At 74.3% G+C, this 56,537-nt stretch carries 45 protein-coding genes and 3 pseudogenes (2 of these 48 cut by a window edge); 25 read left to right on the top strand and 23 right to left on the bottom strand.

The genetic code is table 11. From position 1 onward, the window contains the following. From ACIQI7_RS14640 to ACIQI7_RS14630, 3 genes and pseudogenes are all read right to left on the bottom strand, one after another. On the bottom strand, positions 1–701 hold the 5' portion of the coding sequence (locus ACIQI7_RS14640; protein ID WP_401109732.1) for a permease. The gene continues 271 nt to the left of window position 1, outside the view; 701 of the gene's 972 nt are visible here — the first part of the coding sequence; it begins with the start codon at positions 699–701; the stop codon falls past the left edge of the window. Between the two features lie 248 nt (positions 702–949). Next, the gene (locus ACIQI7_RS14635; protein ID WP_401109159.1) at positions 950–2,557 is read right to left on the bottom strand and encodes an MFS transporter; all 1,608 of its coding nucleotides are present in this window, start codon (positions 2,555–2,557) and stop codon (positions 950–952) included. A gap of 261 nt (positions 2,558–2,818) precedes the next feature. Beyond that, positions 2,819–2,926, bottom strand: a pseudogene (locus ACIQI7_RS14630) (NmrA family transcriptional regulator); the annotation flags it as partial. 305 nt (positions 2,927–3,231) lie between these two features. Here ACIQI7_RS14630 and ACIQI7_RS14625 point away from each other — a divergent pair. The 3 genes from ACIQI7_RS14625 to ACIQI7_RS14615 all read left to right on the top strand — a co-directional run bounded on the left by ACIQI7_RS14625 (position 3,232) and on the right by ACIQI7_RS14615 (position 5,206). Further along, positions 3,232–3,933 (top strand): hypothetical protein, encoded by a 702-nt coding sequence (locus ACIQI7_RS14625; protein WP_401109156.1) that lies wholly within the window; start codon positions 3,232–3,234, stop codon positions 3,931–3,933. An 80-nt stretch (positions 3,934–4,013) separates the two neighbouring features. Then, complete coding sequence (locus tag ACIQI7_RS14620) at positions 4,014–4,724, top strand: TetR/AcrR family transcriptional regulator (RefSeq protein WP_401109153.1); 711 nt, start codon at positions 4,014–4,016, stop codon at positions 4,722–4,724. 116 nt (positions 4,725–4,840) lie between these two features. Beyond that, positions 4,841–5,206 carry a hypothetical protein gene (locus ACIQI7_RS14615; RefSeq protein WP_401109150.1) on the top strand — a complete coding sequence of 122 codons (366 nt, stop codon included), beginning with the start codon at positions 4,841–4,843 and terminating at the stop codon, positions 5,204–5,206. Positions 5,207–5,278: 72 nt separating this feature from the next. On the opposite strand, the gene ACIQI7_RS14610 is transcribed toward ACIQI7_RS14615, so the two are convergent. Further along, complete coding sequence (locus tag ACIQI7_RS14610) at positions 5,279–6,226, bottom strand: AraC family transcriptional regulator (protein WP_401109148.1); 948 nt, start codon at positions 6,224–6,226, stop codon at positions 5,279–5,281. Between the two features lie 143 nt (positions 6,227–6,369). Here ACIQI7_RS14610 and ACIQI7_RS14605 point away from each other — a divergent pair, with 143 nt between their 5' ends. After that, positions 6,370–7,086 (top strand): SDR family oxidoreductase, encoded by a 717-nt coding sequence (locus ACIQI7_RS14605; protein ID WP_401109145.1) that lies wholly within the window; start codon positions 6,370–6,372, stop codon positions 7,084–7,086. A gap of 155 nt (positions 7,087–7,241) precedes the next feature. Here ACIQI7_RS14605 and ACIQI7_RS14600 read toward each other — a convergent pair whose 3' ends face one another. Beyond that, on the bottom strand, positions 7,242–8,159 hold the full coding sequence (locus ACIQI7_RS14600) for a glycoside hydrolase family 19 protein (RefSeq protein ID WP_401109142.1): 918 nt from the start codon (positions 8,157–8,159) through the stop codon (positions 7,242–7,244). A 497-nt stretch (positions 8,160–8,656) separates the two neighbouring features. Between ACIQI7_RS14600 and ACIQI7_RS14595 the strand changes: the two genes are divergently transcribed. Then, positions 8,657–9,601 carry a hypothetical protein gene (locus ACIQI7_RS14595; protein WP_401109140.1) on the top strand — a complete coding sequence of 315 codons (945 nt, stop codon included), beginning with the start codon at positions 8,657–8,659 and terminating at the stop codon, positions 9,599–9,601. Positions 9,602–9,999: 398 nt separating this feature from the next. On the opposite strand, the gene ACIQI7_RS14590 is transcribed toward ACIQI7_RS14595, so the two are convergent. The 3 genes from ACIQI7_RS14590 to ACIQI7_RS14580 all read right to left on the bottom strand — a co-directional run bounded on the left by ACIQI7_RS14590 (position 10,000) and on the right by ACIQI7_RS14580 (position 14,812). Further along, complete coding sequence (locus ACIQI7_RS14590) at positions 10,000–10,770, bottom strand: hypothetical protein (RefSeq protein WP_401109138.1); 771 nt, start codon at positions 10,768–10,770, stop codon at positions 10,000–10,002. Next, positions 10,754–12,031: a hypothetical protein gene (locus ACIQI7_RS14585; RefSeq protein ID WP_401109135.1), complete on the bottom strand. Its 1,278-nt coding sequence runs from the start codon at positions 12,029–12,031 to the stop codon at positions 10,754–10,756. The genes ACIQI7_RS14590 and ACIQI7_RS14585 overlap by 17 nt, the downstream gene beginning before the upstream one ends. Positions 12,032–12,130: 99 nt before the next feature. Next, complete coding sequence (locus tag ACIQI7_RS14580) at positions 12,131–14,812, bottom strand: NACHT domain-containing protein (protein WP_401109132.1); 2,682 nt, start codon at positions 14,810–14,812, stop codon at positions 12,131–12,133. A 138-nt stretch (positions 14,813–14,950) separates the two neighbouring features. Here ACIQI7_RS14580 and ACIQI7_RS14575 point away from each other — a divergent pair, with 138 nt between their 5' ends. Continuing rightward, positions 14,951–15,289: a cyclic-phosphate processing receiver domain-containing protein gene (locus ACIQI7_RS14575; protein WP_401109129.1), complete on the top strand. Its 339-nt coding sequence runs from the start codon at positions 14,951–14,953 to the stop codon at positions 15,287–15,289. Here ACIQI7_RS14575 and ACIQI7_RS14570 read toward each other — a convergent pair. From ACIQI7_RS14570 to ACIQI7_RS14560, 3 genes are all read right to left on the bottom strand, one after another. Next, positions 15,249–15,893: a transglutaminase family protein gene (locus ACIQI7_RS14570; RefSeq protein WP_401109127.1), complete on the bottom strand. Its 645-nt coding sequence runs from the start codon at positions 15,891–15,893 to the stop codon at positions 15,249–15,251. The genes ACIQI7_RS14575 and ACIQI7_RS14570 overlap by 41 nt on opposite strands. Positions 15,894–16,100: 207 nt before the next feature. Beyond that, positions 16,101–16,865 (bottom strand): maleylpyruvate isomerase family mycothiol-dependent enzyme, encoded by a 765-nt coding sequence (locus ACIQI7_RS14565; protein ID WP_387756188.1) that lies wholly within the window; start codon positions 16,863–16,865, stop codon positions 16,101–16,103. Between the two features lie 53 nt (positions 16,866–16,918). Further along, entirely contained in the window at positions 16,919–18,226 is a 1,308-nt protein-coding gene (locus ACIQI7_RS14560) for an aldehyde dehydrogenase family protein (RefSeq protein WP_401109124.1), read from the bottom strand. Positions 18,227–18,372: 146 nt separating this feature from the next. Here ACIQI7_RS14560 and ACIQI7_RS14555 point away from each other — a divergent pair, with 146 nt between their 5' ends. The 3 genes from ACIQI7_RS14555 to ACIQI7_RS14545 all read left to right on the top strand — a co-directional run bounded on the left by ACIQI7_RS14555 (position 18,373) and on the right by ACIQI7_RS14545 (position 21,830). Beyond that, entirely contained in the window at positions 18,373–18,582 is a 210-nt protein-coding gene (locus ACIQI7_RS14555; RefSeq protein ID WP_401109122.1) for a hypothetical protein, read from the top strand. 173 nt (positions 18,583–18,755) lie between these two features. Continuing rightward, a complete protein-coding gene (locus ACIQI7_RS14550; RefSeq protein WP_401109119.1) occupies positions 18,756–20,378 on the top strand; it encodes a S8 family peptidase in 1,623 nt (540 codons plus the stop codon). A gap of 84 nt (positions 20,379–20,462) precedes the next feature. Further along, positions 20,463–21,830 (top strand): hypothetical protein, encoded by a 1,368-nt coding sequence (locus ACIQI7_RS14545; RefSeq protein WP_401109116.1) that lies wholly within the window; start codon positions 20,463–20,465, stop codon positions 21,828–21,830. Positions 21,831–21,945: 115 nt separating this feature from the next. Here ACIQI7_RS14545 and ACIQI7_RS14540 read toward each other — a convergent pair whose 3' ends face one another. Continuing rightward, a complete protein-coding gene (locus tag ACIQI7_RS14540) occupies positions 21,946–23,244 on the bottom strand; it encodes a M20 family metallopeptidase (RefSeq protein ID WP_401109113.1) in 1,299 nt (432 codons plus the stop codon). Between the two features lie 274 nt (positions 23,245–23,518). On the opposite strand from ACIQI7_RS14540, the pseudogene ACIQI7_RS14535 reads away from it, so the two are divergent. Together ACIQI7_RS14535 and ACIQI7_RS14530 are read left to right on the top strand one after the other, a co-directional pair. Then, a pseudogene (locus ACIQI7_RS14535) lies at positions 23,519–24,130 on the top strand (carbohydrate binding domain-containing protein); the annotation flags it as partial. 153 nt (positions 24,131–24,283) lie between these two features. Beyond that, positions 24,284–25,303 (top strand): annotated as a pseudogene (locus ACIQI7_RS14530) (chitinase); the annotation flags it as partial. A gap of 87 nt (positions 25,304–25,390) precedes the next feature. Here ACIQI7_RS14530 and ACIQI7_RS14525 read toward each other — a convergent pair. Continuing rightward, positions 25,391–25,840: an Lrp/AsnC family transcriptional regulator gene (locus tag ACIQI7_RS14525; protein ID WP_401109110.1), complete on the bottom strand. Its 450-nt coding sequence runs from the start codon at positions 25,838–25,840 to the stop codon at positions 25,391–25,393. Positions 25,841–25,915: 75 nt separating this feature from the next. On the opposite strand from ACIQI7_RS14525, the gene ACIQI7_RS14520 reads away from it, so the two are divergent. Both ACIQI7_RS14520 and ACIQI7_RS14515 read left to right on the top strand, forming a co-directional pair. After that, a complete protein-coding gene (locus ACIQI7_RS14520) occupies positions 25,916–26,833 on the top strand; it encodes an SMP-30/gluconolactonase/LRE family protein (protein WP_401109108.1) in 918 nt (305 codons plus the stop codon). A gap of 146 nt (positions 26,834–26,979) precedes the next feature. Then, entirely contained in the window at positions 26,980–29,313 is a 2,334-nt protein-coding gene (locus ACIQI7_RS14515; protein ID WP_401109105.1) for a zinc-binding dehydrogenase, read from the top strand. 89 nt (positions 29,314–29,402) lie between these two features. Here ACIQI7_RS14515 and ACIQI7_RS14510 read toward each other — a convergent pair whose 3' ends face one another. The 3 genes from ACIQI7_RS14510 to ACIQI7_RS14500 are packed head-to-tail and all read right to left on the bottom strand — an operon-like array spanning position 29,403 to position 32,116. After that, positions 29,403–29,933 carry a MaoC family dehydratase gene (locus ACIQI7_RS14510; RefSeq protein ID WP_401109103.1) on the bottom strand — a complete coding sequence of 177 codons (531 nt, stop codon included), beginning with the start codon at positions 29,931–29,933 and terminating at the stop codon, positions 29,403–29,405. 18 nt (positions 29,934–29,951) lie between these two features. Next, positions 29,952–31,187: an aminotransferase class I/II-fold pyridoxal phosphate-dependent enzyme gene (locus tag ACIQI7_RS14505; protein ID WP_401109100.1), complete on the bottom strand. Its 1,236-nt coding sequence runs from the start codon at positions 31,185–31,187 to the stop codon at positions 29,952–29,954. Between the two features lie 2 nt (positions 31,188–31,189). Further along, the gene (locus tag ACIQI7_RS14500; protein WP_401109097.1) at positions 31,190–32,116 is read right to left on the bottom strand and encodes an HpcH/HpaI aldolase/citrate lyase family protein; all 927 of its coding nucleotides are present in this window, start codon (positions 32,114–32,116) and stop codon (positions 31,190–31,192) included. Positions 32,117–32,373: 257 nt separating this feature from the next. Between ACIQI7_RS14500 and ACIQI7_RS14495 the strand changes: the two genes are divergently transcribed. Further along, positions 32,374–34,182 (top strand): hypothetical protein, encoded by a 1,809-nt coding sequence (locus tag ACIQI7_RS14495; RefSeq protein ID WP_401109096.1) that lies wholly within the window; start codon positions 32,374–32,376, stop codon positions 34,180–34,182. Positions 34,183–34,524: 342 nt separating this feature from the next. Further along, on the top strand, positions 34,525–35,604 hold the full coding sequence (locus ACIQI7_RS14490; RefSeq protein ID WP_401109093.1) for an inosamine-phosphate amidinotransferase 1: 1,080 nt from the start codon (positions 34,525–34,527) through the stop codon (positions 35,602–35,604). A 105-nt stretch (positions 35,605–35,709) separates the two neighbouring features. Here ACIQI7_RS14490 and ACIQI7_RS14485 read toward each other — a convergent pair whose 3' ends face one another. Beyond that, on the bottom strand, positions 35,710–36,306 hold the full coding sequence (locus ACIQI7_RS14485) for a hypothetical protein (RefSeq protein WP_401109090.1): 597 nt from the start codon (positions 36,304–36,306) through the stop codon (positions 35,710–35,712). A 631-nt stretch (positions 36,307–36,937) separates the two neighbouring features. Continuing rightward, entirely contained in the window at positions 36,938–37,333 is a 396-nt protein-coding gene (locus ACIQI7_RS14480; RefSeq protein ID WP_401109088.1) for a hypothetical protein, read from the bottom strand. A 408-nt stretch (positions 37,334–37,741) separates the two neighbouring features. On the opposite strand from ACIQI7_RS14480, the gene ACIQI7_RS14475 reads away from it, so the two are divergent. From ACIQI7_RS14475 to ACIQI7_RS14460, 4 genes are all read left to right on the top strand, one after another. Continuing rightward, positions 37,742–39,478 (top strand): ABC transporter transmembrane domain-containing protein, encoded by a 1,737-nt coding sequence (locus ACIQI7_RS14475; RefSeq protein WP_401109086.1) that lies wholly within the window; start codon positions 37,742–37,744, stop codon positions 39,476–39,478. Then, positions 39,475–41,232: an ABC transporter ATP-binding protein gene (locus ACIQI7_RS14470; RefSeq protein WP_401109084.1), complete on the top strand. Its 1,758-nt coding sequence runs from the start codon at positions 39,475–39,477 to the stop codon at positions 41,230–41,232. The genes ACIQI7_RS14475 and ACIQI7_RS14470 overlap by 4 nt, the downstream gene beginning before the upstream one ends. Before the next feature lie 75 nt (positions 41,233–41,307). Beyond that, positions 41,308–41,583: a thioesterase domain-containing protein gene (locus ACIQI7_RS14465; RefSeq protein WP_401109730.1), complete on the top strand. Its 276-nt coding sequence runs from the start codon at positions 41,308–41,310 to the stop codon at positions 41,581–41,583. Between the two features lie 26 nt (positions 41,584–41,609). After that, on the top strand, positions 41,610–42,449 hold the full coding sequence (locus ACIQI7_RS14460; RefSeq protein WP_401109082.1) for a PIG-L family deacetylase: 840 nt from the start codon (positions 41,610–41,612) through the stop codon (positions 42,447–42,449). Between the two features lie 89 nt (positions 42,450–42,538). On the opposite strand, the gene ACIQI7_RS14455 is transcribed toward ACIQI7_RS14460, so the two are convergent. The 4 genes from ACIQI7_RS14455 to ACIQI7_RS14440 all read right to left on the bottom strand — a co-directional run bounded on the left by ACIQI7_RS14455 (position 42,539) and on the right by ACIQI7_RS14440 (position 47,482). Continuing rightward, complete coding sequence (locus ACIQI7_RS14455) at positions 42,539–43,738, bottom strand: aminotransferase class V-fold PLP-dependent enzyme (RefSeq protein ID WP_401109080.1); 1,200 nt, start codon at positions 43,736–43,738, stop codon at positions 42,539–42,541. A gap of 12 nt (positions 43,739–43,750) precedes the next feature. Then, a complete protein-coding gene (locus ACIQI7_RS14450) occupies positions 43,751–45,085 on the bottom strand; it encodes a pyridoxal-phosphate dependent enzyme (protein WP_401109078.1) in 1,335 nt (444 codons plus the stop codon). Next, the gene (locus ACIQI7_RS14445; RefSeq protein ID WP_401109076.1) at positions 45,082–46,566 is read right to left on the bottom strand and encodes a Y4yA family PLP-dependent enzyme; all 1,485 of its coding nucleotides are present in this window, start codon (positions 46,564–46,566) and stop codon (positions 45,082–45,084) included. The genes ACIQI7_RS14450 and ACIQI7_RS14445 overlap by 4 nt, the downstream gene beginning before the upstream one ends. 157 nt (positions 46,567–46,723) lie before the next feature. Then, the gene (locus tag ACIQI7_RS14440; RefSeq protein ID WP_387758784.1) at positions 46,724–47,482 is read right to left on the bottom strand and encodes a class I SAM-dependent methyltransferase; all 759 of its coding nucleotides are present in this window, start codon (positions 47,480–47,482) and stop codon (positions 46,724–46,726) included. A gap of 276 nt (positions 47,483–47,758) precedes the next feature. Between ACIQI7_RS14440 and ACIQI7_RS14435 the strand changes: the two genes are divergently transcribed. Beyond that, the gene (locus ACIQI7_RS14435; RefSeq protein WP_401109074.1) at positions 47,759–48,214 is read left to right on the top strand and encodes a universal stress protein; all 456 of its coding nucleotides are present in this window, start codon (positions 47,759–47,761) and stop codon (positions 48,212–48,214) included. A gap of 36 nt (positions 48,215–48,250) precedes the next feature. Here ACIQI7_RS14435 and ACIQI7_RS14430 read toward each other — a convergent pair whose 3' ends face one another. After that, positions 48,251–49,297 (bottom strand): lactonase family protein, encoded by a 1,047-nt coding sequence (locus tag ACIQI7_RS14430; protein WP_401109071.1) that lies wholly within the window; start codon positions 49,295–49,297, stop codon positions 48,251–48,253. A 241-nt stretch (positions 49,298–49,538) separates the two neighbouring features. Between ACIQI7_RS14430 and ACIQI7_RS14425 the strand changes: the two genes are divergently transcribed. The 5 genes from ACIQI7_RS14425 to ACIQI7_RS14405 form a co-directional block, all read left to right on the top strand. Next, on the top strand, positions 49,539–51,368 hold the full coding sequence (locus ACIQI7_RS14425) for a glycoside hydrolase family 15 protein (protein ID WP_401109068.1): 1,830 nt from the start codon (positions 49,539–49,541) through the stop codon (positions 51,366–51,368). Further along, positions 51,365–52,732 carry a glucose-6-phosphate dehydrogenase gene (locus ACIQI7_RS14420; protein WP_401109066.1) on the top strand — a complete coding sequence of 456 codons (1,368 nt, stop codon included), beginning with the start codon at positions 51,365–51,367 and terminating at the stop codon, positions 52,730–52,732. Before ACIQI7_RS14425 ends, ACIQI7_RS14420 begins: the two co-directional genes overlap by 4 nt. Positions 52,733–52,740: 8 nt before the next feature. After that, entirely contained in the window at positions 52,741–53,292 is a 552-nt protein-coding gene (locus ACIQI7_RS14415; protein ID WP_401109064.1) for a gluconokinase, read from the top strand. An 807-nt stretch (positions 53,293–54,099) separates the two neighbouring features. Beyond that, positions 54,100–55,467 carry a serine hydrolase domain-containing protein gene (locus tag ACIQI7_RS14410; protein WP_401109061.1) on the top strand — a complete coding sequence of 456 codons (1,368 nt, stop codon included), beginning with the start codon at positions 54,100–54,102 and terminating at the stop codon, positions 55,465–55,467. A 152-nt stretch (positions 55,468–55,619) separates the two neighbouring features. Further along, positions 55,620–56,537 carry the beginning of a non-ribosomal peptide synthase/polyketide synthase gene (locus ACIQI7_RS14405; protein WP_401109058.1) on the top strand. 16,698 nt of this gene lie beyond the right edge of the window, so 918 of the gene's 17,616 nt are visible here — the first part of the coding sequence; the start codon lies at positions 55,620–55,622; the stop codon falls past the right edge of the window.

Below are 56,537 nucleotides of genomic sequence, written 5' to 3'. Positions count from 1 at the left end.
AAGACCCGCAGCACCGACGGCGGGACGAGCACGTTGAACGTGGCGGCGGCCGCCGCGCCGACCACCAGGAAGCCGCCGGCCTGCAGGAAGTCGTGCTGCAGGCCGCGCCGGAACTCCTCCAGCGGGTTGCGCGCGCCGCCCTCGCCGTGACCGGCCGGGCCCTTGGGCAGCCGCAGCCACTCCGGCCGCCCGAAGGCCGCCCAGAGCCAGCCCATCACGACCGCCGTGAGCAGCGAGGCCAGCAGGCGGGCCAGCACCATCTCCGGTTCGCCGGGGAAGGCGATCGCGGTGGCGACCAGCACCACCGGGTTGACGGCCGGCGCGGAGAGGAGGAACGCCAGCGCGGCCGCCGGCGCCACCCCGCGCTTCATCAGGCTGCCGGCCACCGGCACGGACGCGCACTCGCACCCCGGCAGCACGGCCCCGGCGACGCCGGCCACCGGGACGGCGAGGGCCGGGTTCTTCGGCAGCACCCGGGTGAACACCCGGTCGGGGACGAACGCCCCGATCGCCGCCGAGACCACCGTGCCCAGCACCAGGAACGGCACGCCCTGCACGACGATGGCGACCATGACCGTCCGCCAGGTCCGCACCCCGCCCGTGTCCCACACCTCCGCCAGGGCGACGGCCGCCACGACGGCGACCACCGCCCCGATCAGCAGCGCGCTCCTCCGGCGCGGCGGGGTTTCCGCCGGTGCCACCTGGAGGTGCCGGGCGCTGCCGAGACTCGTCTCCACCAAGGTGACCGCCCCTCAGCCCACTCGTCGCGGATCGGCGACGAGAACCTGTCTGCTCACCGTCATGCGGCGAGCGGGGACAGAGTAGCGTTGATAATCATCTTCATCTAGCCCTTCCGCCCACGTCCCCCCGACCAGTAGCCTGCGTGGTCTCGGAGGGAAGGGAGGGCGGCCGCGCCGGCCGTCACCGGTGGGCCGCTCCTCGCGGTGCGTCAGTGGCGCACCGTCATGGCGTGGGTGACGGACGGGTCCCGGGTGAGCAGCGTGCGGGCGTCGGTCTCGAAGGCGTGGTCGGCGCCGGTGTAGCGCCCGTGGTGCTGGGCGCAGTGCTCCGACCAGGACGTCACGGTGAACGTCTCGACGTACCGCTCCGGTCGGGCGGTGTCCCGGTACAGGCCCCAGGCGACGGCGCCGGTCCGGCGCCGGGAGGCCTCCACCTTCCGCATCGCCGTGACGAACGCCGGCGCCTTCCCCTCCCGGACCAGGTAGGTCACGGTGACCAGGACCGGTCCGTCCTGGGGCGCCGGTTCGACGGCCAGCCGGGGTTCGGGCCAGGCCTCGGAGAGCGTCGGGTCGGCCCGGCCGCCGAGCAGCGGCAGCCGTCGTAGCGACAGCACCCCGCCGAGGAGGACCGCCGCCGCCAGGGCCATCGCCACCGACACGCCGGCGTGTTGGGCGACCTGCCCCCAGACCAGCGAGCCGAGCGCGTTGCCGCCCTGGAAGACCAGCAGGTAGAAGGCCGAGCCCCGGGCCCGTACCCAGGCCGGCAGGGCGACCTGCAGAGCCGCGTTCAGGGTGGACAGCGCCGTGATCCACGCCGCTCCCGCCGCCACCAGGGCCAGGAGGGCGACCGGCACGCTCGGTCCGACGGCCAGCGCCACCAGCGCCCCCGCGAAGACGGTCCCGGCGAGCGCCAGCGCGCCGTCGCCGCCGACCTGACGCGAGAGCGCCGGCAGCGCCGCCGCTCCCGCGACCGCCCCGAGGCCCACGGCACCCAGCAGGAGGCCGTACCCGGCCGCGCCGAGGCCGAGGGACTGCTGGGCGGAGATCGGCAGCAGTGCCCACAGGGCGCAGGCGCCGGGCACGAACAGGGCGCTGCGCAGCAGGATCCGGCGGATCCGGGGAGCGCTGCGGACGTACCGGCCGCCGGCGCGCAGGGCCGCGAGCAGGTGCTCGCGCTCCTGGCCCGGTCGCGGCGCGCCCGCCTCGGCGCCGGGGCGCCAGGTCGCCAGCACGGCCAGGATCGCGAGGAAGGAGGCGGCGTTGACGGCGAAGGTCCAGCCGACCCCGAGGGTGGCGACCAGGACTCCGCCGAGGGCCGGGCCGACGGCGCGCGCCAGGTTCATGTTCACCGCCCCCAGCGCCGCGGCCTGGCGCAGCTCCGCCCGGGGGACGAGCGAGGGCTGCACCGCCTGCCAGGCCGGGCCGTTGAGCGCGTTCCCGCAGCCCAGGAGGAAGGTGAGGGCCAGCAGCGTCCAGGAGCCGAGCCGCCCGGTGAACGCCAGGACGGTGAGCGCCGTGGCCACCAGGGCCATGGCGGCCTGCATCACCAGCAGCAGGCGGCGCCGGTCCACGAGGTCCGCGAGGACCCCGGCCGGCAGGGCGAGGAAGAGCATCGGCAGGCTCGCCGCGAGCTGGACCAGGGACACCTGGGCCGCGCCGTGGCCGACCAGCAGCCACTGGGCGCCGACGGTCTGCATCCAGCTGCCGACATTCGAGGTGAACTGGGCCAGCCAGAGGTCGCGGAAGACGCGGCGGCGCAGCGGCGACCAGGCCGAACCGCTCGCCTCGCCGACCTGCCCGCCGTCGGTCCCGGTCATCGACGCACCACCTGCTCGCCTCATCTCACGCTGTCGGAGGGACGCCCGACGGCGCGACGGTACGGGGGGAAGTCGACGTCGTCGGGCGGTCCCGGGAGGGCCCTCATTTCCCTCCCCGGGGAACGCTAGGGCCGGTCCGCGCCGGCGGCTTGACCGTCAGCGCCCAGTGCTGTTCCGGCCCCGCACGCCATGGACGTGCGGGGCCGGACGCGGGGGCGCGTGCCCGGGGCGGTCCGGCGCGGGTTCCCGACCGGGCACGCCCTAACGGAAGGCGGCGAGGTTGCGGGCGGCCCAGGCGGAGAAGGGGCGCGGGGCGCGGCCGAGGACCCGCTGGACGTCCGGGCTGATGCGCAGCTCGGCCGGGGTCGGCCACGAGGTGAGCGAGCCGCTGACGGAGCTGTTCGACCGGATCACCCGACGGTTGCCGCCGGGCGGCGGAGGCCGGGGCCCGTCCGACAACTGACGGACGGCGCGCTTGGCGGCCTCGGAACGGGTAACGATTCGGGACGGTGGACGACGGTGCCGGCCGCAGCGCCCCGCCCGCCCGTCCCGGACCTCCCGGGGGCGGTCGAGCGGTCTCGCTGACGTGGCGGCGCCGCAGGGGCGGGCTGCAGGGCCGAGGCGGCCCTCGACCGTCGCTGCGGCACGGACGAGACAGGACAGGTGGGGATCCGATGGACGGTAGGGCGGGGACTCCGGGCAGGCCGGAGCGGCGATGGCGGGAATCCCGTACCGCGCGCACTCTGATCGCCCTCGCCGGTCTGCCGTTGGTCGTCCTCGGTTTCGTGCTGTTCGTCGGCGCCTACGAGGAGCGGGGCGGCTACCGCACCGCTCCCGTCTGCGGGACTCCGACGCCCGGGGCGGACGCCGACTGCCTGCTGCTGGAGAGCGGCCGGGTCACCAGGAAGTGGACGTCCGTCTCCGTCGAGGACGGGGCCGCCTACTTCCTGGGCATCGCACGCGGGGCGGGCTCCGCCCAGGAGTACGAGGTCGACGAACCCCTCTACCGGCACGTGGAGTCCGGCACCGCCGTGGACCTGAGGATCTGGAAGGGCGTGGTGGTCCGGATCGCCCACGACGGGCACGAGGTGAGCACCCTGACGTTGTCCTGGCAGGTCTGGCTCGGTCTGGCGGAAGCCGCGCTGCTGATCGCCGGGGGCACCGTGGTGACCGCCTGCGGACTGCCCGGCCGGAACCGGGTGGTCCGGAACAGCCCGGCGATGCTGCTCGCGGGGACGGCTCTGGTGACCGCCGTGGGCGCGGCCGTCCTCACGCTGGTGCAGTGGCCGTTCCCGGTGACCCTGGGGTGCGCCGTCTCGGCCTGGCTGGTCGCGACGGTGACCGTCAGGCACCTGTACAAGAACTCCTCCTGGTAGCCGGGCGCATGGAGCGCTGCTCCAGGTTGGTTCAGCGATCCAACTTGGTGCAGCGCTCCAAACTGTGCCATGTTCGGAGCATGCCAGCACGAGCGCGCACGGCCCCGCCGGGCGCGCAGCGGCGTAACCAGGAGCTCTCCCGGGAGCAGATCATCGACACCGCGATCCGCCTCCTCGACGGCGGTGGCGAGGGCGCCCTGACCGTCCGGGCGATGACGGACCGCCTGGCCACCGGCTCGGGGGCGATCTACCACCACGTCGGCAACCGGGACGAACTGCTGGACGCGGCGACGGAAACCGTCATCACCGCGGCCCTGGCGACCGGGCCCGCCGGGGCGCAGGCCTCGCCCGAGGACGAGATCCGCGTCGTCGCGCCGGCCCTGTTCGACGCCATCGCCGAACACGCGTGGCTCGCCACGCGGTTGACCCTCCAGGTCGTCCGCAACCCGGTCGGCCCGGTGACGGTGGGGATCTTCGAGAGGCTCGGCCGGCAGGTCGGCGCCCTGGGCGTCCCGCGGGCCCGCTGGTTCGACGCCGCCTCGACGCTCGTGCACTACCTCCTCGGCGCGATCAGCCAGAACACCCGCGTCGAGGGGGACACCTCGGGCATCGACCCCGACGCGGACCGTGCGGAGTCCGTCGACGCGACCGCGCGGGCGTGGCAGGACCTGGATACCGACTCCTACCCGTTCATGCGCGCCGTCGCCGGCCAGGCCGGAGCGCACGACGACCGCGAGCAGTTCCTCACCGGCGTCGCCGTCGTCCTCCACGGCCTCGCCCACCTGCGCTGACCCCGCCCCCACCGGGCCGGTCGGCCGACCGGACTCCCCGAGGGACTCCCCGAAGGGACTCGAAGGGAAAAGCCCCATGCAGGACGTAGTGATCGCGGGCGCCGGCCCGGTCCGAGGTGTACCGGCGGACGTCGGGACTGTTCCACCGCTACGACCTGGGCGGCGAGCAGCCGCTCGTCGGCCACAGCGCCCCCGGCTTCCGCTTCCGGGACGGCACCCGCCCCGGTGAACTGCTGAGCCAGGGCCGGGGGGTGCTCCTGGACTTCCGCCGCGACGGTGCGCTGCGGGCCGCGGCCGGGGGCTGGGCGGGCCGGATCCACCACGCGGCCGGACCCGCGCGCGACGACCTCGGATTCGCCGCCCTCCTCGTCCGGCCGGACGGCGTCGTGGCGTGGGCGGACGGCCACGCCGACGCCGAAGCGTTCCAGCGGGCCGCGAGCCGCTGGTTCGGGCGGCCTTCCGGGGACCGCGCGAACCCCTGACCGTCTCCCGGAACCCGCTGGTACCCGCGGCCGGCACCCGGGCGGCCCTCACCGTCGGTCGTGTCCGCGACGTCAGCCGTGTACGGCGGGTTCGTCGCCGGCCGTCCTGACCTGCTTGCGGTAGGCCCCCGGCGGCGATCCGAAGTGCCGTTTGAAGGCCTTGGCGAAGGCGAACTCCGAGGTGTACCCCGCGCGCTGCGCGATCGTGCCCACCGGGGCCGGCGATCGGTGCAGCAGCCGCGCCGCGGTGGCCATCCGCCAGTTGGTCAGGTACGTCAACGGCGGCTCGCCGACCACCGCGGCGAAGCGGCGGGCGAACGCCGCGCGGGACAGCCCGGCGCGGGTGCCCAGCGACTCCACGGTCCAGGGGTGGCCGGGATCGTCGTGGATCGCCTTCAGGGCCGGGGCCACCGCCGGGTCGGTCAGCGCGGCCGTCCACCCCGTGGTCCGCTCCCTCGGCAGTTCGGCGTACCACGACCGGAGGATGTACAGCAGCAGCAGATCGATGAGCGCCGTGACGACCGCGTCCGAACCCGGTTGCGGCGCGTGGAACTCGGCGCACAGCTGATCGACCGCCGAGCGCAGCACCGGGTGGCGGCCCGGGACCGCGGGGAGGTGCAGGACCTCCGGCAGGTCGCCGAACAGCGGATGCGGGCGGTCGACGTCGATCGCGTACGCGCCGCACACCAGCACCGTGCGCGGCCCCGGCCCGTCCACCGTGACCCGGCCGATCGGCGAGGAACGGTCCACGCGCTCCGGGACGAAGTCCACCGGCTCGCGGCCCGGCACGTCGCCCAGGGTGTGTCCGCTGCCGCGCCGCAGGAACACGATGTCGCCGGGGCCGAGCGCGAGCGGCTCGCCGTGCGGTGGCAGCAGGTGGCAGTGCCCTTCCACGACCACGTGGAACCCGGCTCCCGAGACGGGTTGGAACCCCAGGGCCCACGGGGCGTGCGCGTCGGTGCGGGTCACCATCGGGCGCCCCGTGCGCAGGACTTCGAGTGTGTCGCTGAGGATGTCCACAACGCCACTCTAGTGCCGGCGCGGCGAGACGATGGGACAGGGAATCGAGACCTCCAGTCATTCAGCGTCTCGCCGCGGAGTCGTACGTTCGTGCCATGGCGGTCGCCGAACCCCGGCGCCGCATCGACGAAGGAGCGGGACCCATGTCTCTGGCCGGCAAGAAGATCGTGATCATCGGTGGCACCTCCGGCATCGGCTTCGAGGTGGCCCGGCAGGCCGTGGCGGCCGGCGCGGACGTGGTGGTCGCCTCCAGCAGCCAGGACCGGGTGGACGCCGCGACGAAGCGGTTGGGCTCACCGGCCGAGGGCCGCCGCCTGGACGTCGCCGACGGCGACGCCATCGCCGAATTCTTCGATCAGGTGGGCGAGTTCGACCACCTCGTCTACACCGCGGGGGAAGCCCTGGTGATCAAGTCGCTGGCCGACACCACCCCGCGGGAGGCCAGGGCCGTCTTCGAGCGCCGGTTCTGGGGGGCGTTCCTCTCCGCCAAGTACGCGGCACCGCGGCTGCGCGACGGCGGCTCGATCACCTTCAGCTCCGGCGTGCTCGCGATCCGCCCGCTGGCCGGAACCACGCTCACGGCGGGGGTCACCGGCGGAATCGAGGCCCTGTCCCGGGCGCTCGCCGTCGAACTCGCCCCGCTGCGCGTCAACGTCGTCCAGCCCGGTGTGATCCGCACCGGCCTGTGGGACGGCAGCGTCCCGGACCCGGAGGCCTTCCTCCAGGGCGCCGGGGCCGGGCTGCTCACGCGGCGCGTCGGCACCGCCGAGGAGGCCGCGGCGGCCTACCTCTTCGTCCTGTCCAACGCCTACGTCACCGGCACCACGCTCGCGATCGACGGCGGCGCGGCGCTGGTGTGACACCGGGGCGCCCCGAACGGCGCCGCCCGGTCGGCCGCCGTACGGGGCGCCCCGGGCCCTCGCCGCGTCGGCGCCCCGGCCCTCCGCGGTGGCGTGCCCGGCCGACCCGGCCGGGTGCGCGCCGCCGCGGAGGGCCGACCGCGGGCCTCGGGCGCTCAGCAGCTCAGCTTGTCGCCCGGTACGGTGCCGAGCAGCTGGGTGAAGCGCTGGTAGGCGTTGATCCGGCTCTGCACCTGCGCGGGGTTGCGGCCGTCGCACTCCAGCGAGCCGTTGATGCTGCGGATGGTCTCGCCGAAGCCGTAGCCGTTGACGATCGCGTTGTGCGGGGTCATGGTGCCCGGCCCGTTCTGGGTGTTCCAGTACCAGAGCGCGGTCTTCCAGGCCACGGCCGGATCGGTCTGCACCAGATTCGGGTTGTGCAGCAGGTCGATGCCGAGGGCGTCCCCGGCGGCCTTGTAGTTGAAGTTCCAGCTCAGCTGGATCGGCCCGCGCCCGTAGTACGCGGCCTGCCCGGCCGGGCAGCCGTACGGCTGCGAAGTGTCGCAGTAGTGGGGGTAGTTGGCGGTGTTCTGCTCGACCACGTAGACCAGCGCCCCGGTCTCGTGGTTGACGTTGGCGAGGAAGGCCGCGGCCTCCTGCTTGCGGACGGTGTCGCTGCCGGTGGCCGCGAAGGCGGGGTAGGCGGCGAGGGCGTCGATCAGGCCCTGGTAGGTGTAGAAGGGGTTCCGGTTCGGGAACATCTGGTCGAACTGGGCCTTGCTGACCGGGAATCCGCCCGGGTTCGGGGTGCCGGTGGACGTCGGCGTGGCGGTCGGGGTCGGGCCGGTGCCGCAGCCGCCCTGGTCGGACCAGACGCCTGAACCGCCGGTGCTGGGCGGCTCGTTCTGGGTCCACCACTTGGCGAGCCAGTTGTGGCCGTTGTAGGAGACGGCGGCGCCGCCGGTGTAGACGGCCGAGGAGTTCCAGGGCGTGGCGCAGACGGCGGCGCTGGCGTTGGCCGCGGGCAGCAGCAGGACCACCGCCAGCGCCGTGACGACGGTGGAGAGCAGTGCGAGCAGGCGTTTCGTGGACACTTGATCACCCCTTGTGCGGTGTGGGGCCGCACGGTCGTGGAGGTAGGGACGTCGGGGCAGGGGGAGCCGGGCCCCGCGCGGTGGGGCACGTCGTGGGGGACGGGCGGACCGGGGTGCGGGCCGGTGCGGGGCTGCCCCAGACTCAAGCGGAGTGGTCTATACCTGTCAAGGGGTTCGGGCGAAAGACGTACCGGGTGGGCCGCCCGACCGTGGCGGGTGGTTCCCGCGCGGGGAGGTCGGAGCGGCCCGGTTCACCACTGCCGGGCCTGCGCCCCACGCCGTCGGCCTGTCACTCGAAGCGGCGATTCCGGCACGGCGGCGGCACGGGCGCGCCGACCGGCGGCCGGGCCGTCGGGAGCGGCCCGAACGCCGGACCGCCTCCCCGGTCGGGCGGGGACGGATTCACCCGATGGGCTGACCGGGGCCCGGCGACGGGGCCGCACCGACCGGTATACGTGACGTGTTCCATCGTTCGGAGACCACCTGCGAGGGGCCCAATGACCGATCCGGCCGACACGTCGTCAAGGACGGCCGCCGAGAAGCCCCCGGCGGCCTACGCCGCCCGGGTGGCGCTGATCCGGGGTGCCATGGAGGCCGGGGACACCGCCCTCGCGGCCCGCCTGGCCGAGGAGCTCCACCACCGCGTCGCCCTGGAGCGCGGCGCCCGGGACCCGGAGGCGCTGCGAGCGCAGGAGGTGCGGGCGTACGTCGCGGCGGTCGACGGGGACCCCTGGCGGGCGGCCGAGCTGTTCACCGCGGCCGCCACCGCGTGGGCCCGCCTGGGGGCGCCGGAGCAGTGGACGGCCTCGCGCAACGCGGAGGTCTGCCGGCGCCGGGCGGAGTCGGCGGCGGCCGCCCCCTCCGCGGTCCCGCCCGCCCGTCGCCCGCCCGCCTGCCCGTCCCCGGTCCGGGCGTTCGGGCGCGGCGCCGTCGTCGCGGTCGTCCTGGCGACGGCGCTGCTCACGGGAGCGGCGGACGCCGGCCCGCGGGCCTACCTCGGGACGGGCCCGCGACCGGCCCCCGACGAGCAGCCGGTCGCTCCCGCCGTGGTGGGAGCCCTGCAGCGCTCCGCGCCGTCGACCTCCCCGGCACCGGGCCCCGTGCCGCCCGCGCCGGAGCCGGCGGTCGTGGAGCCCGCCCCCGCGCCGGACGCCGTGCCCGCGGGCGAACCGGAGGACCCGGCCGCCGACCCGGGCGAGGACGGACCCCGGGCGGGGCGCACCCCGGTGCCGTCCCCGGGGCATCGACCGCATCTTCCGGCCGCCGGTCCCCGACCGCGGCCCGCCCCCGACGCCGCCCGGCCGCCCGGGGGCCAGGCCGCCGAAGCCGACACGGACCCCTGCGCCACCGCCCGCGCGTACGGCGGCCGGCTCCTCGGCCCCCTCGTCGAGCTGTGCGACCGTGCCGCCGGGGTGTCCGGCGGCCGGACACCCGCCCCCTGACGCCGACCTGGTGGGTGGGTCAGTCCGACGCGGCGGGGGCGCCGGGGCCGTCGCCCTGACGTGCGACGGTCACCGTCCACTCGGGGAACCGCGCCAGGGCGGTCACGGGCGGGGCGGCGGAGTCGGGGCGCGGCGGTGCCGCGGGGAGGAAGGCGACCTGGCAGCGCCGGCACAGCCGGCTCGCCCGCCACACCTGGTGGAGCCGCTGCCACTGGTCGTAGCTCCGCGGCCACTGGTCGGCCGTGCCACCGCGACGGCGTCGGTGGTTGGCGTGGACGGTGAGGCCGATGCCCAGCAGGACCGCCCGTGCGACCGGCCCCCGGCACCGGACGGGGGCCGGCCTCCGGCGAGAAGCGGTGGGGGGAACGGGCCCGGACGGGCGTTCAGGGGCCGCGGCGTCAGACGGGCGGCAGCAGATCGCTCTCGCTGACGGTGTACGTCAGCACGGGGTAGGTGAAGTCCGTCTCCTGGTTCTCACGGCGCCGTAGCCGGTAGAACTCGCGGCTCTGCTCCTCGTCGGCCCGCACGAGGCGCGCGCCCTGCGGGAGGTGCGGGTGTCCGTCGTGGAACCGGAGAAGCGTCTTCGACGTGCGGAAGGTGACGCCCAGCCACAGGTTGTCCGCCGCCCGGCCGGGCGTGTCCAGGACGATCCTGTGCCTGAGCCGCCGGTTCGTCCCGACGGAGAACACCACGACACCGTGGTGGGCGAGGGGGATCTCGAACCTCTCGCCGTCGGCCTCCTTCGACTCGAAGACCAGCTTCCTCGGCGGGCTCGCTTCGGGCTGCCGGTAGCAGGAGAAGACGGCGATGGACGACCCGTCGGCCAGATCGAGGGCCTGGTCGGAGTGGCCGCCCATGGTCGTGTAGGCGTTCGTGTAGCACTCGACGAGGGCGTTGTCGAAGCCGACCGGCAGTGCCGCGTGTTCCTGGACCTGCTGCGCCAGCCGCTCGTGCACCGGCCGGAAACGCTGCGCCGGGCTGCCGTACCGCGTGGTCGTGCGGACGAGGGGCACGCCACCCGCCTCGTCGGGCCTGGTGAGCACGGCGCCTCGCCGGCCCTTGCCCACGTCCTCCCAGCGGGTCGACGCGGACAGTTCCGCGAAGAGGTCGGCCCCGGTCGGCAGCACGTAGGAGCGGACCTCGTCCGAGGCTCTAGATCCGAGGGGCACGGTAGTCTCCCGTGTTCATGCTGAAGAGGAAGCCGTCGCCGTAGTCGACGAAGGACGAGGACCTGTTCTCCTCGGCGTACAGCCTGCGCAGCTCGTCCATGCCGTCCGGTGTGGGCGGCGCCAACTCGACCGGTTCCCCCGCCACCTGGAGGAACGTCCGGCCGTCCCGGTGGACGGCTTCGGTGTTCGAGCAGCGCACCACGTATCCCAGCCGGGTCGGGAGCAGCTCGGCGTCCAGGGCTGAGGGCCGGATCTCGTGCGTGTACAGGCGGTTGGTGGACAGCGGCATGAAGAACACGGAGCCGGGGTAGAGCGTCACGGTGAACTGCGGGGGGAACGCGGTGCCGTCCCGGTCTCCGGCCGACTCCTTGCGGCGGAAGTGGAGTCTGGTCAGCCCGCTGGTGCCCTTCACGCCGTGGTCGAAGGCGTCGTCGGCCAGGGGGCGGAGCTTGTCGAGCCCGTCGTAGAAGGTGCAGAAGGCCATGATGCCGTTGACGGGCATGTCCTTGGTCTTGTCGGCGTGGGACGAGATCCTGGCCTTGGACTGCTTGCGCTCGGGCGTGGCAAGGGTGTTGTGGTAGATCTGCGCGAGGACGTGGTTCAGCGGCGCCTGGTTCCGGAAGACGGTGGCGGCCTCGTGGTTCAGGGCCTCGACGATCCGGGTGTCGGTCGGGCCGAAGTTCTCGGTCGGCCCCGAGAGGTTCGTGGAGCACCGGAGCAGGCGGAAGTGCAGGCCGTCCTCGTGCGGTGTGACGGGCGTCAGGTAGATTCCGCTGCGGTGGGCCGCGCCGGGCTTGGTGGACTCCGTCAGGGACTGGAACTCGTGCTCCGCGCGGATCCGTCCGAAGTGATCGGCGTCGAGTCCGAAGAAGCGGCGGTAGTAGACGCCGACGCCGTGGACCCGGATGGGGACGCGGCCGAGGCCGACCAGGGGCCAGGGCTGCTGGTCGACGTCCTCGGGGTAGCCGGGCGAGAGCTCCCGGACGACGAACACCCGGGCGGCCGCCCGCAGACGGCGGGCGCTGGTCCCGGATATGTCGCCGCACAGGTAGACGGTCTTCCGGGCGAGGTCGGGCGAACCGGAGGCGAGCTCCTCCGGTGACACCGTGGACCCGAAGAATCCCCTGACCAGGTCATCGTTGCGCAGTGTCGCAGGCGCGACCAGGACGTTGTGCGCGTCCTCGATGCGGGCTTCGGCCGGCTCTGTCGGCTCTGTCGTGGACGACGGACTGGACAACGGGCTGGACGACGAAGTGGACAACGACCTGTACCTGCCGTTCGCGGATCTCGGTGGATGGCGGATCGCCCGAAGGCGGGGACACGGGCAATGGCCCGTCTCCCGCCCCCTGCGTGGTGAAGCCTACGGCCGCCAGCGCCCGCCGGAGAGCTCGGCCAGTGCCTCCGCGACGTCCGGGGGCAGGGGGGAGCGGACGACGGTCATCGGCTGCACCAGGTACCACCCGTCCCGCCCCCGGAAGCGCGCCGGGGGGACGGGCGCTCCCGGCCGCAGCCGGACGTGGATGCCGTGGACATGGGTGTCACGGCCGCGGACGTGCACCCGGCGGACGGCCACCTCCTCCACGTCGCGCCACTCGTAGCGGCAGCGGCGGCGGCCCCAGCGGGCGGCGACGAAGGTGTCGGTGATGTGCAGTTCGATGCGCCGCCGGGGCAGCAGGCTGATCAGCATCATCAGCAGGCCGAGGGCGGGCAGTCCGATCATCGGCCTCCAGGAGTCCAGCCGGTCCCAGGTGCCGCCGACCGTGGTCCGGACCAGTTGGAGGCCGAGGAGCGCGCCGATCGGGCCCCAGTGCGCCAGCACGACGCCGCGGATCCGGCCGCTGAGCAGGTACGAGCCGGGGGCGCGGCGCACGGTGAGGCCGCGCCAGGTCGAGGCCGGGCGGACCGGTGGGGCCGGGGGCAGGACCGGGCCGGTGACGGGACCGGTCCCGCCCGCCGCCGCTCCGCCCGTCGCCCCGGCCTCCGTCGCCGCTCCGTCCGGTGCCACCCGGGCCGGCGGGATCCCCGCGGCGTCCGGACCGGCCATGGCGGCCAGGTGCTGCTGGAGCCGCAGGTTGCGGAAGCGGTACGTCCCGGCGGTCCGCTGGAGCAGGCCGGCCCGGTGGGCGTCCCGCAGGAAGGTCATCAGCGGCCAGGGCAGCCGGCCCACGAGCGCCAGCGAGCACCGCGCCAGCAGCCACCGGCTCCACGGGCTGAGCAGCAGGAAGGTCGCGCCCGTCCCGCACCAGGCCGCCAGCGCGTGGGCCCAGTCCACCTGGTGGCGCTCGTGGCGGTCCCAGGACCAGTCCATCAGCTCGATCCCCGCGGCGAGCAGCGGCGCGATGACGACCACCGTCACCAGGACGGAGGTCCGCTCCGACCGCAGCAGTGCGTCGGGCGTCGCGGCGTCCACGGTGTCCGAGGGGGCCGCCAGCGCGATCATCAGATAGGTGGACAGCAGCAGGGAGGCCACCAGCGCGAGCCCCTCGGTCGCCGGTGCCAGGAGCTGGAACGCACCGACGGCGAGGATCACCGCCGGCCCGCCGACCACCACCGTGAGCCGCCAGGCCCGGCTCAGCCGCCCGGTGCGGCCGGCCGAGCGCAGGGCCCCGGCGAAGCGCAGCGGATCGGCCCGCCGCCGGGGCGTGGCGGTCTCCTCCCCGAACCACGCCTGCCCGGCCGTCCGGACCGTACCCGCGAGGACCACGCCGAGGCCCAGCGAGCTGCTGAAGCCGAAGGGGTGGCCGGAGCCCCGGACGGCCCCCAGCACCAGGTCGAACAGCAGCGACAGGGCGATCCCCGCCACGATCAGCGCGGGTGCCGCCAGCGCCCGCGGCAGCGGCGCGCCGAACAACCGCCACCAGGCCAGTTCTGCGGTCTCCTGGCGGTTCATCAGCCGGGCGAGGAAGGACAGCCAGACCCGTGCCCGGTGCGGCTCCCACCGCCGGGGCGGGTGCAGGCGGTCGGGCTCCGGCGGCAGCGGCGGGAACGAGGCGGGCACGATCCGGTCGAGCAGGTGCTGTTCCACCTGCCAGGCGGTCGGGAAACGCCGGCGGTCCACCAGCTCACCCGGGTCGGCCGGCGCCCGCTCGTAGCCGCGCCGCAGCAGCCACACCATCAGCGGCGTGGCCAGCGCCCGGCTCACCGGGCCGTCCGGCGCCGAGCGGAGCTCGGCCAGCAGCGGCGCCCACGCCGCGGCGCGCGAGGGCTGCCGGGCCCGGTCCAGGTAGGACGCGACGTCGGTGGGGTCGAGCGGGAGCGCCTCGATCGCCGAGTCCACCCGGAGCACGTCCCGCTGGGTGTCCACCAGCTCGCGGTAGGGCTCGGTCCGGCAGATCAGCACCACCCCGCCCTCCTGGCCCAGTTGGCGCCCGAGGGCACCGAGGACGGCGGTCCGCCGGTGCTCGGGCAACTCGTCGAGGCTGTCCAGGACGGGCAGCAGGCGGCGTTCGCTCACCAGCCGGCGGGCGGGATGGAGCCCGTCCACCCGCGGCAGACCGGGGTGTTCCTCCGCGATCCGGCCGATCAGCCAGTCGTAGAAGTTGACCCGCTCGGCGTCCCAGGACTCCAGCGAGAGCAGGACGGGCACCGGGACGTCCTCGCCGCGGGTGAGCCGACGGGCGAGCAACTCCAGGGTGAGCAGCACGGCGAGGGTCGTCTTGCCCGCGCCGGCCCCGCCGAGGATCAGCAGACGGCGGTGGTCGAGCTCCAGCAGGGCCCCCGCCATCGTGCCGACCCGGTCGCCGCGCCCGCCGAGTTCGGTCCCCGGCCCGAGCGCGGTGCGGCTGTGCACCCAGCGGACGGCCAGCGGTTCGGGGTCGGCCATGTCCCAGGCGTCGGCCTCGGCCCGCCACTGGTACAGCAGGCTGCGGGCGAGCCGCTCCTCGGCGAGGCCGAGCGGCGTCTCCGGCGCCGCGCCCCGGGGCGGCACGGTGAGGTGCAGCTCCCCGTTGAGCACGCCGATCTGCACCAGGTAGTGGACCGTACTGTCGGTGACGACGTTGCGGATGTTCGTGGGCCCGTGGCCGAGTTCGAATTCCGTCACTCCCCGGTTCCGCCCTTGCGTCGACTGGATTGACAGCTGCCGCTCAAGTTCCCTTTCTACCAGGGCCGGTCCGGTCCGTTCGACCGGCCGTCGGTTTCCGCGTACCGCCCGACGCCACTGCTCTGTGATGATGATCAGGTGAATGAGGACCCCACCGCACCGGCGCCCGTCATCCTCGGCATCGACGACCTCCGACCGCTCCCGAGGGCCACGCGGATCGCCCGCACCAGCCGCGAAGGCGTCCGGCTCCTTCAGGAGCACCGGGACGGCTTCATCGACGAGCTCTGGCTCGACCACGATCTCGGCGGCGACGACAGCATCCTGCCCGTGGTGACCCTCATGGAGGAAGCCGCCTTCGACGGGCGGCCGTTCCGGATCGGAACGGTCTTCGTCCACAGCGCCAACCCCGTCGGCGCCGAGACCGTCGTCCGGTCGCTCACGCGCTGGAACTACCGGGTCCGGCGGGCGACGGCGTAGGGAGGCCGAAACCGATGGGTCCTGGCTCCGGTTCGCCGGGGAGTTCGGCCGGCAGGTGGCCGTAGCCGGACCGGCCGGGCACCGCCCGGGCGAGCGCCCGGAGCAGCGGGGCGGGCGGTGCGGCGAAGACGCCGGGGTAGTCGCGCTCGCCGAGCTCCGGCCGGACCGGCCAGGCCAGCCGCTCCCGCTCCAGGTCGTACCGCGTGTCCACGCCCTCCCGGTTGCCCCGGGCGTCCAACCGGGACCAGCGGCCGTCCAGGTGCACGGCGTTGAGGGCGTGCAGCACGAATCCGCCCTCCCCGTCCTCCAGCCGCTGGTAGCACAGGCCGGCCGGCAGGCCCTGCGCCCGCAGCAGCGCGGCCAGCAGGTGGGACTTGCCGTGGCAGATCGCGTTGCGCGCGGCCAGCACCTCGGAGGCGCGGAACGCCCCGCTGTACGCGCCGGCGTCCGCGGAGTGGGCCACCTGGTCGCGGACGTGGTGGAACGCCGCCTCCGGGGTGGCCAGTTCGGCGGCCAGCCGCCGCAGCTCCGGGTGCTGGTGGTCGATCACCTCGTCCGCCCCGAGGTAGGCGGCGAGGTCGGCGGTCTCCGGTCGTAGCATCATGCCGTCCACGGTGCCGCACGCCCCGTCCACCGCGGGCGGGATTCCACTCCCTGGACAGCGCGGCGGGACCGTGCTGCGGGACTCGCGCGCCGATGCCCTGCCGGCGCTCGGCGTCGCGGTGTCCCGCACCGGACGGCCTGCGGAGGCCCGGTCGACCGGTCGGCGGCGGGGGCGCCGGCCGGTCGAAGGGCGTGGTCGGCGGCCCTCCTAGAAGGCGGAGTTGGCGAACCAGAGGTCCAGCAGGCCCTCGTCCCCGGACACGGTGACCGTGGGCGTCGAGCGGTCGAGACGGCCGTAGAGGAGGAGCAGCAGCTCGGCGGCGGTGGCCGAGACGGTGGCGTCGGCGGGTGAGCCGGCGGGCGCATCGGCGGAGTCCAGGCCGAAGCCGTCGGGGCGCAGCCGCACCAGCCAGTCGCCGTCCCCGTCGGTGCGGGCGAAGCGGATCGTGCGGTCCTCGCCGCGCAGCTCGGCCGTCCGCGGGGCGAAGAAGGCCGCGTACGGCAGGTTGGTCAGGAACTCGGCCACGCCGTCCGCCGCGAGGTCCGGGTCGATCCCGGGCTTCAGGCCCAGGGCGAGTTCGGCGTCGGCGCGGTGCACGAGGGTCTCGAAGAGCATCCGGCGGACCCAGAACCGGGCGTGCTGGTCGGCGCCCCACGCCCACATCGGGGCGTCGAGGTCGGTCTCCGCGAACGCCGCACCCGCCTCCGCGCAGGCCTCGGCGAGCCACGCCGGGTAGTCCTCGACCCGCTCGGGGAGCTTCAGGTCGACCTCCCGGCTGGTGGGCGGCTCCTGGATGCGCCGGCGCAGCAGGAGGGTGAACCAGCGCTGGACGCTGCCGGTGTGGCGGACGAGGTCGGCGAGGGTCCAGCCGGGACAGCCGGGGACGGGGGTGGCCGGGTCGGCGGACCGCACGGCGGCGACGAACCGGGCGGTCTCGGCGGAGACTGCGGCGACGTGCTCGTTCGGGGTCATGGACGGATGCTCCGGGGGGATCGGGGGCAGCGGGCCCGGTGGTGTGGTGGGGATCAGGCGAGGGGCTTGTCGACGACGGCCTTGGCGTGGCTGAACGTCTCGATCGAGTACTCGCCGTGGTAGCGGCCCATTCCGCTCTCGCCGACGCCGCCGAACGGCAGGTCGGGCATCGCCAGGTGCGAGACGGGCAGGCCGAAGCTGAGCGCGCCGGAGGAGGTCTCCTCGGCCAGTCGCCGCTTGGTGTCCGCGGACTCGGTGAAGGCGTAGAGGGCGAGCGGCTTGTCGCGCTCGTTGATGAAGGCGATCGCCGCGTCGAGGTCGGGCACCGGCAGGACGGGCAGGATCGGCCCGAAGATCTCGGTCAGCATCACCGGAGCGGTCGCCGGTACGTCGGCGAGGACGGTCGGGGCGAGGTAGCGCGCGGCACGGTCGTGCTCGCCGCCGACGACGGTCCGCCCGGCGCCGAGCAGCGCGGTGAGCCGGTCGAAGTGGCGCTCGTTGACGATCCGCCCGTACTCCGGGCTGGTGGCCGGGTCATCGCCGAACAACTCCTTCACGGCGTCGGCCAGTTCGCGTTCGAGGTCGCCGGCGGTGTCGCCGACGGCGAGGACGTAGTCGGGGGCGACGCAGGTCTGGCCGGCGTTGAGGAACTTGCCGCGGGCGATCCGCCGGGCGGTGACGGCGAGGTCGGCGCCGGGGGCGACCACGACCGGGCTCTTGCCGCCGAGTTCCAGGGTGACCGGGGTCAGGTGCTTGGCGGCGGCGGTCATGACGATCCGGCCGACCGCGCCGTTGCCGGTGTAGAAGATGTGGTCGAAGCGCTGCTCCAGCAGGGCGGTGGTCTCCGGCACGGCCCCTTCGACGACCGCGACCGCCTCCTCGCCGAGGTAGCGCGGCAGCAGCTCGGCGATGGCGGCGGAGGTCGCGGGGGCCAGTTCGCTGGGCTTGACGAGCGCGGTGTTCCCGGCGGCCAGGGCGCCGACCAGCGGGGCCAGGGCCAGCTGCAGCGGGTAGTTCCACGGCGCGATGATCAGCACCACGCCCAGCGGGTCCCGGACGACCCGGGCCTCGGCGGGGCGGAAGAACTCCGGTACGGCGGCCGGCGCCGGTTCCAGCCACTGCGCCAAGTGGGCCACGGTGTGGTCGAGTTCGTTGAGCGTGAAGCCGATCTCGGTCCGGTACGCCTCGGCGGCGCTCTTGCCGAGGTCGGCGTGCAGGGCCTGCTGGAACACCTCGGCCCGCTCGGTGAGCAGCGTGCGCAGGGCGGCCAGCTTGTCCAGGCGCCAGGAGAGCGGCCTGGTCCGGCCGGTCGAGAATTCGGCCCGCAGGCGGGCGACCACGGAGGGGATGGCTTCGGTCATGAGGGGGCTCGCGGTCCTGAGATGGGGAGGTTGGTGCATGCGGTGCTCCGGATAGAAATTTCACTACCTGAAGCAATGGCGAGGCTAGGGGTGAAAGGTTGAGTTTGTCAATCATCTCCCCGGGCCCGGCTCCTTGCGGAATTTTATTGAACGCGTTCAAATTCCGTTGCGACAAGTACTTCGCCCACTCCAGCAGCCCGAAGGCGAAGTGCGCGAAGACCTCCTGGTGCGCCGCGTTCGTCGACTGGACCTGGCACCAGGTCGGCGTCAAGCCCGCGCCGACCACCCTGCTCGGGCGCGGGGTCGGCAAGTGGGGCCAGGAGCACCACCTCTTCCACAGCGTGCCCGGCGCCTGACCGGCCCGCGTCCACCGGCACCGGGGCCCCGGACGGACCGTCCGGGGCCCCGGTGCCGGCCCCGCCCGCGGCGAGTTGCAGCGGGTGGGGGCGCGGCCGACACTCGCAGGTGGGAGCGGTCGTGCCGACCGGGGGTCGGCCCCCGCCCGCCGCCGGGGGAGATGGGAACGGTCATGGCGTACGAGCCCGAGAGTCCCTTCCGGTCGCCGATCGTGGGCGACCTCAACCTGGCCCCGCCCGGGATCGCGTTCCGGGCGGCGGGGCAGGACGACGCGGAGCAGCAGGTGCCGATGCTGATCGAGCTGAACCTGCGCTACCCCGGCGGGCTGCAGGTGGTCCGGGACGAGTTCTACGCGCTCTGGGGGCACTACGCGGGACGGTCCCACGGGTGGTGGCCCGAGGAGGTCAGCTCGGGGAGCCACGTGCAGCCCGAGGTGCCGCTGGGGCTCGCCCTGGTCGCGCCGAAGCTGTACCAGACGGTCCTCTCCCGTGCGGACCTCGGCGAGCTGGTGGAGGACGACCGGCGGACCGCGATCCTGACCGGGCGGCCGCCGGTCATCTTCCGGGTCTGGCCGGACTACCCGCTGTATCCGCAGATCGACCGCTCGGCGCCCACCGTGAAGGCCAACGCCGCCTGGCGCGCCTACGATGCGCGCGGCAGCGGGATCGTGTGGGCGGTCATCGACAGCGGCATCGACGCGACCCACCCGCACTTCTCCCGGCTGGAGCTCGCGGCCGAGGGGCGGGGCGAGGACCTGCCGCACGGGCTGACCAGCCGGCTGCACCGCGACTTCAGCTTCCTGGTGAACCCGGACGACCCCGCGGCGCGGCCGGCCGGCGGAGCGGCGGACGACGACCCGGCGTCGCCGCGCGACCCCGCGTCGCCGCTGGTGGACGACAGCGGGCACGGCACCCACGTCGCCGGGATCATCGCGGGCTGCACCCCGGACGGCATGACGCCGCGGGTGGCCACGCCGGACGAGCCCCGGGACAGCGGATACGTCGCGCGGGCCGGCGCGGACCGGCTGTCCGGGATGGCGCCGGCCTGTGAACTGGTCAGCATCAAGGTGATGAGGCGCAGCCGCCAGGGCACCTTCGTCACCTCCTCCAGCGCCGTCATCCGTGCGCTGACCTACCTGCGGACCGAGGTCAACGTGGACCCGGCGGTGCTGCGCGTGCACGGCGTCAACATGAGCCTCGGCTGCGAGTGGCGGCCCGACCAGTACGCCGCGGGCCAGTCCCCGCTCTGCCAGGCCCTGGGCCAGGTGGTCGCCTCCGGCGTGGTCGTGGTGGTCTCCACCGGCAACTACGGCGCCCGGCGGGAGGCCGCCAACACCTCGGCGGTGATGGGGTCGATCACCGAACCGGCCCACGCCGAGGACTGCATCGCGGTCGGCTCCACCCACCGGGAGGCACCGCACGCGTTCGGCGTCACCTGGACCTCGGGCAAGGGGCCGACGCTCGACGGGCGGATGAAACCCGATGTCGTGGCGCCCGGCGAGTGGATCGCCTCGGCCGCCACCGGCGACGTCCGGGCCACCGCCGGGCTGACCCCGGCGCCGGAGGACCCGGTTCCGGAGAGCCTGCTGACGTACGCCGAGCAGTCGGGCACCTCGATGGCGGCGCCGCACGTCTCCGGGGTGATCGCGGCCTTCCTGTCCGCCCGCCCGGAGTTCATCGGCCGGCCGCGGCAGGTCAAGAGCCTGCTCACCGCCTCCGCCACCGACCTCGGCCGGGAGCGGTACGCCCAGGGGGCGGGCCTGGTGGACCTGATGCGGATGCTGGCGAACGTCTGACGAGCGGATGGACCGACGAGCAGGCGAGCGGACCGATCGACGGACGGACGGCCACCCGGAAAGCCACCCGAAAGGTCACGAGCGATGAGGCGACTGCCGACCAACGAGCCCGTGTGGGACCTCGCCTTCGACGAGAAGGGGAAGCTGACCGCACCGGCGGCGGCCGACTTCCTCGACGAGGTGACGGCCGAGGGGCTGACGGACCTGTTCGTGTTCAGCCACGGGTGGGGCAACTCCGCCCAGCAGGCCCGAGAGCTCTACGACACGATGTTCCCGCTGATCCGGGAGGCCGGAAGCGGTGCGGCGAACCTCGGCACGGTGGGGTTCGCGGGCGTCTACTGGCCCTCGCTCTGGTTCCCGCCCACCCCGGCGACCCCGCCGACGGCGGTCGCCGCGCCCCAGGCCGGGAGCGGCGCCGTGGCGGGCCCCGACGCCGGAACGGCCGCCGTCTCCGGGACGGACATCGCGCTGTCGCTGGCCGAGGGCTTCGCCGACCCGGAGCAGCGGCGGACGGTGGCGGAGATCGGCCGGCTCATCGACGAGGGCGAGGCGGCGGCCGGTACCGGCGAGACCGACCCGGCCAAGGAGCAACGCCTGGCGCGTATCCACGAGTTGATCCAGTCCCTGGTGCCGCCGCCCGCACCCCACGGCGAGTTCGAGGACTCGGGCGAGACCGCGCTGCTGCTGGACGCCGATCCGAGGACGGCGTACCAGGCCGCCGCCGAGGCCTTCGGCAGCGCGCCGCCCGGCTCCTCCACCCAGGGCGTCGGTGACTGGTTCCGCAACGCCGTGAACGGGGCGAAGGACGCACTGCGGGTGCTCTCGTACTCGATCATGAAAGCCCGGGCCGGGGACATCGGCCGGGGCGGCCTGGGGCCGCTGCTCGCCGGCCTGCACGGCCGTTCGCCCGGGGTGCGGGTGCACCTGGTCGGCCACAGCTTCGGCGCCCGGCTGGTCTCCTTCGCCCTGGCCGGCGTCGGCGCGGCCGCCGACAGCCCGGTGGCCTCGCTGCTGCTGATCCAGGGCGCGTTCTCGCACTGGTCCTTCGCCCGCGCCCAGGACAACCCCTTCGGCAGCGCGGGCGCCCTGAACACCGTCGCGGACCGGGTGCACGGCCCGCTCGTCGCCACCCACACCGTCCACGACTGGGCGGTCGGCGTCTGGTACCCGAAGGCCTCCTTCCTCGCCCGTCAGGACTCCGAGGCCGACGTCGCCGGGCGCTGGGGCGGCATGGGTGCGGACGGGTACCAGGCCGTGGCACCGGCCGAGGACCGGCTGATGCCGGCCGACGGCGGCGGCGACTACGGCTTCGCGCCCGGAACCTTCTACCGGGTGAACGCCGCCGCCGTCATCAACGACGTGAAGGGCCAGCCGTTCGCGGGGGCGCACTCCGACATCTGCAAGCCCCAGGTGGCCGCGCTGGCGGTGGCCGCCGCGACGGCGGGCGGGTAGCGGGGGCCGTGGCGGCGGGAGCCGGGGCGCGGCTACCCGCCGGGGTCGCGCCGTCGCGGGTAGCCGAGGGCGGGGCTGGAGGCGGCTCGGCGGGCGGTGCGGGGCCGGGGCCGGTTCAGCCGGATGCGGGGGCGAGGGCGCCGGTGAGGTGGTCCAGGGCGACGTGGGCGTGCAGCCGGACGCCGGTGACCAGGGTGTCGTCATCGGCGTAGAAACCGGGGTTGTGGTTGAAGGCCGTGCCGCGGCCGCCGGCGGTGGGCCGGAGCCCGCCGTCGGGGGTGAACTCCAGGTCCTGGACGCCGAGCAGGACGTAGAGGCCGCCGTAGGCGTTGACGAACTCGGAGACGTCGTCGTAGCCGAGCGTGGGCGGGGTCGGTACGACGCGGTCCGGGCCGGCGACGCGGCGGAAGGTTGGCAGCGCGGCGTCCAGCCAATCCTTGCGGTTGTGCACGGCGGGCACCTCCTGGAGGTAGTCCGCGGTGGCGGTGCAGTGGTAGGCGGCGGCGGTGTTCTCGGCGAGGGTCGTCAGCCGCTTCTGCAGGTCGGCCATGTCGGCCTCGACCGAGCAACGGATGGTGCCCCACAGGGTGACGGTCTCGCCGATGATGTTGAAGCGGCCGACGTCCTCGACGTGGCCGATGGTGACGGTGACCGGGTCGACGGCCGGGACCTGCCGGTAGAGCTGGCCGATGCCGGTGAGCACCGCGCCCGCGGCCGGCATCGGGTCGACGCCCTCCCACGGGGTGGAACCGTGGACCTGTCGGCCGCTGATGACGATCCTGAGGAGGCAGGAGGCGCCGAACTGGTTGCCCTCCCGGTAGCCCACGTAGCCCTTGGGCAGCGGGACGACGTGCAGGCCGAAGACCATGGTGGGGGCCGGGTCGGCGAACACGCCCTGGCGCAGCATCTCCCGTGCCCCGCCCGGCTCGTCCACCGGCGGCCCCTCCTCGGCGGGCTGGAAGACGAACAGCACCGTGCCCGGCAGCTGTTCGCGGACCCCGGCCAGTACGGTGGCGGCGCCGAGCAGCATCGCCGTGTGGGCGTCGTGGCCGCAGGCGTGCGAGACCGGGAACGGGCCGCCGGGGTAGTCCGCGTCCACCAGGGCGGAGGCGAAGGGCTCCCCGCACAGGTCCTGGACCGGCAGCGCGTCGGTGTCGGCGCGCAGCGCCACGACGCGCTCCCCGGGCGCTGCGCCGCGCAGGACGCCGACGACGCCGTGACCGGCGATGCCGGTGCGCACCTCGTCCAGGCCCAGGGAGCGCAGGTGCTCGGCGACGAGGTCGGCGGTGCCGCTCTCACGGTTGGAGAGCTCCGGGTGCTGGTGCAGGTGGCGCCGCCAGGCCACCACCTGGGCGGCTTCCCGGGCGGCGCGGCGGTCGAGCTCGGCGTGGACGGCGTGGATCGGGGCGGACATCTGCGGCCTCCGGCGGGGATGGGCGGTCGACTCGACGCTAACCGAGCCCGCCGCTCCCGGCACCGCTGAACGCGGCTCGGCGCGCGGGGCCGCGGGGCACCCTCCGGATTGGTCCAGACCTCAAATGGTCCAGACCTATTGACGCGCCTTGCCGCCCCTCCTACGATCCGGACCGGCACAGCCCCACCTGTTTCCCCCCACTTCACCCAGAGCCGGGCGTCACGCCCCCACGCGTCGGTCATGTCCATGACGCTCGGCGGAAAGGGAGCACAGCATGTTCCGTCGGAGGTCGCGCACCCCACGCCCGTCGGGCGGGTCCCGCCCCAGCCCGGACCCCGGCCGCCTCGACGGCGAACGGGCCGGCGGCGGGCCGCTCCCGGCTCCTGGCCCGCGGCGGGCGGTGGAGCGCGCAGCGCGGGTGACCCGGACCGGCCGCGCCGCGCCCGGGCCGACCGTCCTGCGGCGCTCCCTCGCCGGGGTGAGCGCCGCCGCCGTCATCGGGGCCGGCGTCGCCATGGCCGGGACCGTCACGGCCGGGGCCGCCACCCCCAACCTGGTGGCCAACCCGGGCTTCGAGAACGGGCTCTCCGGCTGGAGCTGCACCGGTGGCTCCGGCGCGGTCGTCGGCAGCCCGGTCCACTCCGGGGCCTCGGCGCTCAAGGCCACGCCGACCGGCCAGGACACCGCCCAGTGCACCCAGACCGTCAGCGTGCAGCCCAACTCCCAGTACACGCTGAGCGCCTACGTCCAGGGCAGCTACGTCTACCTGGGCGCCACCGGCACCGGTGTCACCAACGCCTCGACCTGGACGGCGGGCAGCGCCTCGTACGGCCAGCTCAGCGTCGGCTTCACCACCGGGGCGAACACCACGTCGGTGACGGTCTACCTGCACGGCTGGTACGGGCAGCCCGCGTTCTTCGCGGACGACGTGTCGCTCACCGGCCCCGGCGGCAGCAGCCCCTCGCCGACCGCCACGGCCACGCCCACCACCACGGCCACACCGACCACCACGGCCACACCGACCACCACCCCGACGACCACGGCCACGCCGACGACGACCGCCACGCCGACCACGACGCCGACCACCACGACGCCGCCGAACGAGACCTGCCCCACGAAGCCCAAGCCGTCGGGCAAGGTCCTGCAGGGCTACTGGGAGAACTGGGACGGCGCCCTGAACGGCGTCCACCCCGGCATGGGCTGGGTCCCCATCACGGACAGCCGGATGGCCGCGCACGGCTACAACGTCATCAACGCCGCCTTCCCGGTGATCCTCTCGGACGGCACGGTCCTGTGGCAGGACGGCATGGACACCAACGTCAAGGTCTCGACCCCCGCCGAGATGTGCCAGGCCAAGGCCGCCGGGGCGACGATCCTGATGTCGATCGGCGGCGCCGCCGCGGGCATCGACCTGAGCTCCAGCACCGTCGCCGACCGGTTCGTGGCGACCGTCGTCCCGATCCTCAAGAAGTACAACTTCGACGGGATCGACATCGACATCGAGACCGGCCTGTCCGGAAGCGGCAACATCAACACGCTCTCCGCCTCCCAGGCCAACCTGATCCGCATCATCGACGGCGTGCTCGCCCAGATGCCCGCGGGCTTCGGCCTGACGATGGCCCCAGAGACCGCGTACGTCACCGGCGGCAGCGTCAACTACGGCTCGATCTGGGGCGCCTACCTGCCGATCGTCAAGAAGTACGCCGACAACGGGCAGCTGTGGTGGCTCAACATGCAGTACTACAACGGCAGCATGTACGGCTGCTCCGGCGACTCCTACCAGGCGGGCACCGTCCAGGGCTTCACCGCGCAGACCACCTGCCTGAACAACGGCCTGACCATCCAGGGCACCACGATCAGGGTGCCCTACGACAAGCAGGTGCCCGGCCTGCCGGCCCAGCCCGGCGCGGGCGGCGGCTACATGGATCCGGGCCTGGTCGGCCAGTCGTGGAACGCCTTCAGCGGCTCGCTGAAGGGGCTCATGACCTGGTCGATCAACTGGGACGGCTCGAAGGGCTGGAGCTTCGGCGACAACGTCAGGCGCCTCCAGGGACGTTGAGGCTCCGCGGGCCGTACTCCGCCCGACCACCGATCCACCGCTGACACGAACCCGCGTCCCGGCCGCAGCCGGGGCGCGGGTTCGTGTTCAGGGCGCGGGCGGGCGCTCGAAGAAGGTCTCCAGGACGACGGTCGCCTGGGTGCCGCTCACGCCGTCGATCGCGTAGAGCCGCCGCAGGACGTCCTGGAGCTGTTCGGTGGTCGCCGTCCGCACCTTGACCAGCACCGAGGCGCTGCCCGCGATGATGTGGGCCTCCTCGATCTCGGGTATCGCGGTGAACGCCTGCGCCGAGTCGCCCATCCAGGCCGTGGAATCCACCATCACGAAGGAGAGCACCCCGAGCCCGAGGCCCTTCGGGTCGACCTCCACCGTGGTGCGGCGGACCACCCCCCGCTCGCGCAGCTTGCGCACCCGCTCGTGCGCCGCCGCCGTGGAGAGCCCCACGGCCCTGCCCAGCGCCGCGTACGGCTGCCCGGCGTCGTCCTGCAGCAGGGCGAGCAACGCGCGGTCGGTGTCGTCGAGGTGATCGGAAGTCATGGTGGGACCATACCGCGTTCTGTCATACTCCGACTGGCCGGAAGACATCCGGCACAAGTCGATACGGGGTGAACGATGTCTGGCTCCATCGAGTTCGGGCTGTACGAGGTACTGGACGACCGGTTCCGCCGCTGCGCCAACGGCGACATCCGGCTGGAGAAGCTGTACGGCGACTGCCGGTGGGCGGAGGGCCCGGTCTACCTGCCCGCCTGGCGCCAGGTGGTCTGGAGCGACATCCCCAACGACCGGCTGCTGCGCTGGGACGAGGCCACCGGCACGGTCGGCGTCTTCCGCTCCCCGGCCGGGCACCCCAACGGCAACACCCTGGACCGCGAGGGCCGGCTGATCAGCTGCGAGCAGGGCAACCGACGGGTGACCCGCACCGAGCACGACGGGCGGATCACCGTCCTCGCCGAGCGCTACCGGGGCAAGCGGCTCAACTCGCCCAACGACGCGGTGGTCCGCTCGGACGGCGCGATCTGGTTCTCCGACCCGGACTTCGGCATCACCTCCGACTACGAGGGCCACCAGGCCGAGTCCGAGATCGGCGCCCGCAACCTCTACCGGATCGACCCGCAGAGCGGCGAGGTCCAGCTCGCCGCCGACGGCTTCGACGGCCCCAACGGGCTGGTCCTCTCGCTCGACGAGCGGCGGCTCTACGTCAACGACAGCCGGGCCGGGCACATCCGGCTCTTCGACATCGAGGAGGACGGCACCCTCACCGGCGACCGGATCTTCGTCAAGGGCGTCGGCTGCCGCTTCGACAACATCCGCTTCGACCGCGACGGGCGGCTCTGGGCGGCGGCCTTCGGCGACGGCGTCCACTGCTACGCCCCGGACGGCACCCTCATCGGCCGCCTCCTCGTCCCCGAGCCCGTCTCCAACCTCACCTTCGGCGGTCCGAAGAACAACCGGCTGTTCATCACCGCCACCACCTCGCTCTACTCCCTGGTGGTGTCCGTGACGGGTACCCACCGGGTCTCGTTCCGCTAGGCCCTGTCCGGTGCCGGGGGTCCTCGGTTGTTCGGCGTTTTGTTCAATGACCGAGGGCCGAACCAGAACAACCCCGGTGCGCTACACCAGTAGCGCGCGCCACACCCGTGTCGCGCGTCGGACACCGGCCGTGGGGATTTCACCAGATGACGACGCTCTGCATCGCGAACAACCGCACCGAGGAGATGGTCGGGGACCTCACCGGGATGACGCCGTCGGAGCAGCTGCTCGCCGGATGCGGGGCGCAGCGGATGCTCTGGTGGGCCCGGGACGGCGACGTCCTGGTGCTGCCCGGGAGCCCCGACCCGGCGTTCCTGGCGTACGTCACCGGGCTGACCGGCGCGCGGGCCGACAGCCTGACCTTCGTGGTGCCGCCGCCGGGCGAGCGGGGCGACCAGGTGCTCACCGCCGACCGCCTGGCCGACCCGGGCTTCCGCGCGGAACTGCGCCGCGTCCTGGAGGGGCGCGCCGTCGCCGAGGTGCTGGCCATCTCGCCGAACGCCGCGGTGGCCGAACTCGCGGCCGCCCTCGGCCTGGCGCACGCCATGCCCGGCCTGCCCTTCGCGGCACAGGGCGGCAACGCCCTGGTGAACAGCAAGGCCGGGTTCCGGGCGCTGGCCGCCGGCGCCGGGGTGCCGATCCCGCCCGGTACGGTGGCCGGCTCGCCCGCGGAGGTCGAGGCCGCCGTCGAGCACCTGCTGGCACAGGGGCACAGCGTGATGGTGAAGGTCGAGTACCAGGCCGGCGGCCTGGGCAACGAGATCCTGGCCCGGGACGAGCGGGTGGAGGCGGTCGGCGCCGAGCGGGTGGTGCCGCTGCCGGACCGGGCCGCGGTGGCCGCGTACGTGGCCGAGCGGTGGACCTGGCTCACCGGCGGGCGCGGCCAACGGGTCGTGGTGGAGCGGTACTTCGCCGACTCCGCGCCGCTGTACGCCCAGTTCGTCCTGGACGACGCGGCCGTGGTGCAGGCCGGCTGCGGGGAGATGGTGATGCGGCCGGTGGTGGTCGGGGAGATCACCCCGCCGGTCACCCCGGACGCCGACGTCACGGCCGAACTCGTCCGGCAGGGCGCCCGGTTGTGCGAGGCGCTGCGGGCGATCGGCTACCGGGGCACGGTCAGCGCGGACGCCGTGCTCACCCCCAAGGGCGAGATCTACTTCCACGAGACCAACGCCCGGCTCACCGGCTCCAGCCACCTGCACGACGTCTACCTCGGCCGCCTGCTGCGCGAGGAGCACCGCGGCTCGCGCTTCCTGCTGGAGCTCGGCGGCCTCCGGGTGCCCTCGTTCGCCGAGGCCCTGGCGGCGGTCGGCGCGGCCGGGCTGGCCTTCGACCCGCGGACCGGCACCGGGGTGCTGTTCAGCAGCGACTTCGGGCCCGCCGACGGCTCGGTGATGTACTGCGCGGTCGCCGAGAGCCCGGAAGCCGCCCGGGCCCTGGAGGCCGCGCTGCTCGCGCTGTTCGCCGGAACGGAACCGGAGGCGGACGAGGCGGCGGACGAGGGGGCCGGCGCGGCCGCCGGGAGCGGGATGCGCGCCCTGGTGATCCACCGCTACGGCGGGCCGGAGGAGCTGCGCATCGCGACGGTGCCGCAGCCGGTGGCCGCCCCGGGCCGGGTGCTGGTCGACGTCACCCTGGCCGGGCTCAACTACGCCGACCTGGAGATCCGCGCCGGCGAGTACCTGCGGCTCCCGCTGCCGGCGGTGCTCGGCGTCGACGTGGTCGGGCGCCGCCGCGCGGACGGGAAGCGGGTCGTCGCGCTGCTGCGCACCGGCGGCGGGTACGCCGAGGTGGCCGCCCCCGAGGCGGCGCACACGGTGGAGGTGCCGGACGGGGTGGACGACGCGCAGGCGCTCGCGCTGCTGGAGCAGGGGGCGACGGCCTACGGCGCGCTGACCCTGGCGGGGCGGCTGCGGGCGGGCGAGACCGTCGCGGTGACCGCTGCGGCGGGCGGGGTCGGCCACCTGGCGGTGCAGCTGGCCAGGGCGCTGGGCGCGGGCCGGGTGGTCGCCCTGGCCTCCACCCCGGAGAAGCGGGAGTTCCTCCGCTCGCTCGGCGCCGACCTCGTGCTCGACCCCTTGGACCCCGAGCTGGCCGGGCGGCTCGCGGAGTCGGGCGGGGTGGACCTGTTCCTCGACTCGGTCGGCGGCCCGGTGCTGCGCGCCGGGCTGGCCGGGCTGGCCCCGTTCGGGCGGCTGGTGTCGGTCGGAGCGCGGGAGGGCGTGGTGGACACCTTCACGATGACCGAGCTGACCGAGGGCTCGGCGGGGGCGCAGGGCTTCTGGCTCAAGCACGTCCTGACCGACCGGGCACTGTTCGATGGCATCGCGGACCACCTGTTCCGGCTGGCCGCCGAGGGCCGGGTGGTGGCGCGGATCGACCGGACCGTACCGCTGTCCGGGGTGGCCGCGGCGCACCGGGCGATGGCCGCCCGGCAGACGGTGGGCAAGGTGCTGGTGGACGTCCGCCGGGAGGCGTGAGCGACGCGTGGGGGAGGGCGGTCTACCGGCCGCCCTCCCTCATGTGCGCGCCGGGCCCGACGGCGCAGACCGTCGGGCCCGGCGGTGCGTCAGTACCCGGCGACCTCGTCCAGGCCGTGCCCGCGCAGCGGCACCAGGAAGCTGCGCTCGAACACCACCACGGCCTCGCCGGTGGACTTCGTCCCGGTGGTGCGGCAGCGCACGATGCCCTGCCCGGGGCGGCTCTCGGACAGCCGCTTGGCGAGGGTCTCGGTCTCCGCGTAGAGGGTGTCGCCGGCGAAGACCGGGTGGGTCATCCGGATGTTCTCCCAGCCCAGGTTGGCGATGGTGCGCCCGCTCGTCGAGCGGGCGGTCATCCCGCCGACGATGCTGAGCGTCACCAGGCTGGAGACGATCGGCTTGCCCCAGGGGGTGTGCGCGCTGTAGGCGGCGTCGATGTGCAGGGGGGCGTCGTTCATGCTCAGCATGCTCATCAGCACGTTGTCGAGCTCGGTGACGGTCCGTCCGGGGCGGTGCTCGACCACCTCGCCGACCTCGAACTCCTCGTAGTAGCGCCCGACCACCTCGCGGTAGCGGCGCTCGCCGATCCGCCGGTAGCCGGCGGGTTCGGTGGTGTCCATCGCGGCTGCTCCCAGGTCCTAGAGGTCGGCGGTGAGTTCCTTGACGTGGCCGGCGAACTCGCGGATCAGCCGCTCGTCCATGTCGGCGCGCAGCATCAGCCGGAGCCCGGCCTCGCCCTTGGGCACGATCGGGAAGAACACCGCGGAGCTGTAGAAGCCGCGCTCGAAGAGCTGGGCGGACAGCTTGACCGCCCGCTCGCCCTCCCCGACGTCGACCCGGCGCACCGGCAGGCCGTTGCCCGCGAAGGTGGTCGGCAGCAGCTCGTCGAAGAGCTCGATGTTGCGGGCCAGCTGCGCCTGCAGCTCGCCGAGTTCGGGGGAGCGGTGGATGGCGGCGCTGGCCAGCGAGGCGCCGACCATCGGCAGTGGGATGTTCTGCGACCAGCCGATCGGGCCGGCGTGCCGGTGCAGGAACTCGAACTGCTCGCGGTTGCCGAGCATCGCGACGCCGCCGCTGGTGCCGAAGGCCTTGCCGAGGCTCGCGGTGATCACCGTCAGCGGGTTCATCTCCAGCCGGGAGCGGACGTAGCCCTCGCCGCGCTCGCCCGCGATGGACAGCGAGTGGGAGTCGTCGATGTAGAGGAACAGCCCGTAGCGGTCCTGGAGTTCGAGCAGACCGTCGAGGGCCGCGGTGCCGCCCATCGAGTAGGCGCCGTCGGCGACGTAGGCGACCCGCGGGTACTTCCGGCAGACGTCCTCCAGGTAGTTCAGGTCGTTGTGCGGACAGGTCAGCACCAGCGACTCGTCCCCGCAGACCGGCTTCATGTACGCCATGCAGAAGTGGCAGAAGCGGTCGAAGACCATCACCCGGGGCCCGCCGCCGCCCTGACAGGTGCCGTCCAGGTGGCCGGAGGCGATCAGCGGCAGGATGCCGGCGGTGAGCGTGGTACAGGACGCCCCCGGCAGGATGTGGGCGCCGAACAGTTCGCCGAGCTCCTCCTCCAGCCGCACCAGCAGGCTGTGCCGGATCCGGGTGGTGGAGAGGACCAGCGAGGTGCCGCGGGACTCGGTCAGCGCGTCCACCGCGCCGGCCAGGACCGCGGGGTGGTTGTTCAGGCCCAGGTACGAGCAGGAGACCATGTTGGCGAACTCGTGGCCGGTCTCGCGGACGACCAGCCGGTTGTTGGACTCCGAGTCCGCCGTGATGCCGATCAGGCCGTGGGCGGCGGCGGCCTGCCAGACCGGGTCGGCGGCGGCCAGCATGGCCTCGGCGTTGCGGTACCGGCGCGGTCCGAGGACGGTTTCTTCGGTCATCGTCACTTCTCCGTCATGGTCGGGATGTCGGTGGGCGAGTCGCCCCGGGGGTGGTGCGGACCGCGGGGCCGGGCCGGGACGTCGGGCCGGGGCGGGTCGAACTGCTCGATCAGCCGCTGCGAGGCCTCGAAGAACGGCATGCCGACCATCACCCCGTCCACCACGGTGACCGAGCGGCCGGTCTCCAGGCCCGCCGCGACCACCCGGCGGGCGCGCTCCAGCAGGGCCTCGTCGGGGCTGAACGTCTCGTTGATCAAGGGCAGTTGGCGCGGGTGGACGGCGATCTTGCCGCTGAACCCGAAGTCCCGGGCGAGCCCGGCCTCCCGGCGCAGCCCGGTGAGGTCGGTGACCTCGAAGAACGGTGCGTCCATCGCTTCCACCCCCGCGGCGCGGGCGCTGTTGACCACCCGGGCGCGGGCGTGGGCCAGGGCCTCCCAGGAGAGCCGGGCGCCGACCGCGAAGGCGTAGTCCGCCGAGCCGAAGACCAGCCCGCGCAGCCGGTGCCCGGCGGCCGCGATGGCGGGCGCGTGCTCGATGCCCAGCGGGGTCTCCACGACGGCCAGGAACTCCGTCTCCGGGCAGTCGGCGGCGAGCGCGCCGGCGGCGATCTCGACGTCCCGGGGGGACTCCGCCATCGGGATCAGCACCAGGTCCGGCTTGACCCGGTACCGGGCGATGGCGATCAGGTCGCGCAGACCGTCCGGCCCGGACAGGGTGTTGATGCGCACCGCGCTGCGCGCGAGCTTGGTGGACGGGAGGGCGAAGAACTCCTCGGCGAGCCGACGGGCCTCCTCCTTCCGGGTGGGTGGGACCGAATCCTCCAGATCGACCATGGCGATGTCGGCCCCGGACTGGTGGCTCTTGGTGTACCGCTCCACCGCCATCGCGGGTGTTGACAGGAGGGAACGGCAGTACCGCGTGAACCTCATGGATGTCTCCGAAGTCAGCGAGGGCTGCGGGTTCCGGTTCTATCCCACCGGCTTTGTTCGGCGCCGTGCGGCTGGACATTGAACATCAAGTCGGAACAACCGACCCGCACGCACCATTGTTTGACGCCAATGGTGCTGTGCATGATGAATCAACGGGGGGGATCGACACGGGGCACGCGCGGCGCGTGTGACGTGCGGGAACCCCACGGGTTCGAGAACGGTGATTCAGAACGTCGATTCAACAGAGGGGGGCCGTCGTGCCGCGTCGGGAGAGTCCGCTGGATCCCGGGGACGGGCCGCTGCTGCGCTTCGCGGGTGATCTACGGGCCCTGCGGGAGCGCGCGGGGAGTCCGCCGTACCGTCAACTCGCCCTCCGGGCGCATTGTTCAGCAGCCAGCCTGTCGGTCGCCGCGGGCGGTCGGCGGCTGCCCAGCCTCGCCGTCACCCTGGGCTACGTGCAGGCCTGCGGCGGGGACGTGCGGGAGTGGCGGCACCGCTGGCAGCTGCTCGCCGCCGAACTGGCCGCCGACACCGCCGCCCGGCGGCGCGCCCAGGACGTCGGACGGGCCCCCTACCCGGGGGCGGCGGCGTTCGAGGCGGTCGACGCCGAGCGCTTCTTCGGCCGCGAGGTGCTGCTGGAGCGGCTGGTCGCGCTACTGGCCGAGCGGCGGCTGGTGGTCCTCTCCGGGCCGTCCGGGTCTGGCAAGTCCTCGCTGGTCAGAGCCGGTCTGCTGGCGCGGCTCGGAGGTGGTCCGGCCGGCCGGACCGGAGCCGGAACCGTAGCCGGGGCCGGTGTCCCGGTGGCGCTGCTGACCCCCGGTGAGCGGCCGATGGAGGCGTACGCGCTCGCGCTGGCCCGGCTCGGGCAGCGGACCGGCGACGCGGCGCGCGGCGCGTCCGGCGCGGCTGCGGGCGACCCGGTGCTGGTGGTGGACCAGGGCGAGCAGCTGCGCACCCGCTGCCGGGACGCCGTCGAGCGGGCGCGGTTCCTGGACGCCCTGGTGGCGACGGCCGAGGGCGGTCCGGACGAGGTGCTCACCGGACTGCCGGTGGCGGCGCCGCCCCGCTGCCGGGTGGTGCTGGTGCTCCGCTCGGACCAGTGCGGGCCGCTGTTCGCCGAGCACCCCGGGCTGGCCGGGGCCGGCCGGCACGGGGTGCTGGCGGTGGGGCGCCCGGCACCGGACGAGTTACGGCGGGCGATCACCGAGCCGGCGTTACGGTCCGGCTGTACCGTCGAGGGCGCCCTGCTGGCCGTGCTGATCTCGGCCGCCGCTCAGCAGCCGGGCGCGCTGCCGCTGGTGTCCACGGCCCTGCTGGAGACCTGGCGCAGGCGCAACGGCAACGCGCTGACGCTGGCCGGGTTCCAGGCCACCGGAGGCTTCGAGGGCGCGTTGGCCCGGACGGCGGAGTCGCTGTACAGCGGGCTGGAGCCGTCCGACCAGGCCCGGGCGCGGGCGGTGTTCCTGCGGCTGGGCGGGGAGTTGCTCGCCGCCGGTGAGGAGGCCGCCGGCGCGGTGGGCCTGGGCGACGGGCTGATGCCGGGCGCTGGACCGCTGCCGGCCCTCGACCTGCTGCCGGGCGGTGACGGGGGCACCCGCAGGCCGGTCCGCCGGGCCGAGTTCGACGAACCCGGCGTGCCCGAGGTGCTGGAACGGCTGGTCCGGGCCCGGCTGGTGGTGGTGGACCGGGACACCGTCGAGCTGTCCCACCACGGGCTGCCGCAGGCCTGGCCCAGGCTGCGCGGATGGCTGGCGGAGGGCGGCGAGGCGCTGGGGGAGCAGCGCCGGCTCAGCTCGGCTGCCCGCGGCTGGGCGGACGCCGACCAGGATCCGGAACTGCTCTACCGGGGTGTCCGGTTGGAGCAGCTGATGCGGCGGGTGGCGGCGGGCGAGCTGGCCGCGGCCGGGGTCGAGCGGGCCTTCCTGGCCGCGTCGGCCCGGGCGGCCGTCGCCGACCGGCGCCGGGCGCAGCGCCAGAACCTGGCGGTGGCCGGGGTCGCCGCGGCGGGCGGGGCGCTGCTGGCGCTGGCGGGCGGGAGCCGGATCCGTCGGGCCTGGCGCTGGTGAGCACGCGGCCCGGGTCGTCCTTTTCCGGCCGCCTGCCGGATCGTCTCCCGGGCGTTGGTCGACCTCGTGGACGAGGGGGTTGAACAACGCCCGAATCGTCCGGCGGATCGTCGCGGGGGCCTGTTCGGCGTCGAACGCTGTCCTTGCGCGGCCGTCGGTCGTCCGGGTAGCTTGACCGTCGATCCCGGCCCTCGAAAGGCGAATTCGGCTGCCCCGCCGGTGATTTACCGTACGCGTGGTCGGCCGGAGCCGGCCGGCGACGAATTCCTGCGGTGCGGTTCGAGCCGTCGTGTGCCGCAGTGCTGTCTCCGTGTTTCCCTGAACTCTTGTCAAGGGAGAGTCATGTCCGATTCAGCCCGTCCGGTCCACAGCTGGGACGAATTCACCACCCTGCGGGAGATCGTGGTCGGGACCGCCGTCGGCGCCCGGCTGCCCGAGCAGAACGAGCCGTCCGCCTGGTTGTCCTGCTTCCCGAAGACCGGCGCCGCCGACCTCGCCTCGATCGAGGCCGGCCCGTACTCACGGCAGGTCGTGGAGGAGACCGAGGAGGACCTGGACGCGCTGGCCGCCACCCTGCGCGGCCTCGGCGTCACCGTCCACCGGCCCGAACCCGTCGACCACGCGGCCGAGTTCGCCTCCCCGCTGTGGAAGGCCGACGGCGGCTTCCACACCTACTGCCCGCGGGACCTGACCCTGGTGGTCGGCGAGACGCTGATCGAGGTGGCGAGCCCGATGCGGCAGCGCTACTTCGAGGTCTTCGGGCTGCGCGGCCTCTTCCAGGACTACCTGCGCCGCGGCGCGCGCTGGCTGGCCGCTCCCCGGCCGCAACTGGCGGACGATCTCTTCGAGTTCGACGCGGACGGGCTCCCGCTGCTGGGCGAGGCCGAGCCGGTCTTCGACGCCGCGAACGTGCTGCGGCTCGGCCGGGACGTGTTCTACCAGGTCTCCCGCAGCGGCAACGAGCTCGGCCTGCGCTGGCTGGAGTCGACCCTCGGCCTGCTCGGCGACGGCGGGCTGCGGCTGCACCCGCTGCGCGACGTCTACGGCTACACCCACATCGACAGCACCATCGCGCTGCTGCGGCCGGGGCTGGTGCTGCTCAACCCGGACCGGATCAGCCCGGAGACCGTCCCGGAGCCGCTGCGGGGCTGGGACGTCCTGTGGTGCCCGCCGGCCGAGCCCTCGGGCGACGCTCCGGAGCACGCGCTCAGCGAGAGCTGGATCAGCATGAACCTGCTGATGGTCTCGCCGGACACGGCGATCGTCGAGGCCGGCCAGGAGGGCCTGATCAAGGTGCTGGAGCACGCCGGGATCACCGTCCTGCCGCACCGGCTGCGGCACTCCCGGGTGCTCGGCGGCGGCTTCCACTGCGTAACCCTGGACATCCGGCGCGACGGCGGGCTGGAGGACTACCTGTCCTGAGCGCGGCGCGCCGGTGGCGCGGCCGGCGGACGGCGCCGCCGCGACGCACGGACGGGAGCAGGAAGTCGGGCCGGCCGACTTCCTGCTCCCGTTGCCGCGGACGGCTCAGCCGAGCAGGAGGAACTTGGTGGCCGTGGCGCCCTGGTAGGTGCTGCAGTCGGTGTTCCGGGTGGTCTGGCTGTACGTGAAGCCCCGGGGAACGCTACAGGCCCACAGGCCGCTGACCGGCTTGCGGAGGTGGAACTGGTTGGACTGGCCGCTGCCCGTGGTGATGTTGCAGGCGGTGCCCCAGCTGATGTGGTCGTAGGTGAACTCCGGGGTGCCGACGCAGGCGGTGAGGCCGTCGACCGGCGTGCGCAGGTGGAACTGGTTGGCCTGCACGCCGCTCATCTCGCTGCAGGCGCTGCCCCAGGTGATGGCGTCGTAGACGAAGCCGGGCGCGCTCTTGCAGGCCGTCAGGCCGTCGTACGGGGTCCGCAGGTGGAACTGCGGCGAGTTCCAGCTGGCGCCGCCGCTGCAGGCGGTGTTCATCGCCACCTGGTCGTAGACGTACCCGGCCGGGACGTCGCAGGCCCAGGCGCCGTCGAGGCCGGTGGTGGTGGCGCTCGCGGGGGTCGCGGCGGCCGCACCCGAGAGCAGCAGGGCGAGGGCGGCCAGTGCGGCGAGGAGCAGACGGACGGGACGGGTGCGGGCGATGGGCATGGCTCTCCCCGGGGGTGGTGGTCGGAAGGGCGTGGCACGGAAGCGCGCGGAACGGGTGCCGGGCGGGTCGGCGACGGTGGTTGCGACCGGCCCCGAAGTTCTAGCACGGGGTGATCGCGGCGGGCTCGTGAACCGGTCGGGTCGGGCCGCCCGACGACATCCGTCCAGCCGCGCGACCGCGAGGGCTACGCCCGGACCGCCGACCACCACCCCGGGCCCCTGCCGCGACTGGCGTACGCCGCCCGGGCTCGCGCCCACCGGTCTGCGCCGAGCGGGCCCGCCGGCCCGGGGGGTCCACCTTCGGGCCGAGCTGTTCGAGGGCGTCGAGTACCTCGATGAGGCCCGTCCGGTCGTCCTGGCCGCGGCGCATGGTGGTCAGGACGGTCGCGGCGGTACCGGGGATGCCGATGGCGATGTCGGTGCCGGCTCCGCGCCCGGTGAGCAGGGCCGCGAGGGCGGCCTGCACGACCATGAAGACGCTGGTGCCGGTCTCCCGCGCCAGTTGGTGCAGTGCCCGGTGGGTCGCCCGCGTGACGTGGAAGGGGACTCGGCCGCCCCGGTGCGAGGGGTGTCCGGACGCGGGGCCGCCGCATCGATCCGTAGACGGTCGGGCATTCCCGCCAACTCGCCCTTAGGCCGACGCCGACTTCGTGGTCGAGAAAGCCACCGAGAACTGGGACGTCAAGCGGGCGAGGTACGAGCGGATCGACGCCGATCTGCCGCCCGGCGTGAAACGCTGGCGGCCTTCGCCCTGACCGAGCCGGACGTCGGCAGTGACGCCGCCGCCGTCGGGACCACGGCGAATGGCCGACGGCGCCGACGTCGTCCTGCGCGGCACCAAGAAGTGGAACGGCTTCGCGCAGACCGCGGACCTCTTCCAGGTCTTCGCCACGTTCGACGGGCAGTGCACCGCGTTCCTGGTGGAGCGGGACACCCCCTGTCGGTGGAGCCGAACGAGGGCCTGCTCGGCCTGCGGCTCGATGCCCGGCCGGATCACCTTCGACGACGGCCGGATCCCGGCCGCCAACCTGGTCGAGCACCCCGGCCCCGACCCACGGGGAAGGGAATCCTCATCGGAGTGGGCGCGAGCCGCGACTGACTCGACGGAAATCTCCCAGCCGTTCTCGCGGCGTCGATCGAGGCCGGCCCGATCAATATGTCCAAGGGGGCGGTCGAGAAATCCCTGGCGGACGTTTCACTGGACAATCCTTGGCACATTTTCCGAACGGCACCGGAATGCGGGGGAAAACGCTTCCTCCCCCCGCACTCCGGCATCCCGCGGCTCGGTCGAGCCGGTTCTAGAAGCCTGCACAGATTCCGCGAAGCTGCTTCTTCATGACGACCACCTCCTGTCCGTGGCCACTACAGCCACCGGCGGTCGGGAGGTGGAAGGAATTCTGGATAAGGACCAGGAAAGCCGGTTAGGGTCTCACTCATGACGGATTCGAACACCGAGCCGGAAACCCCGGACCACCGAAGTGCCGCACGCTACCTGTGGTGGCTGACCATGAGTCAGCGCCGACGGGTGACCGGCGGTGCGGTGATCGGCACCCTCTGGATGGTCTGCCTCCTGCTGCCGCCGTACCTCATGCAGCGTGCGATCGACGACGGGCTGCAGCGGGGGAGGACCGGCGTCCTGGTCGGCTGGGTGGCCGCACTGGTCGGCACCGCGCTGCTCAACGCCTGGCTCGGCATCATGCGCCACCGCATCATGACGCGGGTCCGGATGGACGCCACCTTCCGGACCATCAAGGTCGTGGTCGCGCACTCCGCCCGGCTGGGTGCCGAACTGCCCCGCAAGGTGACGGCCGGCGAGGTGGCCAGCATCGGTGTGGGCGACGTCGCGCAGATGAGCCGGACACTGACGATCACCGGCCCGGGCGTCGGAGCCGTCGTCGCGTACCTGGTGGCGGCCGCGCTGCTGCTGTCGGTCTCCGTCCCGCTCGCCCTGGTGGTCCTGCTGGGGGTGCCGTTGCTCGCGGTCGTGGTCGGCCCGCTGCTGGAACGCCTCCAGGGCGCGGAGTCCGAGTACCGCGCGCAGCAGGGGGCATTGACCGCCCGGCTCGCGGACATCGTCGGCGGCATACGCGTCCTCAACGGCATCGGCGGCAAGGAGATGATGGCCGGCCGCTACCTGCGCGGATCGCGGGACCTGCAGGCCGAGGGCTACCGGGTCGGTGCCGTGACCAGCTGGATCCAGGCGCTCTCGGTCGGCCTGCCCGCCCTCTTCCTCGCGTCGGTCACGTGGCTGGCCGCCCGGATGGCAGCCGAGGGCACCATCACGATCGGCACGCTGGTCGCCGTCTACGGCTACGTCGCCGTCCTGGTGGTACCGGTCTCCAACTTCATCGAGGGCGGGTACGACCTCACCAGGGGCCTGGTCGCCGCTCGACGGGTGGTCCGGATGCTCGACCTGAAGCCCGCCGTCGAGGACGCCGCGACCCTTCGGCCCGCCCCTGACGAGCCGTCGAACCTGCACGACGCCGACACCGGTGTGGAACTGCTCCCGGGCCGGCTGACCGCGATCGTGAGCGCCCGCCCGGCCGATTCCGCGGCCGTGGTCGACCGGCTCGGCCGGTACAGCGCGTCCGCCGCGACCTGGGGCGGCGTGCCGCTCGCCGAGATAGCCCTGGCCGAGGTCCGCAGCCGGATCGTGGTGGCGGACAACGACGCCGACTTCTTCTCCGGCCCGCTGCGCACCGTGGTCGAGGGCCGGTCCGAGCACTCCGCCCCGTCCATCGCCCAGGCCGTCGCAGACGCCGCGGCGCAGGACATCGTGCAGGCACTGCCCGACGGCCTGGACACCAGGATCCAGGCCCAGGGCAGCAACCTCTCCGGCGGTCAGCGCCAGCGGCTGCGGTTGGTCCGCGCCCTGCTGGCGGACCCGGAGGTGCTCCTGCTGGTCGAGCCCACCTCCGCCGTGGACGCCCACACCGAGGCCGCCATGGCCGCCGGGCTGCGCCGGGCGCGGACCGGGCGCACCACCGCCCTCACCTCGACCTCCCCCGCCCTCCTGGAGCAGGCCGACACCGTCTGCTACCTCGTCGACGGCCGAATGGCGGCGGCCGGCCCGCACCAGGAACTGCTCGCCACCGAGCCCGGCTACCGCGCGCTGGTGGCTCGCGGCGAAACCGCCACCGAGTCCACGCCCGCCGAGGAGGCCGTCCGATGACCGCTCAGACCGAGACCGACCCCGGACGGCTCCCGATCGCGGGGCCCGCCGAGGTCCGCCGGGCCGCCGTGCGGCTGATGGGTCGGGACCGCGGTGCGGTCGCCGCGATGCTGATCCTCAACGGACTGGCCGCGGCGGCCGGCCTGGGCGGCCCCTGGCTGCTGGGCCGGATCATCGACGACGTCCGGGGCGGCGCCGGGACCGGACACGTCGACCGACTCGCCCTCGGCATCCTCTGCTTCGCGCTCGCGCAGCTGCTCCTCGGCCGCTTCGCCCGCTACGCCGCCCACCGCTTCGGCGAGCGGACCCTGGCGCGGATCCGGGAGCGGTTCGTCGACCGCTCCCTCGCCCTGCCCGCTTCGGTGGTCGAACGCGCCGGCACCGGTGACCTGCTGACGCGCGGCACCGCCGACGTCGCGACCGTCGGCGCCACCCTGCGCGACGCCGGGCCGGAGGTCTCGGTGGCGCTCGTCCAGATCCTCCTGATCCTGGTCGCCATGCTCGCGGTCAACCCGCTGCTCGGCGTCTGCGGGCTGTTCTGCCTCTCCGGGATCTGGTTCGCCACCCGCTGGTACCTGCGCCGCGCCCACGCGGGATACCTCGCCGAAGGCGCCGCCGACTCCGCGCTGATCGAGATCCTCACCTCCACCGCGGCAGGGGCCCGCACCGTCGAGGCCCTGGGCCTCCAGGACCGCCGGATCGCCGCCACGGCCGAGGCGGTGGAGCACTGCCGGGCCACCCGTACCCGCACCCTCAACCTGCGCACCGTCCTCTTCCCCGTGGTCGAGTTCTCGTACATCGCCCCGGTCGCCGGCATCCTGCTGCTCGGCGCCGCCCTGCGCGACACCGGCGCGGTCACCACCGGCGCGGTGGTCTCCTGCGCCCTCTACTTCTGGAAGCTCTCCGAGCCGATGGACAAGATCCTGCTCTGGCTCGACCAACTCCAGCGCAGCAACGCCTCCTTCGCCCGGGTCGAGGGCGTCGGCCAGGTGGACGCCCCGGCCGTGACCGGCGGCGGCCGCCCCGAGGACGACCGGATCGACGTGGTCGACGTCCGGTACGCCTACCAGGGTGGGCGGGACGTCCTGCACGGCGTCGACCTCACCGTCCGCCCGGGCGAGCGGCTGGCCATCGTCGGCCCGTCCGGAGCCGGCAAGTCCACCCTGGGCCGACTGCTGGCCGGGGCGGAGCGGCCCCGCACCGGACGGGTGACGGTGGGGCAGGTGCCCGTCGCCGGACTCGACCCGGCCCAGTTGCGCCGGCACGTCGTCCTGGTCTCCCAGGAGCACCACGTCTTCCTCGGCACCGTCCGGGACAACCTCCTGATCGCCGCGCCCGGCGCGACCGACCAGGAGCTGCACGCGGTGCTGGCCGCCGTCGACATCGACTGGGTGGACGAGCTGTCGGACGGGCTGGACACCGAACTCGGTGCCGGCGGGCTCCGGCTGGACGCCCAGCAGGCCCAGCAACTCGCCCTGGCCCGGGTGGTCCTGGCCGATCCGCACACGCTGGTCCTGGACGAGGCCACCTCCCTGCTCGACCCGGCCACGGCCCGGCACACCGAGCGCTCGCTGGCGGCCGTGCTCAAGGAACGCACCGTGATCGCCATCGCCCACCGCCTGCACACCGCCCACGACGCGGACCGGGTCGCGGTCATGGAAGGCGGCCGGGTGACCGAACTGGGCAGCCACGACGAGCTGTTGGCGGCCGGCGGCGGTTACGCCGCGCTGTGGAAGTCCTGGCACGGCGGCTGAGCGCGCCCCAGCCCGCTCTTTCGACCAGTAGGAGCGGAACCCCATGCACTCGGCAGCACCGCAGACGGCCCAGAGCTGGGTCCGGCCGATTCCCGGCCGGACCGAGCCCGGCCCCCTCCGGCTCGCTGCTTCCCGTACGCCGGGGCGGGCGCCTCGGTCTTCCGGGGGTGGGGCGCCGGACTCCCGGAAGGAGTGGAGGCGTTCGCCGTGCAGCTGCCGGGTCGGGAGGACCGGTTCATCGACCAGCCGATCGCGGACCTGGAAGAGCTGCTGGACGTCCTCCTCCGCTGTCCGGACAGCACGACAAGGATGGCGAGCACCCGTCCGCGTGGCGCAGACTGGGGGCGATGACTCTTTCGGACCCGAGGACGGATCACATGGCCGACCGGCCGTTGACGCTGATGGCAGTGCACGCCCACCCCGACGACGAGGCCACCGGGACGGGGGGTGTCCTCGCCCGGTACGCGGCGGAGGGCATTCGCACGGTGCTCGTGACGTGTACGGACGGCAGGTGCGGCGACGGACCGGGCGGGGCCAAGCCGGGCGAGGCCGGCCACGACCCGGCGGCCGTCGCCGCGATGCGCCGGCAGGAACTGGAGGCCAGCTGCGAGGTGTTGAAGGTCGGCCACCTGGAGCTGCTGGAGTACGCCGACTCCGGGATGATGGGCTGGGCGAGCAACGACGAGCCCGGCTCGTTCTGGCGCACGCCGGTGGCGGAGGGCGCCGCCCGGCTCGCCGAACTGATGCGGCACTACCGGCCCGACGTGGTCGTCACCTACGACGAGAACGGCTTCTACGGCCACCCCGACCACATCCAGGCCCACCGGATCACCATGGCGGCCCTGGAGCTGGTCGACCTGACGCCGAAGGTCTACTGGACGACGGCGCCGCGCTCGGCGATGCAGCGGTTCGGGGAGGTCATGCGCGAGTTCGGCGCGGACTGGGAGGAGCCGGACCCGGGGTCGGCGGAGGTGGTCGAGGTGCCGGAGATCGGCCTGCCCGACGAGGAGATCACCACCTGGGTGGACACCACCGCCTTCGCCGGGCAGAAGTTCGACGCCCTGGCCGCGCACGCCAGCCAGGGCGACAACATCTTCTTCCTGAAGATGGGGAAGGAACGGTTCGCCGGGCTGATGGGCGTGGAGACCTTCCTGCGGGTCCGGGACACCACCGGCGCGGCCCTTCCCGAGAACGACCTCTTCGCCGGCCTGCGCTGACCCCGGCGTCGGCACGGTGCGCCGGCTGCGAGGCGGACGGGCCTCGCGGCCGGCGCGGTCACCGCCCGGCCGCCTCGTAGCCGGCGCGGTCACAGCCCGGCCAGGACGGCGAGCAGCCGGTCGACCTCCTCCGGGCCGTTGTAGACGTGCAGGCTCACCCGCACCGAGCTCTCGCTCTCCCCGGCCCGCCCCTGGCAGTGCCCGTCGGCCCGCACCATCAGGCCGTGGCTGGCCAGGACGAAGCCCAGGTCGTTGGAGCCGATCCCGCGGTGCCGGAAGGTGACGATGCCCTCCCGCCGCTGGACCTCGGAGTCGGCGGCCAGGCTCCGTTGGCAGCCGAGGACCTCGTACGGGGCCAGCCTGCGCAGCCCCTCGGTGAGCCGGGCGGCCAGGGCGGTGTTCCAGAGCCGGACGCGTTCCGGCCCCGCGGCGTCGAGCCAGTCCAGGGCGGCCTCCAGGCTGGCGATCCCGCAGGTGTTGGGCGTGCCGGTCCAGCCGCCGGGGGCGAACTCCGGGCCCCGGGTGTTGCGGGCCCACACCGCGCCGGTGCCGGGCAGGGCCATCGCCTTGTGCCCGGAGAAGACCACGAAGTCGACGTCCAGGGTGCCGACGTCCACCGGCAGGTGGCCGACGCTCTGCGCGGCGTCCAGACAGATCGGCACGTCGGGCCCGACCGCCGCCCGGATGCGGTGGACGTTCATGTCGCCGCCGTACACGTGGTGCACGTGCGTGGCGGCGACGAACGCGGTGCGCGGGGTGACGAGTCGGGCCAGCGCGCGGTGGTCGTAGTCGTGCGAGGCCGGGTCGTACGGCAGCTCGCGCACCGTGACGTGGACGCCCTGGCGGGCCAGCAGTTGCCGCGCCTCCAGCCAGGGCAGGGCGTTGGCCTGGTGGTCGGCGAAGGGCACGAGGATCTCGTCGCCGTCCCGCAGGTGGTGGGGCAGCCAGTCCCGGGCCACCGCGCGCAGCCCCTCGGTGGCGCCGCTGACGAAGTGGACGCCGGAGCACTCCTGCGGGGCCCGGTCGCCGAGGAAGCGGGCCACCCGGACGCGGGTGCGCTCGACCAGCGCGGTGGTGGCGTTGGCCCAGGTGTAGGTGCCGCGTCCGGCGTTGGCGTTGGCGCTGGTCAGGTAGCGCTGGACGGTGTCGAGCACCGCCCGGGGCTTCTGCGAGGTGGCCGCGCTGTCCAGGTACGCCTGGTCCGGGTTACCGGTGATGATGGGGAACTGCGCCCGCAGCTCACGGTGCCAGTCGTGGAGACCGTCGAGGGCCCGGTCGGGGGTGGTCATGGCCGTCCCCGCTCAGTTCCGGACCAGCGGGGCGCCCGCGTCGCGCCAGGCGATGACGCCGCCGGTCAGGCTGCGCGCGTCCCGGTGTCCCATCCGGGTGAGCAGCGCCGCGTACCGGACGGACTTCTCGCCGACCGGGCAGGCCAGCAGCACCGGCTGGTGGGTGCCGAACGGCAGGCCGCCGTGCAGGAGTTCGTCGAAGAGCTCGTCGACGATGTTGATCGAGCCCTCGATGTGCAGCGCCGCGTAGGCGTGGGGGCCGCGCAGGTCGACCACCAGCGGCCGCTCCTCGGCGATCCACTTGCGGGCGGCGTCGACCTCGACGGTCCGGGCGGCGGCCAGTTCGGCCGGGGTCACCGACCCCACCGAGTTCGGCCGGGCCGGCTGGTTGAACAGCTCGGGCCGCCGGTGACGGATGTAGCTCAGGTAGCTCTCCACCCGGTCGCAGACGATGAAGACCGCCGTGTGCCGTTCGCCGGTCGCCCGTGCCGCCAACTCGGCGTCCACGGTGCGCAGGTGGCGCAGCGCGCCGTGGAAGGCGCCGCCGCCGGTCGGGCCGGCCGGCAGGCCGCAGCGGCGCACCAGGGTGAGCATGCCGTCGATGGCCTGGTCGGCGGTCACCGACTCGATGGCGTCGTAGGTGGCGGGGTCGAACAGCCCGACCTCGTGGACCTCGTCGATGGTGCGGATGCCGGGGATGAAGTCGGACTTGTGGGCGACCAGTCCGAGCACGTCGACGGCCGGGTTGTGGGCGCGCAGCACGGCCGCCACGCCGGTGGACGAGCCGGCGGTGCCGACGCAGGCGACGAAGTGGTCCGGGGCGCGGCCGTCGAGGTCCCGGACGATCTCGGGGCCGGTGCCGGTGAGGTGGGCGTCGACGTTGAGCCGGCTGTAGTACTGGTCGGTGTGCAGGTAGCCGGAGTCGGCCTCGGAGAGCATCCGGTGGATGCGGGTGAGCGGGTCGTCGGTGTCGGTCGGGTCGAGGCACTCGGTGCGGCCGGGCAGTTCCTCGATCTCGGCGCCCAGCAGCAGGAGCAGGTCCTTGATCTCGGGGACCCGCATCCGGTTGGTGACGCTCCTGAACGGCAGTCCGTGCAGGCCGGCGATCAGCGCGAGCGCCTTGGCGGTGTTGCCGCTGGACAGTTCCACGACGGTGTCGCCGCGCTCGACGGCCCCGGGGAGCGCCTCGCGGGTCATGTTCCAGGCGGCGCGGTCCTTGACGGAACCGAAGGGGTTGAGCATCTCCAGCTTGGCGTACAGGTCGATGTGCCGCAGGCCGGTGACCGCCGGGTCGATCCGGAGCAGCGGGGTGTTGCCGATCGCGTCGGTGATGCTGTCGTACCTCATGCCCGTCCGTCCCCCCGGTGTCCCGCGCCCGCCGTCGCGTCGACGGGCCAGTACTGCTCGTCCAGGCGCCACCGCCAGGCGCCGTCCTGCCGGTACGCGGCGACCTTGCGCGCCACGGGCTGGCGCAGCGCCCGGCCGGCGCTGAAGTCCATCAGGTAGCCCGCGGTGTTGGCGAAGGCGAGCAGGTCGCCGGGGGCGGGCAGGCGGGGCAGGAAGACCTTCCGGCGGGTGATCAGGTCGGTCTCCAGGCAGAGGTTGCCGATCAGGTACACCCCGTCCGGTGCGTCCGGGCCGTCCGGGGCGCCGGGCCGGGGGACCAGCAGCGGGTCCATCAGCACCCCGTGCTCCTCCAGGCCCACGTCCCGGGCGTTCGCCTCCAGCCGGACCAGGCGCTCGCCGGCCGGGGTGTGCCGGACCTCCAGGACCCGGGCGAGCGTCGCCCCGCACTGGTCGGCCAGCGCCCGGCCGGGCTCCACCACCAGGTCGTACAGGTTCTCCAGCAGCAGGGTGCCGAGCGGCCGCCCCAGCGTGGGCGCCGGGTGGGAGAGCAGCTCGTCCAGGTAGGCCTCGGCGGCCACCGGGCGGTGCGCCGGGTAGACGCCGAGGGCGCCGCGCAGCCGGCCGGACTCGGCGCGCAGCCCGTAGCCGTGGCCCTGCCAGGTGAGCGGGGGCCGCCGGCCCAGGACGGCGTCGGTCAGTTCGGTGGTGTACCGCTCCCACTGGCCCGCGTCGGCCAGGTAGTCGACCCCGAACCCGCCGCCGATGTCGACGGTGCGCGGCCGCAGGCCGCGGCGCCGGCACTCGTTCAGCACGGTGACGCAGGTCTCCAGGGCGACGGCCTTCTCGGCCACGCCGGTGGTGTCCAGGTGGTAGGCGACGCCGGTGGTCTCGACGGCGTCGCGGTGGCGTTCGAGGGCGTCGAGCAGGTCGTCGAGTTCGGCGGCGTCGGTGCCGAACCGGCTCGACCGGGTGAGCACCGTGGCCCCCGGCGCCCGGAAGCCGGACAGCCGCGGCATGACGCGCACCGGTGGCAGGGCGTGCTTGCGCACCAGGTCGGCCAGGTCGTCGAGTTCGGCGCGGGAGTCCAGGTGGACGGTGACGCCGGTGCGGGCCGACAGCCAGAGGTACTCGCGGTTCTTCGGGCCGGTGGCGATGATCCGGTCGGGCGGGCAGCCGGCCCCGAGCACGTGCTGGAGCTCGCCGAGCGAGGCGACGTCCAGCCCGGCGTCGGTGGCGGCGAGCCGGCGGACGAGGGCGCTGGAGCGGTTCGCCTTGTGGGCGAAGTGGATCCGGCCGGTGAGGCGGTGCTTGCGGTAGACGGCCTGGAAGCGCGCCAGGTTGTCCGCGATCTGCTCGGGCAGGAGCAGGTTGAGCGGGGAGCCCAGCGCGTCGGTGAGGGTGTGCAGGAGGTCGCGTTCCTCCAGGAGGGAGCGGAGCGGAGTCTCCAGCCGTGGTTCGAGATACAGCGGTAGGGGCCGCATGCGAAACCAGCTCTCCATGAGAAGTCGGCATGAGGGGGGCCGAGCCGAGGGAAACGGTAACCGTTTCCCCGGGGGATCGACAGGGCGCTTCTGTCACACCATCGCAACGACTGTGCCGATCGGGAATCCCGTGCTCCGGACGTGTTCTGACTGATCGTCAGCGAAGGGCGACCAGGACGGAGCTGGTGCCGTACTGCCACACCGGGCCGGCCTGGCGGAAGCCGGCCTCGCGCAGCAGTTCGCCGTGCCGGGCCGCCGAGAGGCCGTTGCCGGGGCCGTCGGTCGGGGGCAGCTGGCGCTCGCGGGCCGTCAGCAGGTCGGCGAACTCGGGGACCCGCCCGGCCGCCGCCCACCACTGGGACCAGTCCTCGGCGGCGGCGGTGCCCCGGCGCTGGGCGCGGCGCCGGCCGATCGCCAGGGCGAGTTCGGCGAGCGGCCGGTCGTCGGGGATGAGGTGGTCGCCGTTGACCAGGACGCCGCCGGGCCGCAGCAGGCCGGCGAGGTCGCGGTAGATCCCGAGCAGCGCGTCCGGCGGCGGGTAGTGCAGCGCGGTGGTGGACATCACGGCGTCCAGCGGGCGGTCGAGTTCGAGCGCCTCGACCCAGCCCGGGCGGCCGATCAGGGTCTCCACCCAGCGCGCGATCCGGGGGTGCCGGGCGCGGCCGAGGGCGAGCAGCAGCGGGTCGATGTCGACCGCGAGGATCTCGGCGTGCGGCAGCCGGGCCGCGACGCGCGCGGACAGCGAGCCGGGGCCGCTGCCGAGGTCCGCGACGAGCGGGCGCTCGCGGTGGCCGACGGTCTGCTCCAGCACGTCGGCGATGACGGTGAACCGCTCCTCGCGCTCCACCGCGTACCGCTCCTGCTGGCGCTCCCAGCGGTCCACCCAGGCGCCGGCCAGGGCGGCGTCCACTCGCATCCCGACTCCCGCGGTGTCCCGTGCGCGTTCGAGGCTCGACTTCCCGCCAGTGTTTGTCATGTCCATCCAGCTCTGCAACCGGTTCGGCGCGACGTTTCCGCGAAACTTTTCCAGCGAAACGATATCCGTTTTCATCTGAAGCTTTCCACCGGGCCCCGTCCGGACCCGCCCGGACTGCGCGCCCGGTGCGGTCGGTACGAGGCTGGACACCGAGCCCGGTGACGGCGGACCACCGACCGGTGCGATCCTCCGCCGCCGTCGAGTCGAGGAGGAGACATGGCCGACCAGCCTGAGGAGAAGCGCCGGATCGTGGTCGGAGTGGACGGTTCGGAGTCGTCCGGACGGGCGCTGCGCTGGGCCGTGCGCCAGGCGGAGCTCACCGGCAGCGCGCTGGTGGCGGTGATCGCCTGGGAGTACCCGACCTACCACGGCGCGCGCGGCTGGTTCCCTCCGGCGGGCACCGACGAGGCGGCGCTGGAGTCCCGGGCGCGGCAGGAGGTCGCCAGGGCCGTCGAACGGGCCGTCGGGGAGGACCCGCCGGTCGAGGTGCGCACCGAGGCGCGCTACGGCACCCCGGCGGGGGCGCTGGTCGAGGCCTCCCGGGGAGCGGAGCTGCTGGTGGTCGGCAGCCGCGGCCTCGGGGGCTTCGCGGGGATGCTGCTGGGCTCGGTGGCCCAGCACTGCACCCGGCACGCGACCGTCCCGGTCGTGGTGGTCCGCGGCGGGGAGTGAGCGGCCGGCCGGCCGTCCCCGGGCCGGGCGCGGCCGTCAGACGAAGACGACGCTGGACGCCGCCGGGACGGCCACCGAGCCCGCCCGGCGGGGCACGCCCGTGACGGGGTCCACGTCGAACCAGGTGACGTCGCCGGAGTGCTCGTTCGCCGCGTACAGGCGGGTGCCGGACGGGCCCAGCACCAGGTCGCGCGGCCAGCGGCCGCCGCAGGGCACCGAGGCGACCACGTGCGCCCGCTCGCCCGTCCCGTCGAGGGCGAGCACCACGATGGTGTCGGTGCCGCGCTCCGCCGCCCACAGGAACCGGCCGTCGGGGGAGACCACCGGGGCCGACGGCGAGACCGGGCCTTCGACGCCGTCCGGGAACAGCGGGGCCTCCCCGACGGTGTCCAGCGTCCCGGCCGCCGCGTCCCAGCGGCAGACCGTCACGACGGGGCGCAACTCGCCGAGCACGTACGCGTGCCGGCCGGAGGGGTGGAAGGCCAGGTGCCGCGGCCCGGTGCCGGGCGGCAGCGCGGTCTCGGCGTGCACGGTGAGCTCCCCGGTCGCCGGGTCCAGGGCGCAGATCCGCACCGAGTCGGTGCCGAGGTCGACGCCGAGCACCCAGCGCCCCGACGGGTCGGGCAGCACCTGGTGGGCGTGCGGGGCGAGTTGGCGGTCCCGGTGCGGCCCGCTGCCCCGGTGGTGCAGCACGGCGCTCGGGGGCCGCGGGGTGCCGTCGGCGGCGAGCGGCAGCACACTGACGCTGCCGGAGCCGTAGTTGGCGGTCAGCAGGTGGCCCCGGGCGAGGCTCAGGTGGGTGGGGTGGTCCCCGTCCACCGGCACGGGGGCGCCCAGCGGGCGGGGGACGGGGCCGGCGATGTCGTAGGCGGTGACGGCGCCGGGCTCCGTCTCGGACACGGCGTACAGCACCGGGGCGCCCGCCACCCGCCCGACGGTGAGGTAGGAGGGGTCGACGGCGTCCACGGCGCCGGTCACGGTCAGTGCCCCGGTGCCGGGATCCAACGAGGCCAGGACGATCCCGCGCCCGCCCGTCGAGGTGAACGACCCGATGAAGGCCCGCTCCGCGCCCCTGTCCACCACCGCAACCTCCGCAGTCCGCCGTTGCGTTCGGACCCTAGCAGGTACCCGCACGGTCCGGCCGGACCACACGGACGGCGGCCCGGCACCGCGACCGCGTTCTTTCACCGGAATGCACCGCTGCCCGGGCGGTCGGATCGCGGACCGGACCGGTTCCCGGGAAGGTGGGAGCCGCTGGCCGCGCGGGCGGCTCCGGACGCCCCCGACGTTCGAACCCCCTGTGGCGCTGCGGAAGCGAGGCGGCATGTACGACCCCGATCCACCGTTCCGGCCGGTCCGCCGGCGCGAGGGCTACCCGCCGCTGGAGGACCTCGGCCTGATCGGCGACGGCACGACCGCCGCGCTGGTCGGCCTGGACGGCGCCATCCCGTGGATGTGCCTGCCCCGGTTCGACTCCGAACCGCTGTTCTGCGGCCTGCTGGACCACGCCCGCGGCGGGCACTTCACCCTCGCCCCGGAGGACCTGGTGGAGGCCAGGCAGCGCTACGAGCCGGACACCGGCGTGCTGACCACCGAACTGCGCAGCCCCACCGGCCTGGTGCGGGTCACCGACGCGCTGGCCCTGCGCTCCGGCGCCGACCTCACCGACGACGCCCCGGCCGACCGGGCCGAACTGGTGCGCTCCGCCGTGGTGCTGGACGGGACCGTCCGGCTGCGCGCGGAGCTGGAGCCGCGCGGCGGCGCGCAGACCCGGGCCCTGTTCAGCGGCCTGGAGGTGCGCCCGAACCGGCGCCCGGACCTGCGGCTGCACCTGCGCTCCAACCGCCCGCTGACCGGCCTGCACGGCACCCACGAGCTGCGCCGGGGCGAGCGCCTGGACCTGGTGCTGTCCTGGGGCCGCTTCCACCGCCACCACCGCTTCGACACCGACGCGACCCTGCGGGGCACCATCGAGGCCTGGCACCGCTGGATGGGCCACTTCGCGTACGACGGCCCCCAGGAACCGCTGGTCCGGCGGGCCGCGATCACCCTGAAGCTCTGCGACGACTGGGCCAACGGCTCGCTGGTCGCGGCGCCCACCTCCTCGCTGCCCGCGCCGGTCGGCGGGGTCCGCAACTGGGACTACCGCTACAGCTGGATCCGCGACGCGGCGTTCGCCGTGTTCGCGCTGCGCCGGATCGGCTTCCGCGGCGAGGCCGACGCCTTCCTCGGCTGGGTCCTGGACGCCTTCGAGTCCGGCCGGCGGCCCCGGATCATGTACGACCTGCGGGGCGGCCCGGTGCCGGACGAGGTCGAGGACGGGGAGCTGGAGGGCTACCGGCGCTCCGCCCCGGTGCGCTGGGGCAACGGCGCGGCCGACCAGCGCCAGCACGACGTCTACGGCGAGATCCTGGACTGCGCCGACCAGTGGCTGCGCGCCGGCGGCGAGATCCAGCCAGCGCTGTGGGCCGGCCTGGCCGCACTGGCCGACAGCGCCGGGCGGGCCTGGCGCCAGCCGGACCAGGGCATCTGGGAAGTGCGCAGCGAGGGCCGGGTGTTCACCTACTCGGCGGCCCTGTGCCAGGTCGCCCTGGACCGGGCCGCGCAGATCGGCGAGCGGCTCGGCCTGCCCGCCGGGACGGACCGGTGGCGAGCCTCGGCCGAGGAACTGCGCCGGCTCGTCCTGGAGCGCTCCTGGGACGAGGACGCCAAGACCCTCAGCGCCCACCTGGACGGCGGCGGGGCGCTGGACGCGAGCCTGCTCGCGCTGCCGCTGCGCCAGGTGGTGCCGGCCGACCACCCGCGGATGGTCGCCACCGCCGCGGCCGTCGCCGAGCGGCTGTCGGCCGGCGGCGGGCTGCTCCACCGCTACCTGCACGAGGAGTCCCCGGACGGCCTGCCGGGCGACGAGGGCGCCTTCGTCCTGTGCAGCTTCTGGCTGGTCGACAACCTGGTCGGCCAGGGCCGGATCGAGGAGGCCGAGGAACTGTACGCCTCGCTCTGCTCCCGGGCGAGCCCGCTGGGGCTGCTGTCCGAACAGATCGACCCGTCCACCGGAGAGTTCACGGGCAACTTCCCGCAGGCGTTCAGCCACATCGGGATCATCGCCAGCGGCGTCAACCTCGGCCGGGCGAGGGCGGGTGGCCGGCGATGATCGACCGGCTCGCGATCCTCGGCGCGACGGGGGACCTCAGCGCCCGCTTCCTGCTGCCGGCGCTGGCCGCCCTGCGCGCGGCCGGACACGTCGGCGACGCGCTCCGGGTGACCGGCGCGAGCCGGGAGGACTGGGACACCGCGCGGTACCGCACGTGGGCCGCGTCCCGGCTCGACCGGCACGGCGGCGACCACCCGGCCGGGGCCAGGCAGGCGGTGCTGGACGCCGTGCGCTACCTGCGGGCCGACGTCACCGACCCGGCCGACGTCGCCGCGGTGGTCGCCGGCGAGGGGCCGGTGGCCGTCTACCTCGCCCTGCCGCCGGCGCTGTTCCCCGCCGTGATCACCGCCCTGCACGCGGCGGGCCTGCCGGCCGGCAGCCGGATCGTCCTGGAGAAGCCGTTCGGCGAGGACCTGGCCGGCGCGCGGGAGCTGAACCGGCTGCTCGCGGACCTGCTGCCGGAGCGCGCGGTGTTCCGGGTGGACCACTTCCTGGCCATGACGACCGTCCAGAACGTACTCGGCAGCCGGCTGGCCAACCGGGTGCTGGAGCCGATCTGGAACAGCACCCACATCGCCGAGGTGGACATCGTCTGGGACGAGACGCTGGCGCTGGAGGGCCGGGCCGGGTACTACGACCGGGTCGGGGCGCTCAAGGACATGGTGCAGAACCACCTCCTGCAGCTGCTCTGCCTGGTGGCCATGGAACCGCCGATCACGCTCGGCGAACGGGACCTGCGCGACCGGAAGGTGGACGTGCTGCGCTCGGTGCGGCCGCTCACCGAGCACGACGTGGTGCACCGCACCCGGCGGGCCCGCTACCGGCCCGGACGGATCGGGGACCGCGACGTCCCCGCCTACGCCGAGGAGGAGGGCGTCGACCCGGAGCGCCGCACCGAGACCTTCGCCGAGGTGGAACTGGAGCTGGACAGCTGGCGGTGGGCCGGGACGCGGTTCCGGCTGCGCAGCGGCAAGGCGCTGGGGGAGGACCGCAAGGAGGTCGCGGTCCGCTTCCGCCCGGTGCCGCACCTGCCGTTCGGCCACGGCGGGCAGGCGCACCCCAACGTGCTGCGGTTCGAGCTGGAGCCGGAGGGGCTGACCCTGGACCTGACCGGCATCGGCGCCCATGCCCACGAGCTCGCCCCGGTCTCGCTGACCGCGCGGATGGACCCGCAACAGCTGCCCGCCTACGGCCGGTTGCTGCTGGACGTGCTGACCGGGGATCCGGCGCTGTCCATCCGCGGCGACGAGGCCGAGGAGGCCTGGCGGGTGCTGGAGCCCGTGCTGTCCGCCTGGGAGCGGGACCTGGTGCCGCTGGAGGAGTACCCGGCCGGCTCGTCGGGACCGCCCCCGCGGTGGTGGTAGGTGCCGCGATGACCCTCGGCTCCGAGCACCGGGCCCCGTGCGTGGTGGTGATGGGGGTGGCCGGCACCGGCAAGTCCACGGTGGCCCGGCTCCTCGCGGAGCGGCTGGAGGTGCCCTTCGCGGAGGCGGACGACTTCCACCGTCCGGCCGACATCGCCCGGATGGCGGCGGGCATCCCGCTGGACGACGCCCGGCGACGGCCCTGGCTGCGGGCCGTCGGGCGGTGGCTGCGCGAGCGGGACGCGGCGGGCGGCGGCGCTGTGGTGACCTGCTCAGCGCTGAAGCGGCGCTACCGGGACATCCTGCGGGAGGCCAGTCCGGACGCCTTCTTCCTGCACCTGACGGGCAGCCGCGAACTGCTGGCGGACCGGATCGGCCGGCGCACCGGGCACTTCATGCCGCAGTCGCTGCTCGGCTCGCAGCTCGCCGCGCTCGAACCGCTCGAACCGGACGAGCGGGGTGCCGCGCTGGACGTCGGCCCGGCCCCCGGCGTGCTCGTCGACGCGGCCCTGGAGCTGCTGTCGGGCCCGGGCGGTTTCACTCGCGGCCCATCCGACTGATTCCGTCGCGTTCCGGCACAACCGTCACAGCAGCCCGGGAAATCACTCGGATATTTCCACGAATAGTTGTTCGAGTGGATGGTGAGGTCTGAACCCCACATTTTCGGCCAAAGAATTCGCACTCGCCATCGGGTTCTTCCGGGTGTGGCCGGGAGGCAACCAGGGATTTTGTGGTTCCGATTCCCGGTGGAGCCGCTTTCCGTTCAATCGGAAGGGGTTGCGAGCGACTGGGCCGCCGTGAAGACTGTTGCGCGTTCGTCGTCCGGACGTTCGGGACGGCAAGGATTCCGCGACTCCCCGGCCGCGTCGGCGCGTTCCGCGCGACGGTTGCGGGGGCGGATCGCCAATAAGGGGGATGGACATGCCGGATACGGGTAATGGGCAGGTGGCGGCCGCGAGAGCGGCCGGTCGGCGGGGAGTGGATTTCTGTTCGAGCGTTCCGGCCGGATGAGGGTATTCGGCCGTTCCCGGTTCGCCGTACGCCGTTCCCCGGCCCGCCGTTCACCGGGTCGCGAGGAATTCGGGTCGCATTCGCACTGCCCGGTCCCGGCCGCGCCGGGGCGGCTCCGGAACGGCTCCGCGAGGGCGGGGCGGACGTCCGGCCGCGCGCCCGGGGATTCCCGTTCCCGGGCCGGGCGACCGCCGTCACCGACCGGTCCCGCGCCGATTCCGCCCCGTTCCCGCACGTCCTGAAGCGGGCGGTGCCGACGGCCGGGAATTCCCCGCCGTGCCGTGACCCGATCCGCGATTCCGCCACGGGCGCCCGGCGCGCCCGCACCCGAGAACCAGCCGACGGGAGCTTCCGCCATGCCGTACGCCAGTCCGGCGCCCACCCGCGAGCGGGCGCCGCTCCTCCCGCGCCGCGAACTGCGGCACCGCCTCGACGTCCTCGCCCGCGCCCACCGGGTGCCCGGAGCCCAACTGGCACTGGACACCGGCACGGAGGCCGTCGTCCTGCACACCGGGGTGGCCGACACCGGCACCGGGGCGCCCTTCACCGGGGACACCGCCGTCCCGGTGGGATCGCTCACCAAGCCCTACACGGCCGCCCTGGTGATGCTGCTCGCCGACGACGGCGACCTCGATCTCGACGAACCGGCCGCCGAGCACCTCCCGGAACTCCGGCAACTGCCCGCAGTAACGATTCGTCATCTGCTGGGCCACACCGGCGGACTGCCCACCGGGCCGGACTCCGACGCCGCCGCCCGCACCACCGCGACGCGCTACCTGTCCGCCGTGTGCACCGCCCGGGACGCGCTGTTCCCGCCCGGGACGGACTTCTCCTACTCCAACGCCGGCTACGTCGCCGCCGGGCGCCTGGTCGAGACGGTGACCGGGATGCCCTGGCACGAGGCGGTGCGCGCCCTGCTGCTCGAACCCTTCGGCACCGGGCCGGTGTTCGTCGACACGCCCGCCCCCGGGCGACCGGTCGCCGCCGGGCACGCGCTCAACGCGGCGACCGGCCGGGCCCGGGCCGTCCGGCAGAACCTGGCCCCGCTGGAGGCCCCGGCCGGGGCCCTGCTGGCGAGCGCCGCGGACCTCGCCGCGTTCGGCGCCGCCCTGGTCGGCCGGTCCGAGGCGCTTCCCCCCGAGGTCGCCGAGCGGATGCGCCGCCCGCAGCCCGGCGCCCGGCCCGGAACGCTCGCGGACGGCTGGGGCGCCGGGGTCGCGCTCTACCGGCAGGACGGGCGGCTGTGGTGCGGCCACGACGGCAACGCCATGGGCACCTCCTGCCACCTGCGGGCCGACCCGGACAGCGGCGTGGTGGTCGCGTTCACCGGCAACGCCGGCGCCGCCACCGCCCTGTGGCGCGAACTCGCGGCCGAACTCGACGAGTTGGCCGGGATCCGGGTGCCCGCGGCGATCCCGCCGGTCAGTGCCGGCGGGCCCGTGCCGCTCGCCGGACCCGCGACCCTCGCCGAGTGCGCGGGCGACTACCGCAACGGCGCGGTCCGCTACCGGGTCGAGTCGGCCGGCGACGGATCGGCCACCCTCGCGGTGGACGGCGACCTGCCGATCCGGCTGCGCTGCCACGCCGACCTCCGCTACGACCTGATCGCCCCGGACACCGGCCGTCCCGAGCCCGGCGGCCGCTTCCACCGGGACCCGGCCACCGGCCGGATCGACCGGGTGCAGGTCTCCGGACGCACCGCCCGCCGGGCCGCCTCCGGCTGAACCGGCGGCCGCCGGAGAACCGCCACCGCACCGCCTCGCACCACCTCGCACCACCGCCGTAGAGCCGCCACCGCACCGTTCCCGGGCCCGAGGGCCGGCTACCGCCTGCCCCGGTGCCCGCGTCGTCGCCCCCATCGGAAGGACCTTCCGCCATGGCCGACCGGCCTGCCCAGTCCGTGCGTCCGTCCGCTCCGCCGCAGGCCGGCGGCACCCCCGCGACCCCGGGGGGCGGCGCCCCTCGGACCCTCGACGCGCTGTTCGCCGACCAGGCCGCGCACACCCCCCACGCGCCCGCGCTGACCGACGGCCGGCGGAGCTGGACCTACCGCGAACTGGCGGAACGCGTCGAGCGGCTGGCCCGCGACCTGCGCCGGCACGGCGCCGGACCGGAACGGACGGTGGCCCTGGTGCTGCCGCGTTCGATGGAGCTGATCGCCGCCGAACTGGCCGCCGCCCGCGCCGGCGCCGCCTTCCTGCCCGTCGACCCGGCCTACCCCGCCGAGCGCCGGGCGCTGATGCTCGCCGACGCCGACCCCGCGATCGTGCTGGACGACCCGGCCGCGGTCCGCGAGGTCCTGGAGACGCCCACCACGGGTGAGCCGGACGCCCCGGCCACGGCCGGCACCGACCACCCCGCGTACCTGATCTACACCTCCGGCTCCACCGGCACCCCCAAGGGCGTGGTCGTCACCCACCGCGGGATCGCCGGCTTCACCGCGGCCGCCGTCGAGAACTACGCGGTGGGCCCCGGGGACCGGGTGCTCCAGTTCTCCTCGCCCAGCTTCGACGCCTCCGTGCTGGAGCTGTTCGTCTCCGTCCTCACCGGCGCCACCCTGGTGATCCCCCCGGACGGCCCCTGGCTGGGCGAGGAGCTCGCCGCCGTCCTGGACGAGCACCGGATCACCCACGCCCTGATCCCGCCCGCCGCCCTGGCCACCGTCCCCGCCGGAGCCGGCCGCCACCTGCGCACCCTGATCGTCGGCGCCGAGGCCTGCCCCGCCGAACTGGTCGACCGCTGGGCGCCCGGCCGGCGCATGGTCAACTCCTACGGCCCGACCGAGGCCACCATC

The organism is Kitasatospora sp. NPDC092039, from assembly GCF_044756065.1.
Taxonomy (GTDB): Bacteria; Actinomycetota; Actinomycetes; order Streptomycetales; family Streptomycetaceae; genus Kitasatospora.
The sequence above is the reverse complement of the archived record's forward strand: the minus strand, read 5'-3'. Positions and strand labels throughout refer to the sequence as shown.

Excerpts from the sequence above, each read along its gene's own strand:
- ACIQI7_RS14415 (WP_401109064.1), top strand. The coding sequence starts at position 52,741 with ATGACCCTCGGCTCCGAGCACCGGGCCCCGTGCGTGGTGGTGATGGGG.
- ACIQI7_RS14560 (WP_401109124.1), bottom strand. The coding sequence starts at position 18,226 with ATGACCGAAGCCATCCCCTCCGTGGTCGCCCGCCTGCGGGCCGAATTC.
- ACIQI7_RS14435 (WP_401109074.1), top strand. The coding sequence starts at position 47,759 with ATGGCCGACCAGCCTGAGGAGAAGCGCCGGATCGTGGTCGGAGTGGAC.
- ACIQI7_RS14475 (WP_401109086.1), top strand. The coding sequence starts at position 37,742 with ATGACGGATTCGAACACCGAGCCGGAAACCCCGGACCACCGAAGTGCC.
- ACIQI7_RS14445 (WP_401109076.1), bottom strand. The coding sequence starts at position 46,566 with ATGCGGCCCCTACCGCTGTATCTCGAACCACGGCTGGAGACTCCGCTC.
- ACIQI7_RS14515 (WP_401109105.1), top strand. The coding sequence starts at position 26,980 with ATGACGACGCTCTGCATCGCGAACAACCGCACCGAGGAGATGGTCGGG.
- ACIQI7_RS14440 (WP_387758784.1), bottom strand. The coding sequence starts at position 47,482 with ATGCGAGTGGACGCCGCCCTGGCCGGCGCCTGGGTGGACCGCTGGGAG.
- ACIQI7_RS14485 (WP_401109090.1), bottom strand. The coding sequence starts at position 36,306 with ATGCCCATCGCCCGCACCCGTCCCGTCCGTCTGCTCCTCGCCGCACTG.
- ACIQI7_RS14545 (WP_401109116.1), top strand. The coding sequence starts at position 20,463 with ATGAGGCGACTGCCGACCAACGAGCCCGTGTGGGACCTCGCCTTCGAC.
- ACIQI7_RS14525 (WP_401109110.1), bottom strand. The coding sequence starts at position 25,840 with ATGACTTCCGATCACCTCGACGACACCGACCGCGCGTTGCTCGCCCTG.
- ACIQI7_RS14420 (WP_401109066.1), top strand. The coding sequence starts at position 51,365 with ATGATCGACCGGCTCGCGATCCTCGGCGCGACGGGGGACCTCAGCGCC.
- ACIQI7_RS14605 (WP_401109145.1), top strand. The coding sequence starts at position 6,370 with ATGTCTCTGGCCGGCAAGAAGATCGTGATCATCGGTGGCACCTCCGGC.
- ACIQI7_RS14500 (WP_401109097.1), bottom strand. The coding sequence starts at position 32,116 with ATGAGGTTCACGCGGTACTGCCGTTCCCTCCTGTCAACACCCGCGATG.
- ACIQI7_RS14410 (WP_401109061.1), top strand. The coding sequence starts at position 54,100 with ATGCCGTACGCCAGTCCGGCGCCCACCCGCGAGCGGGCGCCGCTCCTC.
- ACIQI7_RS14425 (WP_401109068.1), top strand. The coding sequence starts at position 49,539 with ATGTACGACCCCGATCCACCGTTCCGGCCGGTCCGCCGGCGCGAGGGC.
- ACIQI7_RS14550 (WP_401109119.1), top strand. The coding sequence starts at position 18,756 with ATGGCGTACGAGCCCGAGAGTCCCTTCCGGTCGCCGATCGTGGGCGAC.
- ACIQI7_RS14625 (WP_401109156.1), top strand. The coding sequence starts at position 3,232 with ATGGACGGTAGGGCGGGGACTCCGGGCAGGCCGGAGCGGCGATGGCGG.
- ACIQI7_RS14540 (WP_401109113.1), bottom strand. The coding sequence starts at position 23,244 with ATGTCCGCCCCGATCCACGCCGTCCACGCCGAGCTCGACCGCCGCGCC.
- ACIQI7_RS14505 (WP_401109100.1), bottom strand. The coding sequence starts at position 31,187 with ATGACCGAAGAAACCGTCCTCGGACCGCGCCGGTACCGCAACGCCGAG.
- ACIQI7_RS14470 (WP_401109084.1), top strand. The coding sequence starts at position 39,475 with ATGACCGCTCAGACCGAGACCGACCCCGGACGGCTCCCGATCGCGGGG.
- ACIQI7_RS14460 (WP_401109082.1), top strand. The coding sequence starts at position 41,610 with ATGGCCGACCGGCCGTTGACGCTGATGGCAGTGCACGCCCACCCCGAC.
- ACIQI7_RS14620 (WP_401109153.1), top strand. The coding sequence starts at position 4,014 with ATGCCAGCACGAGCGCGCACGGCCCCGCCGGGCGCGCAGCGGCGTAAC.
- ACIQI7_RS14565 (WP_387756188.1), bottom strand. The coding sequence starts at position 16,865 with ATGACCCCGAACGAGCACGTCGCCGCAGTCTCCGCCGAGACCGCCCGG.
- ACIQI7_RS14490 (WP_401109093.1), top strand. The coding sequence starts at position 34,525 with ATGTCCGATTCAGCCCGTCCGGTCCACAGCTGGGACGAATTCACCACC.
- ACIQI7_RS14510 (WP_401109103.1), bottom strand. The coding sequence starts at position 29,933 with ATGGACACCACCGAACCCGCCGGCTACCGGCGGATCGGCGAGCGCCGC.
- ACIQI7_RS14455 (WP_401109080.1), bottom strand. The coding sequence starts at position 43,738 with ATGACCACCCCCGACCGGGCCCTCGACGGTCTCCACGACTGGCACCGT.
- ACIQI7_RS14570 (WP_401109127.1), bottom strand. The coding sequence starts at position 15,893 with ATGATGCTACGACCGGAGACCGCCGACCTCGCCGCCTACCTCGGGGCG.
- ACIQI7_RS14520 (WP_401109108.1), top strand. The coding sequence starts at position 25,916 with ATGTCTGGCTCCATCGAGTTCGGGCTGTACGAGGTACTGGACGACCGG.
- ACIQI7_RS14635 (WP_401109159.1), bottom strand. The coding sequence starts at position 2,557 with ATGACCGGGACCGACGGCGGGCAGGTCGGCGAGGCGAGCGGTTCGGCC.
- ACIQI7_RS14595 (WP_401109140.1), top strand. The coding sequence starts at position 8,657 with ATGACCGATCCGGCCGACACGTCGTCAAGGACGGCCGCCGAGAAGCCC.
- ACIQI7_RS14450 (WP_401109078.1), bottom strand. The coding sequence starts at position 45,085 with ATGAGGTACGACAGCATCACCGACGCGATCGGCAACACCCCGCTGCTC.